Genomic DNA, 52,802 nt, shown 5'->3' with positions numbered 1-52,802 from the left:
CATAACGTGAGTGAAGCGCGATAGGCGATCGGGCGATCGCATCAAACGGATCGCACTTGCTTAGGCGTATGGATGGACTGGCCGCTTTTGAGCGCTGTTGGGACATCCGAAGAAACTAACTGAAGGGCGGGATCGGGTCGCGTGCCGCCGATCGCCGTCAGGCAGTGACCGTTTAGGCTTGTCCAACGCCTGCCCGCACGTGTCGTCGTGCGCTCACGCGGCAGCAGACAAGGGCAGGCGTCGAACAAACCTAAACGGCACGCGACCTTTGCAATCCGGCGCATGCCGCCAGACGTGGCCAGTTTTGGAAACGGCATAATGCCGGGGCACGCACAATCGCGATCTCGCTTGGGCGTGTCCTGCCTGGAGGTGCGTATGCTAGTGATTGCGGAATTCGTCGCTATGCTGACTTGTGCGGTTTTTGCTGGCGCCGCAATCTACATCAGTTTTGTCGAGCATCCAGCCCGGATGCAATGCGACACCAGAACGGCTGCGACGGTTTGGGCGCCAAGCTACGCCCGCGCGACGATGATGCAGGCGCCACTGGCCGTTCTAAGCTGCGGTGCTGGCATTGTGGCGTGGTCGCTAGGCGCAGGCGTAATCTGGCTGATCGGCGCTCTGCTAATAGGCAGTGTCGTACCGTTCACATTGATCGTCATCCGGCCCACCAATGCGCAGCTATTGATGCAAGAGCGCGATCTCACGTCGGCTGAAACGCGGTCGTTACTTGACAAGTGGGGCCGGCTCCACGCAGTTCGCAGCGTGTTGAGCCTTATTGCATCGTTGCTCTTTCTCGCGGCCATCCTTAATTCGTCTAAATGACCGCGCCGGATTGTTGGCAATCCTGGCCAGTGAGAGCGAGTGCCGTGGAACGCTGACGTATGACGATCCGGTTAGTGTATTCCGTCGAGGAGAAATCGTTCGAGGGCTGTCACGAGTGCGAGAGGCGTTTCGTTCATCGGATAGTGCCCTGCATTCTCCAGCACCTCGACGGTGGCGAGCGGATATCGTCGAAGGTACGTCTCGCTCATCAGTTTCATGTTGAATGTCGGATCATGCTCTCCAACAAGGACCTTCACCGGGTGGTGTCCCACAATCTCATCGCTAAAGTCTGTATCGGCCCACGCGCGCAAGTACGCCGCGAACGCCTTCTTTGACGAATGCGCAGCCGAATAGGCCGCTTTCCATTGGACCCACGACGAGGGCAGACGACTGCCCGTGCTGCGATCAATGATTGTCTCGCGATGGTCCCGTTGATCGGCAGCGCCTTTAAACAGTGCGCGCTTTTCCGCATCGAACAGGATGCCGCCGCAGGGTACGGGCGCTACCGGGATCAGTGCGCGCACGCGCTCAGGCGCACATGCCGCGATCTTTTCGATCGCCATTCCTCCCATTGAATGACCGATCAGGCTGAACCTGGGAAATCCGAGTGCGTCAGCCAGTGCAAGCGTATCGGCGGCGATCTCGTCGATCGTGAATTTGCCGTCGGCGTCCTTCATCCCACCGTACCCGCGGTAGTCCATGAAGACGTAGCTGAACTTGTCTTGCGATAGCCATGCTTCGATTGGCTCGAACGATCGCGCGTCACCGAACCAGCCATGCAGCACAAGGACGGGGTGAGGGCCATTCCCCACCCGATGGAACGTATTGGGCATTTCAACTCCGAACCGAAGAAACGATTAGATCGACTAGCTCGTCTTCAATGCATTGAAGTGCGCTACTCGACGGGCATGCGCTACATCGTAAAGGTGACGGAAACGGCCCGCCTTCGGTATCAGGTCAATGGCTGTAGAATTTGGGCCATGCGCAATACTCTGCTCGATCCCTACGAGGACATTCCTCGCAGCGTTGTCGTTACCGTGAACGACTATCCAGCCGGCTCGATTTTCCCTTCGCACTTGCATCGGCGCGGGCAATTTGCCTTTGCCTCTCGCGGCGCAATCAGCCTGTCGACGCCAGAGGGCAACTGGCTCGTGCCACCGCAGCGGGCATGCTGGGTACCAGCGGGTGTCGTGCACGAAATGACGATGAGCGGTGCGGTAACGATGCTGAACACGTTTGTCTCGGAAGAGGCAGCACGAACGGCAGGGCTGGCCGCCCAGTGCGGCGTGTACGGCGTCTCACCGCTACTGAGACAACTGCTCGACGAGGCCGTTGATCTGCCGGCTCTGTACGACGACGAAGGACGCGCCGGTAAGTTGATGGCATTGCTCGTCGCGGAGATAGCGGCCATGCCCCAGCTTTCGTTGAACGCCCCGTTGCCCGCTGACCCGCGTCTTGCGCGAGTGTGTCGACGTATATTCAAGGAGCCGTTGATCACAAGTGGACTGGATACCGTCGCCGCCGAAGCGGGGATGAGTCGGCGGACCTTCACGCGCTTATTTCGCGCGCAGTCCGGCGTAAGTTTCGGAGAATGGCGGCAGCAGGTCTGTCTACTGGCGGCGATCGAGCGCCTGAGCTTGGGGCAGCCAGTGACCCGGGTAGCACTGGACCTCGGCTATGCAAGCCCTAGCGCATTTGCGGCCGCATTCCGTCGTGTGCTGGGCGAAACGCCGAGTCAATACGTGGAAGAAAATTTTTGCCCGGTGGAACAGTAAGTCAAAGATGGTCGGCGATCGGACCGTTTAACCCACACAACATGAACGAGGCGTGAAAGATGAAACTGGCGTTCGCAAGTACCACTCACAACGACGCTGAAACGCTAGTTCAAATGCGCATCGAAGCGATGAGAGAGAGCCTGGAACGTATCGGGCGCTTCGATCCGCAGCGGGCACGCGATCGTTTCCTGTCATCGTTTGATCCAGACTTGTGCAAGTTCATTGTGGTTGACGGCGTAACAGTTGGCTTCGTGCTGACGAGGCCCGCGGACGATCATCTGATGCTTGAGCATTTCTATGTCATACCTGAGCATCAAGGGAAGGGTATAGGCTCGACGGTGCTCGCGGTGAGCCTCTCGGACGCTGACGCGCGATCGATTGCAGTCAGGCTAGGCGCGCTCCGCGATAGTGACTCAAACCGCTTTTATCAACGACATGGGTTTGTGAAACAGGCAGAGGGAGAATGGGATATCTACTACGCGCGCAAACCCCTGTGAGGGTGGGTGAAAATATCTGAAGTGCCTCGGGAGCGGTCTTTTACGACGAAGCGGGCTGAACGGCCGAGTTGGATCGGGTGCCGCCGATCGTCGACAGGCACAGTCCCGCCATGCGATCGTCGGCTTTGATCTCGAGAACGCATTCATCCGCCGGTTCCAGAATCTATTCCCGGTGTTCTCGCGCGCTGCCCTGGCGTTTCGTGCCGACAGCGACCTAGCCCAGCTAGGGGCCATCCGCGCGGGCTTCGGCATTGGCGCGTGCCAATCGGGGTTGGCCGCGCGGGACAAGGCGCTTGTACGCGTGCTACCGGCCAGTTTTTCGTTGGCGATGGACACCTGGGTCGCCATCCACGAGGATCCGCGCGAGAGCGCGCGTTGTGCGGTGACATTCGCGGTGATCGCCGCGGGATTGAAGGCTTACATGCGGCGACCGTAGGTCACTTCCTTGTTTTCTTCGGGATCAGTATTTGCGCCAGTTCCTGCAGGAACCGTACGGGCCCCTCTGCGTGCAGCGCTTGCCCGCTACTGAGTGCGCCGTCGATGACCGTGCCCAACCGTAAAGCAAAAGTCTCCGGCTTTTCGATGCGCAAGGCTCCCGCCAGATCCGCGAGTCGCCGTCGCAGTTCTCGCTTGTGCGCCACCGCGACCTTGCGGGCCGGGTGATTCTCGTCCGCATATTCCGCGGCGATGTTGATCTGCGGGCAGCCGCGATAACCCGGACGCGCAATGCGTTCGCCAATCCATTGAAGTTGTGCGTCCAGTTCCTCACGCGGCGCGCCTTTGTGCTGTGCGGCAACCGCATCCCAATGCCGCCAGAAGTCTTCATCCTCAAGGTGAAGGAAAGCCTCGATCAGGTCATCTTTCGTCCCGAAATGACGATAAAGGCTCGTCTTGGCGACACCCGCCCGTGCCACGATCAGGTCGACGCCGACCGCACGCGTGCCCTCTTGATAGAAAAGTTCGCTGGCGGTCCGCAGAATGCGTTCACGCGTATCAAGTGCGAGTCCGTGCGCTTGTTCTTCCTTCTTCATTCAGGCTCAACCTCAAAAGTCTCTTATGCCGAAACACTGTTGCCAAGCATAGCACTCGACGCTTGACGGCGCTACAGATCTGTATTACAAATACAGACAGGTCTGTAGCGTAGTCAGCCATGTATCGGAGTCAACATGAACGACCGAATGACTGTTGCGGTGTACGGGGCCACAGGCCACACGGGGAGCTTTGTTGTCGCGGAATTGAAGCGGCGTGGCTTCGGCGTTGTCCGGATAGGGCGTGATGCCGCGCGTTTGAGGCAAAGCAGCGCCGGTGACTCGACTCCATGGCGCGTCGCTGGCATCGACGACCCTGAGCAACTCGACGCGGCGCTTCGCGGCACGCACGCCGTCATTAACTGCGCCGGACCTTTTCTCGATACGGCGTTGCCGGTCGTCGATGCTGCGTTGCGCGCCAGGATTCCTTATCTCGACGTCACGGCGGAGCAGCCCGCGCTCCAGGCGCTGATCGAGCAACGTGATACGAGCGCACGCGCTGCGGGGGTGACGCTCATCCCCGCAGCGGCGTTCTATGGCGGACTTGCCGATTTGCTCGTCACGGCAGCCGCAGACGAAGATAAGCTGATCGAAAGGGTTGATATCGCCATTGGCCTCGACAGCTGGCATCCGACGCGTGGAACGCGCCTGACCGGCGAACGCAATCGCGCAATACGGCTCATCCAGGAGGAGGGGCGACTGGTGCCTGTCCCGCAGCCGGCGCCCGAAGGTGTGTGGTCTTTCCAGTTGCCGTTCGGCAACATGGACGTGGTGATGCTCCCCTTTACGGAGGTGCTCACCGTCTCGCGTCATTTGCGCATCGACACGGTCGAGTCCTGGTTCGCGCTTTCGGCCCTGCGCGACATTCGCGATCCCAATACGCCAGCGCCCCAGCCTCACGATGAGCAGGGACGATCGGCCCAACAATTCGTTGTGGACGTCGTCATCGAACAGAGCGGAACGACGCGCCGTGTCACGGCAACGGGACGCGACATCTATGCGGTCAGTGCACCGATCGTCGTGGAGGCGACTGAGCGGTTGCTGAGCGGCAAGGTCGCGCCGGGAGGTGGTGTCGTAAGTCTGGGAGAAATTTTTGATGCGCGGGATTTTCTCGCCGCACTCGATACGGTGACGGTTTCCTATAGTGCAGTGTCCAGCCCGATGTTGACGAGGAGAGGCGAGCATGAGCAGCAATGACAAGGGTGCATATTTCCGATCGCTTCATCGCGCGGGAAATCCGCTGATCCTGTTCAATGTGTGGGACGCCGGAAGCGCCGCCACCGTGGCCAAGGCAGGCGCCGTTGCGCTGGCTACGGGAAGCTGGTCAGTGGCCATGGCCAATGGTTTTTCCGATGGAGAGAAGATGCCGCGGGCGCTCGTCATGGAGGTGCTCGCCAAGATCGTACGTACAACGAATCTTCCGGTTACCGTGGACCTGGAAAGTGGTTATGGAGAAAGACTCGAGGACGTGGCTGAAACGATAACGCTCAGCATCGAAGCAGGGGCAACCGGTTGCAACATCGAGGACAGTTTTCCGGCAACGGGTGCGTTGCGCGCTGTCGAGGACGCGGCCGCTCGTATCGCCGCGGCGCGAAGTGCTGCTGATCGCGCAGGGGGTGAGTATTTCATCAATGCGCGCACCGACGTATTCTTCATGCGCCCACCGGAAGAGCACGATAGTCGCATGGTCGAGGAAGCGCTGGCGCGAGGACGGGCCTATGCAAAAGCGGGGGCCGACGGTCTCTTCGTGCCAGGCCTTCAATCACCAGCGCTCATTCGCGAGTTGACGGCTGCATCACCTCTCCCGGTCAACATCATGCGTCTGGCAGAAACGCCTTCCATCGCGGAACTCGCGGAAAACGGCGTTGCCCGAATCAGCCATGGCCCGTACCCGTACATCCAGGCGATGAAAGCGCTCGCGGCGGCGGCTGAGGGCGTCAGCTAGCGAATTCATCTGCCAGAGCGTCATCCAACAACCTGGCCGAAGATTGGCCATGTAGCGAGGTTGCTTGTACTGACACCCTACGCCTTTGGCAGTGAAGACTTTCCGCCCCGTCGGCGCGGCTTCGGCTCGACACCCACTCGCCAATCGCGCGCGAGCACGAGCGCCGTCATCCTTTGCGCGATGTCTTCAAACGCCGGATCGGCTTGCGGTACATACAGCCATTTTCCAAGCACAGGATGCGGCCGCAAAGCGGGCATTTCCTCGATGAGCGCGGCATGGCGCTCCTGCGATGTGCACACCAGCAAGCCGTTCCACGGCGCGTCGCGATCGGCCGCCACCAGACATAGCAGGCCGTCGACATAGGCGGCATCGCAGCCGAACATCGGCTTGCGAATGTAGGTTGCATCCCGCTCCAATGCTTCGAATATCCAGACGAGCGAGTTGCGGATGGTAGATGGCATCGGCGTGAAGTCCTTGGGGGCTGAAGCGACGATGTGCGTCAAAGGCTTAGTTGATTCGCCTTCGAGCGGAACCTCGCGCGCGATCAGGTCGCTGATGTCGCGGTAACGTAAGCGATAGCCCGATCATTATAGGTTGCGGCGCGCGCGGAGGCGGCCATGTGTGAAGTCGCACATTCACGCCGTACAACCGGTCGTATTTTTCGTGCTACCGCTTGCGCGCACCTTCCCGGGCGCGTGGCCGCGCTGATTCTTGCGTTTCCCGCCACCTTGCGCCTGTCGCTTTCCCGCTATGGCGCAGCAGATGCCGCATTGCCATGGATAGCCTCTTGGCCTCGTCACTAAAATCGTCGACAATCCGGCAACCGTAACAGAGCTTGGCATTGCAAGAGGTTCGTCAAATGGCGCGCCCATGCTTGCCTCGTCGTAGATTGATTCGCAGCAGCCATGTGCCAGATCGGCCCAAGGTATTCGTCCATCGCAGGAGCGAACGAAATGCTTGTCTATATCTTTCGGGGACCCGGTCGTGTGTTCGGCTTTACGGCAGACACCACAGGGGCGAATCTGCCGGCAAGGTTCGCTCCCTGGGTTTCATTCAAGTCAGTGGAACTGGGCCGGGACGAACCGACTCCGGGCGTTGACTCGGGAGAGTGTCTGGACGACATCGAGAAGCGTGGATTCCACATCACCGATGCTCACGTTCGCATTACTGACCAGATAGTTTGATGCCGTCTTGTGAACTGATCACACCCGGCTGACGATTACGCCGACAGTGCAGTCACGGCGACTTCGACATCGCAACCCGGCTTCATCAGCAGGGCCTGTACGCAGGCGCGCGTGGGCGCATGTCCGGCGGGCACCCATGCGTCCCAGACCGCATTGAATTCGGCGAAGTATTTCGGGTCGCTCAGCCAGATGCTGGCCGACACGAGACGCGTACGATCGACCCCTGCCGACGTCACGCGGTTGAATCCGCAATGGATGGCATGGCCGAATCGCTTGCCAGTTTCTCCACGAGCGTATCGCGCATCAACGCGACGGGCCGCACCAGACGACCGGGCAGCACGCCATGCAGGAGCCAGGCGCTCAGTACGTTTTCGAAGTCCGTCACATCGACCTGCTGCAGTGAATCGCGGTATGCGCTGCGCGCCAGCATTTCCGGCACAGCGAGCCCGATGCCCATGCCCCGCGCCACCAGCGAAAGCTGCAACTCCGACCCAAACGCTTCGACCGCGACGTTGAACGGCAAGCCGCCCGCCGACATCGCGCGGCTCAGCGTCGAACGCATCCCGCACCCGTCCTGGTTCAACACCCACGGGTGACGCGAGAGCTCGGCGAGCGTCGTCGGTTCGTCAGTCAAGCCAAACGAACGCGGTGCCACAACGATGACCCGCTTGTCGCCGAGCAACGTCGCCGTCATCGTCTCGGGCAGCGGAATGCCGGTGGGCATCAGCACGACGGCCACGTCCACGGCGCCTTGTTCGACTTTCTGCAACAGGCCCGGCGACCAGCCTGCCGTCACGCGTAGCGTCAGCTTCGGAAAGGTGCTGCGCAAACGGTCGACGGGCCGCTCGAGCGCGAGCTCGGACAGAAACGGCGGGACGCCGATTCTCATCTCGCCCGTCGATTCGCTGTCGGGCGACGCCACGGCCATCAGGTCGTCGACGGCGCGCAATACCGTGCGTGCAAGACCGTACACCTCGTTGCCCGCCGCTGTCGGCTTGAGCGGTTTGCTCTGCCGGTCCAGCAACTCGGTGCCGAGCATCGTCTCCAGGTTTTGCACGCGGCGTGTGAGTCCGGGCTGCGTGAGAAACAGCTTCTCCGCCGCCCGTACCATCGATCCGCTTTCGACTACCGCCACGAAGGCCTGCAGGTCACGCGTATTCATAACAAACTAGCATAAACATTATCGAGATATTTCAATTGTCGCATAACATCGGCCTCCGTACGATAACCCGGAATGAAATCAACCGGAGTGGAACGATGAATCGACCCGCCGATACAACCGCGCGGCCCCTGTCTCCCTTGCCTTCCACGCCCGCACTTTCAGCGGCGCCCGGCGCCGTCCTGACCGCGCCGCTTACGTTGTTCTTCGCTGCGGCTGTCGGTGTGATCGTCGTGAACCTGTCCGCGGCGCAGCCATTGACGGGGCCCGTCAGCCGCGCGCTGAACCTGCCGCCCGAACTTGCCGGACTGATCGCCATGCTGCCGCAGTTGGGCTACGCGGCCGGCCTGCTCCTGCTCGTGCCGCTGTGCGATCTGGTCGAGAACCGGAAGCTCATTTTTCGGACCCTGATGTGCTGTGCCGTGTTTCTCGGCGTTGCGGCGTTCGCGCGGTCGGGCTGGCTGTTTCTCGCCTCGGTGTCGCTCGCGGGCGCGACGTCGAGCGTGATTCAGATGCTCGTGCCGATGGCGGCGTCGATGGCGCCGGAACACCGGCGTGGGCGAGCGGTCGGCAACGTGATGAGCGGGCTGATGATCGGGATTCTGTTGTCGCGCCCGCTCGCGAGCGTGATCGCCGGATCGTTCGGCTGGCGCGCGTTCTTTGGCATCGAGGCGTGCGCCGACGCGCTGCTGGCCGTCGTCCTGTATAGCCAGTTGCCGACCCACCGGCCGCTCGCGACGGCGCGTTATCCGGCGTTGCTGCGCTCCCTTTGGACACTGTTGCGCACGGAACCCGTCCTGCAACGCCGCGCCACGCTGGCAGCGCTCGGGCTTGGCGCGTTCAGTGCGTTCTGGACCGCCATCGCCTTGCTGCTGGCAGAGCCGCCGTTCTCGCTCGGCATGCACGGCATCGCCGCGTTTGCACTGGCTGGCGCGAGCGGGGCGATCGTTACGCCGCTTGCTGGTTATCTCGGCGACCGCGGGGTGCAGCGCACGACACAACTGATCGCGCATCTGTTGATGATTGCGGCCGTGCTCGTCATGGGCGCGGCCGGGGCGGGCTGGGGCGGATTCCCGGTAACGACGCACCCCGGTCTCGCGCTCGCGCTGCTGGTTGCCGGCGCGGCAGCGCTCGACGCGGGCCTGATCACCGATCAAACGCTCGGACGGCGCGCGATCAATCTCATCAACCCGGCGGCGCGCGGCCGATTGAATGCGCTCTTCGTGGGAATTTTCTTTATCGGCGGCGCCATGGGTGCCTTGCTGTCGGGTGCGGCGTGGGCATGGGCCAGATGGAGCGGCGTTTGCTCAGTCACGCTGGCGTTCACGATTGCTGCGCTTCTTTTCGGATTCTTTGACCGTAGTACGCGTTCCGACAGTTCACGTTGAGGCGAGGTTGTGTAGAGGTTGCGTGTTCATTGCAACATGTCTATACATATCGTTCATCTTATTTCAATCCGACTGCAGTGCTTGTGGCAAGCTCATCCCTGGATGGCCTGCCGCACAATTGGGCTAAAAGTCAGCCATCTCCCGCCAATTAGCAAACTATCCACAAGAAATATCGTTTCTGACAAAAACGAAAGCGGAGATCTCGTCTATGCGAACCGGGTAACACCCTATTTGCACAGACTTGTCTATACAAGTAAATTTCTACCCGGCGTGATCAAGTTCGAAATGACCGGGTACCAAAAGCTCCCGCCGCCAAGCGAGCAAACCGCTGCTCGCCTCCGATTCGCCAGATAGATAAAAGGGGCGGCCCGCGCCGTCACACCCGTAACTCCAATAATCCGTTCGCCCGACTCAACGTCGAGCAAGCGACATCTGAAGCGTTCTGGAGAATGTTCCGTGGCAATTCCCACCGAAAACCCCGCAAGCGGAGCGTTGGTCGAATCCCGCTCGATCGACTACATCCCCGATGCAGAAAGGCATGGCAGCCTGTTTAGCCAGTTCACGCTCTGGCTATCGGCCAACTTGCAGATCACGGCCATCGTGACGGGCGCGCTCGCTGTCGTACTTGGCGGGGACGTGTTCTGGTCGCTCGTCGCCTTGGTGATCGGGCAGATCATCGGTGGAACTGTCATGGCGCTGCACGGCGCTCAGGGACCACAACTCGGCCTCCCGCAGATGATCTCGAGCCGGGTGCAGTTCGGCGTGTACGGCGCGATGATCCCCATCGTCCTCGTGTGCCTGATGTATGTCGGCTTTTCGGCAAGCGGTTCGGTGCTGGCCGGCCAGGCGGTCGCCCAGCTTTTTAACGTTGACGACGCGGTCGGCATCGTGATTTTCGCCGCCGTAATCGTGCTCCTGACGATCTTCGGCTACCGCTCGATTCACTTCGTCGGGCGCATTGCCAGCGTGGTGGGTGTCGCGGCCTTTGTCTTCATGTTTGCACAGCTCTTCGCGCATCACGACGTCGGTGCGCTGCTCGCGAACCGGCACTTCACGCTCGCCAGTTTCCTGCTTTCGATGTCGCTGTCCGCCTCGTGGCAGATCGCGTTCGGCCCGTACGTCGCGGACTACTCGCGTTATCTGCCGCGCTCGACCTCGTCCGTTCGTACGTTTCTCGCTGTGGGACTCGGCTCGGTAATCGGCGCACAGGCTGCCATGACCTTCGGTGTATTCGCTGCGGCACTCGCAGGAAGCCAGTTCTCGCACCACGAGGTGTCGTACATCGTCGGGCTGGGCGCGACCGGCGCGGTTGCCGCGCTGCTTTACTTCAGCATCGCCTTCGGCAAAGTCACCGTCACGACGCTCAACGCTTATGGCAGCTTCATGTCGATGGCCACGATTGTCAGCGGCTTTCGCGGTCAGCGCACCATATCAACCCGTCACCGCCTGCTTTACATCCTCGGTATGGTAGGGGTATCGACGTTGGTCGCACTGGCAGGCCGCCATTCGTTCCTGAAGGAATTCTCAGCGTTCATCCTGTTCCTGCTCGCCTTCTTCACGCCGTGGAGCGCGATCAACCTCGTGGACTACTACTGCTTTACGAAATCGCGCTACGATGTCCCGGCGCTCTCGAATCCGGACGGTCGGTACGGCCGCTGGAATGGCATGGCCATCGCGATCTATGTCGCCGGAGTGCTGGTCCAGATGCCCTTCATCTCGACGAGCTTCTATACGGGGCCGCTCGTCGACGCACTCGGCGGAACGGACATCTCGTGGATTCTCGGGCTTGTCGTACCCGCGGTGCTCTATTACGCGTGTGCTCGCAACGCCTCGCGCACTATCCCCGAGCGTCTGATTCTCCCGGTCGAGCAAGGCAAAGCACGTAGTTGAAGTACGCGCAAGCGCTTCCTCTTAAGGTCTTCCGCTGACACGCACGGCCCGTTGCCGTACGTGTCCCCGGCATCCCCACCGTGTACGACCGGCACGGAAGACCGCCACTCCCCGTTTTTTTTAGACTGAACACCGCGGCGCACGCCAGCCACCTCGGCACCGAGTGGCGCATTGATACCTTTCATTTGTTTGAATAGTAATACTAATTATGAGAAAAAACAGCTTAAGCCACGCCTTTTCCTACGTTAGCTCCGGCGTGCAGCTCGCGTGCGCGACCACGATTCTGCTGGTACCTCACTACGCGTTTGCCCAGGATAACGTGACGCTGTACGGTTTGATCGACGAATTCGCCCAATACGTCAACACCGGCAACGGTTATACAGCTGCGCTCGGCTCGAGTGGCCAATGGGGCAGCCGGTTCGGTTTGAAAGGCTCGGAAGATATCGGCGGCGGCCAGAAGGTCATCTTCAACCTTGAAAACGGCTTCAATCCGAACGACGGCACACTTGCCGAGAGTAATTCAATGTTCAACCGGCAAGCGTGGGTGGGCTTGTCGGGTTCGTGGGGGCAGGTGCGAGCGGGACGCCAGAATTCTCCGCTGTTTTACGACCAGAGCGGGCAGGACGCGTTCGGCGGTGTGACTCAGGCATCCGGCATGGATAACCTGACGACGTTTGCCTACCGCACGAGCAACACGGTGTCCTATATGAGTCCGGAAGTCGGCGGATTCCAGGCGGGGGTCTATATCGGACTGGGCGATGCCGGCGGCTTCCAGTCCGCAGGTTCCAGCAAGCAGTTCGACGTGACTTACGAACACGGACCGTTTGCCGCTTTCGTAGCAGGCCAGTGGCTAAAGAACGCGAATGCGACGACGACGGACCACACGATCATGGCGGGCCTGTCGTATGCGATCGGCAAGGCAACCGTCTATGGCGGCTATTCCGCCGTGAAGTGGGATGATATCGACATCGATGCACGGGTATACGGCCTGTCTGCCAAGTACCAGTTCAACGCCACCAATAGTCTCGCGCTTGGCTATGCGATCCTGCGTGACCGCACCTCACAGGACAACAATGCGGATCAGGTCGGCCTGCTGTACGAGTACGACCTGTCAAAACGCACCAACTTCTACGGAGCCCTGTCCTTCCTGCGTAATCGAAACGAGGCGAGTTATACGCTCGCCGGTGCGGCGAACCCCGGCTTGCCCCTCGCTTACCCAGGCGCGGACGCACGCGGTGTACAGGTCGGGATCGTGCACCGGTTCTAATTCCTTTCCGGCATCAGTCTGAGGCGCTGGCACGTGCGCTTTCTTAAGCGGGCGTGCCTGTCGATTCACTTCTGTCCCTCCGTACGACCGCCACCCAGCGCCTCGAGCAATGGCCGCAACGCATCCAGTTCCGCGCCGAAACCACTCCAGTCTCCCGCCTTCAATCGCTCGATCGCACGGTCATAGTGTGCCAGCGCCTCGCGGGCACGCGCGTCCGCCGTGCCCTGAGGCGGCGAGGCGAGCGGGGCGCTTTCCTTGAAGAGCGCCGCGAGCGCCCCGCCCAGCGTTTCTTCCATCACAACCCGGTCCCCATATGCGGCGATGACCCGCTTCAATTCGGGTAACTGACCCGACTCCGCGCGCAAGTAGAGCGGCGAGACGTAGAGAATGGAGTTTTCAATCGGCACGACGAGAAGATGGCCGCGAATGACGCGCGAACCCATCTGGTTCCACAGCGAAATCTGCTGCGAAATCTCGGTGTTCTGCTGAATGCGCGCCTCGATCTGGAACGGCCCATAGACGAGCTTGTCCTTCGGGAACGCGTAGACAATGAGCTTGCCGTAGTTGGGTGGATCGCAACGCGCCGCGAGCCACGCGATCATATTGTCGCGTTGGCTGGGCACCATCGGCAGTATCAGGACGAACTCTTCGCGCGCTTCGTCGGGCAGCCGCATGATCATGTAGTAGGGCGTCATCGGCGTGCCGGGACTGTTCCCACCATCAATGCCGATCAGTTCACGCGGGAATTGCCAGAGATCCTCGCGGTTGTAGAAGACCTCCGCCGCGTCCATGTGGTAAGCCCGATAAAGTTGCGCCTGAATCTGGAACAGGTCTTCGGGGTAGCGGATATGTTGTTGCAGGTCTCTGGGCATCGCCGCGAGAGGCTTGAACAGACCCGGAAAGATGCGCTGGTAAGTCCGTATGATCGGATCATTAGGATCGCTTACATAGAAATCAACCGTGCCGTTATACGCGTCGATCACCACCTTGACTGCGTTGCGGATGTAATTGGCGCCATCGCCGAAACCCGGCTGCGCGTAGGGGAACCAGGGGCTTGTCGTATAGGCGTCCTGCATCCAGAAAAGGCGCCCGTTGCTGGTGACGAGATACGGATCATGGTCGAGGCTGAGGAACGGGGCAATCGTGCGCACCCGGTCCTGAATGTTACGGTGCAGCAGGATGCGGCTAGTGTTCGTGACGTAGTCGGTTAGCAGGATGTTCGGATCGTCGAACTGCCAGGCGAAGAGGCTGCGGCGCGTGGTGCTGCCAATAGCAATGCCATCGGTCCCGCTGTACGTGGTGTAAACGTTGTCCTTGCCCTTGGGGTAGTCGAATTCGGAGACGCTGCCCTTTACGATGACGTAGCCTTCACCCCCTTCACCGAAATACAGACGCGGCTCGCGAATGGCGGGCCCGCCGTGGGCGACGGGTGGAATATCCTGCAGATAGAAGGAGGGCAAACCTTCCGTCGATTTTTCGGTGACTGGCGACATCACGACGCCGTTGCCGTGCGTGAACAGGAGGTGCAGGTTCACCCAGGTCTGGGCGTTCGCGGGAAGCATCGACGGCTCCAGTTCGCGGGCCGACAGCATCACCTGCCGGTAACCGGCGTCGAGCCGGTAGCGGTCGATGTCGACGGAGAGGAATTTGTAGTAAGTCCTGATCTCCTGCAACTGCGCGTAGGTATCCATCAGCGGCTGCACATCCCACAGCCGAATGTTGTCGATGGTCGCGCGATTGGCTTCGAGCGAGGTGAGATTCAATTGCTGCTCGGCTGGAAACGGCTTGACCGCGATCTGGTTGAGGCCGTAGGCCATTCGCGTTAGCGCGATATTGTGCTGGATATAGGGCATCTCCAGTTGCAGCTCGCTCGGCTTGACATAGAGGCGCTGGAACAGCGCTGGGTAGATCAGGGCGAACACGAACGAGGTGCCGAACACCAGCACCAGCGAAGCGGCAGGAACGCGATAGTCCCGCCGGCGCATATTGATCCACGACGCAACGGCTGCGGCGCCGGCAAAGCCGATGAGCACCCATAGGACCGGAAGCTCGACGTGGATGTCGGTATACCCGGCGCCAACCACGACGCCGTTATCGTCGTAGAGCAGCAAAAAGCGGTCGAGTGCGTAGGACCCGGCTTTCAGGACGAAGAACACACCGAGTAGCGCGGAACCATGAGCGGCAGCGGCGGCCGAGAGTCGGCACGGCGGCCGCTCGAATGTGATGTCGCCGCGTACCCCGTAGACCACGGTTGCAACGATCGCACTGCAAAAGAGCAACTGCAGCAGCCAGTTCTTGAACGCAAGATAGGCGGGCAGCGAGAACAGATAGAAGCCGATGTCCTGGCCGAAGACAGGATCGCGTTCGCCGTAGGGCACCTGATGAAGGAAGCGCAGCACCAGGTCCCAGTTGGAGACTTCGCCGGCGGCGATGAGGAGCCCCAGGACAATAGCGCTGCCGGCAATGCTGATGCGCCAGGGAATGCGCGGTGCGAGCTGGTCTGCCAGTTCACTGATGAACTCCGGCGTACCCGACAGACGGGCCGTTTCCACTTGCCAGCTACCGGGACGCCTCGCGTAACGATGCGCAAGGAACCCTGATGCGGCGATGACGCTCGCCGACGCTGCGAACACGGCGGCAAAGAGGAGCGCCTTGGCGGAGACAGTCGTCCAGAAAACGCCGACATAACCGATCGAAGAAAACCACAGCCAGTCGACCACGACGCCGGTGATACGCCCGGCGACGATCAGGCAGCCCACGACGACCGCAACCGCAATTCCGGTGCGTCTGAATGGCACGCGGGAGCCTGGTTGCGAACGCATCGCGCCTCCTTGGCCGGGACGCCACGCGTGGCTGGCTGCGATCGGGCGTGCTTAAACCGCTGATCCGCCGTGAACCGGGGTGACCGGTTTGTCAATGCGCCGGTCGAAGCCGGCGCACAGCCATTACATGATTAGGGCCATAGATGATTGTAGTCCTCCTGGCACGTCTTGCCCCCAATTGCGGCACGAAGCCGGTTGAGTGGAAGATCACCCAGGTCGATGACACGTTCGATGACCCATAGACCGTCTAATGCCGGTGGTTACGTTGTTGACCTCACGTGAGAATCCGATTTGTCGAACGTCAGGGATGCGCGTAGTAGCCAGGCTGGTCGATGTCGGCGAGAATGTCCGGGCCGGTGGGCGTCCAGTCGAGCAGGGCGCGGGTCCGTGCGCTTGAGGTCGGCAGGTCCGCGCCGATGAACATGCCGAACCATCCGAAATGTGCGGCTGCCTCGTCATGGGACTTGGCGACGACGGGGACGCCGAGCCGGCGACCGATCACCTCGGCGATCGCCCTGAACGGCACGCCCTCTTCGGCGACCGCATGATAGGGACCATCGATGGCGCCGCGCTCAAGTGCGAGCCGGAAGACGCGGGCAGCGTCGAAGCGATGCACGCCGGGCCAACGGTTGAGGCCGTCACCCACATAGGCCGACACGCCCTTCTCGCGCGCGATGTTGATGAGTCGGGGGACAAAACCGTGGTCGCCCTCGCCGTGAACGGACGGCGCCAGCCGCACGGCGCTCGCCCGCACGCCGCGGGCCGCGAGGCTCGCCGCCGCCGCCTCCGATGCGCGAGGAAAGTGGCCGGACGGCGCAGGCTGACGATCCTCCTCGGTCGCCATGCGGCCATTGCTCAGGAACGCACAGCCGGATGTGACGAGCAACGGCCGCTCGCTGCCTTCGAGCACGCTGCCGAGCACTTCGATCGCGTGCTTGTCCTCTTCCGAGCTCTGCGCGAAGCGGGAGAAATCGTGATTGAAGGCGGTGTGAATGACCCCGTCAGCGGCCGCCGCGCCCCGGCGCAGGCTGTCGAGGTCGGTAAGCGACCCATGGATCGCCTCGGCGCCGGCCGCGGCGAGCGCGGCCGCTCCTGCTTCCGAGCGGGTGAGGCCGAGGACCTGATGGCCGTTCGCGAGCAGTTCGCGGACGACAGCGGAACCGACGAAGCCGGTGGCTCCCGTAACAAAGACGCGCATGTGATGTTCTCCCAATCAATCAATCGATCGGCGATCGACAAAGCACAATGTACGAGGCAAAATCATCCTGTTAAAGTAGTGACGTTATCCATGTATACGTCCTAACAGGTTACACATGGCTCAGACGAACGAGAATGACGGCGACAATCGGCTCGGCAACTATCTGAAGAGCCGGCGGACGAAACTCGACCCCGCGTCCTTCGGCATTTCCGGCGGGCGGCGGCGGACGGCGGGGCTGCGCCGGGAAGAAGTGGCGCAGCGCGCCAATATCAGCGTGGCCTGGTACACGTGGCTGGAGCAGGGGCGCGGCGGCAATCCGTCAGCGGACGTGCTGGACCGCATCGCGACGGCGCTGATGCTGACCGAGGTCGAGCGCGAACATGTGTTTCTGCTCGGCCTCGGCCATCAGCCCGAAGTCCGCTACCGAGGCAGTGATGCGATCACACCGCGGCTGCAGCGTCTGCTCGATGCACTGCCCTATAGCCCGGCCATCGTCAGGACTGCGACATGGGACGTGCTTGCCTGGAACCGCGCGGCCGCGACCGTGCTCACCGACTACAGCACCCTGCCTCCCGAAAAACGCAATATCCTGCGCATGATCTTCTGCGATCCCCGCGTCCGTGCCGCGCAGTTCGATTGGACCAGCGTGGCGCGCTTCGTGGTGGGCGCCTTCCGGGTCGATGCCGCACGCGCAGGCGCCGACGCCGAGGTGGCGCCGCTCGTCGATGAACTGTGCCGGTCAAGTCCCGAGTTCGCCGCCATGTGGCGGGACAATGAGGTGCAGACCCACGGCGAGGGCCTCAAGCGCGTGCGCCACCCCGTGCTGGGGCCCATCTCGCTGGAATACTCGTCGTTCGCTGTCGACGGGCGGCCGGATCTTCAGATGATCGTCTACAACCCGGCGACACCGGTCGATCAGGAGCGGATCAGGTCGCTGATCGAGAGAGCGCCGGCAATCGCGGTGGAGTGAGCCCGGACATCCTTCGTCACCCGTCACCTCGGCGGTGCGTTCGCACGATGAGTCAGGACGGAATGCCGGCGACAGCCGGTTTGCCCGTAGTCGGCAGCTCGAAGCAGAACGTCGTGCCGGTCCCGTCGCGTTCGACGATTCGTATCTGGCTGTGATGCAATTGCAGCATCCGTTGCACGATCAGCAAGCCGAGTCCGCCGCCGCGATGTGCGCCGCCTGAGCTGAACGGGCGTTCGAACAGGCCTTCGCGCTGCTCCACTGGAATGCCGGGACCGGTGTCGCTGACCGTGATCGACACCTTGCCGTCCTTGTGCGCGAGATCGACGTCGATCTCGCCGTTGGCGGGGGTGTGGCGAATCGCGTTGTCGAGCAGGTTCGTCAGCACGCGCTCGATCATGCCGAGATCGGCACAGACGTTCGGCAAGCGAGGCGGAATGCCGGCTCGCAGCCGGATGTGCCGCGCCTCGGCCGGTAACTCGAATTTCTGGAAGACGTCCTGGACCAGATCGATCAGCGAGAATTGTTCGAGCGCGGGTTGCACGTTGCCGTGTTCGAGCCGGGCCAGTTCGAATAGCGCCTGCGCGAGCCGCCCGACCTTGACGCTTTGCGCCAGCGCAATCGCCAGATAGCGTTTGCGCTCCGTTTCGCCGAGTGTATCGGCCTTGAGCGACAGCGTCTCCAGGTAGCCGTGCAACGAGGTGAGCGGGGTGCGCAGGTCGTGCGAAATATTGGCGATCAGCTCGCGCCGTTGCTGGTCCTGACGCGTCAGCGCACGCCACTGGTCGCCGATGCGGTTCGCCATCTGCGCGAACGTTGTCTCTAGCACGGCGATTTCGTCGCGCTGTCCGGCCGGTGCCGAGCGCGGCACGGCCGGCTGGGTGTCGGGCTCGCCGTCGGCATCGAAACGGCGCATGGCGTCGGTCAGGCGGCGCAGCGGCCGCGTGATCAGGCCGAAGGCCGTCAAGCCCGCGAGCAAACCGAGCAGCGCGACCAGCGCCATCGACCACAGCGTGGTGCGCAGAACAGAACTGGCGGCCACGCGGGCGGCGAGCGCGTCGTGCGCTTCGCCAAGCAGGACGACATAGATATAGCCCGAGGGTTGCTGGCCGCTCAGTTGCAGCGGTGCGGCGCTAAACACCTTTTTTCCGTCGAGGCTGCGCGGGTCGTCGCCGAGGATCGGCAACGCATCGCCGGCGATGAATTGCCGGATGGGCGCGACATCCACCTGCTCGCGCTTGACGTGGCCCGCGGGGGCATCGTCGCCCTTGATGCGCCCCTGGTTGTCGAGCAGGTACACCTCGACGCTCGGATTCACCATCATCAACTGACCGAATAGCTGGCGCACCGCATCGGGACGCAGGCCGTTCGCATCCATCAGGGTCGTGCGGTGCGCGATATGGTCGGCGAGGCTGCGCGACAGGCTTTGCACGACTTCCTTTTCGTGCAGGTCGCTCGAACGGATCTGCAGCCACGCGGACGCGCCGCAGCACGCCAGCAACAGCGCGGAGAACACGAGCGAAAGTCGCTGGGTCAGTGTCAGATTCACGGCGCGTCCTGATGTGGGCTGCCGGGCGCCGGTGGGTCGCCCGGCACCGCCAGCTTGTAGCCGCGCCCCCAGACCGTCAGGATGCGCTCGGGTTGGGCGGGATCAGTCTCGATCTTCGCGCGCAGCCGGTTGATGTGGGTGTTGACGGTGTGTTCGTAGCCTTCGTGTTGATAGCCCCACACGGCGTTGAGCAGGTCCATCCGCGAAAACACTTTGCCTGGATGCTGCGCGAAGAAATAGAGCAGGTCGAATTCACGCGGCGTCAGTTCGATGGGCTTGCCGTCGACGGTGGCCTCACGCGTCAGCGGATCGATCGTCAGGCCGGCAATCTGCAGACTGCCCGCATCGATTCGCGAGTCTTTCGCCATGGCTTCGACGCGCCGCAGCAACGCCTTGACGCGCGCCACCAGCTCGAGGACCGAGAACGGCTTGGCCAGGTAGTCGTCGGCGCCGAGTTCGAGACCGAGAATCCGGTGGACTTCGCTCGAACGTGCGCTGGTGATGATGATGGGTGTGTAGCGTGTCATTGCACGGGCGCGCCGGCAGATTTCCAGACCATCGACACCGGGCAGCATCAGGTCGAGGATCAGCGCGTCCCAGCCCCCTTGCTCCAGCAGGCGCAGCCCTTCGTCGCCGTCGGCGCTGTGCACGACTTCGTAGCGTTCGTCGCGCAGATGAAGACTCAGCACGTTGGCGATGTCGACGTCGTCTTCGACGATCAGGATGCGCTTCGGGTGGTCCATGGCGGGCTTTAGACGTGGGTGAGGGCGTGGTTCACAGCGTTGGAAAGAACGGGCTCCGGTAACAGCGCGCCGTTGCGCCATTGTGCAAAATTTTTGGGCTGCGAGTTATCACATTTAATTTAACTTTTCGTGAGGACTTCGACATCCCCTGCGCTCTAGGATAGGGCCACTTTCATCAACAACTGGCACCCACGCCCGGAACCGACATGCTACTCATCGTTCTCGCCTATCTCGGTGGCGCCCTCACGATTCTCAGTCCGTGCATTCTGCCGGTGCTGCCGTTCGTTTTCGCGCGCGCCGATCAGCCGTTCGTGCGCAGCGGCTTGCCGTTGCTCGCGGGCATGGCGCTGACGTTCGCCATCGTCGCGACCCTGGCCGCCGTGGGCGGCGGCTGGGTCACCCAGGCTAACCAGTATGGCCGCTGGCTCGCGATCGCCTTGCTCGCCGTCTTCGGACTGACGCTGCTCTTGCCGCGTTTCGCCGATCATTTGATGCGCCCGCTGGTGAGCGCCGGCAATCGCCTGTCGAACTTCGCGCAGAGAGACGGTCAGCAGGGTCGTGCCGGTTCGTCCGCTGGTTCGTCATTTTTGCTGGGCATCGCGACCGGCCTGCTGTGGGCGCCGTGCGCCGGTCCCATTCTCGGCCTGGTGCTGACCGGTGCGGCACTGCGGGGCGCCAGCGTCGGCACCACGCTGTTGCTGGTCGCCTATGCGGCCGGTGCCGCGACTTCGCTTGCGGTAGCGCTGCTGATCGGCGGGCGCGTGTTCACGGCGATGAAGCGCTCGCTGGGTGCCGGCGAATGGATCCGCCGCGGGATCGGTGCGGCGATGCTATGCGGCGTGGTGGCGATTGCGCTCGGACTCGACACGGGCGTGCTGGCGCGTGTATCGACCATCGCCACCGGTGGTCTCGAACAGAAACTGGTGGACAAGCTTTCGCCAGGTGCGACGCCGGCCAATCCGGTGGCAGCGGGTAGCGCGACCAATGCGGTGACCAACGAGGCGGCCAATGCACCGACCCATGCAGCGGGCAGCGATGCCGTGATGACGGCCAACCCCGCCGCCGATACAACCGCCACCGTCGACTCAGGCGCGATGATGCGCGCCGCGCAAGGCGCACCGGGCGGCGCAGCCCCGTTGCCCGTCGAAGGCGTGTTGCCGACGCTGAACGGCGCCGTCCAATGGCTGAATTCACCGCCGCTGACGGTTCAGGACCTGCGTGGCAAGGTCGTTCTGGTCGACTTCTGGACGTACTCGTGTATCAATTGCCTGCGTTCGCTGCCCTACGTCAAAGCGTGGGCGCAGAAATATAAGGATCAGGGTTTGGTCGTGATTGGGGTGCACGCGCCGGAATTCGCGTTCGAGCGCAATATCGACAACGTCAAGAAGGCCGTCCACGACCTCGGCGTCGACTATCCCGTCGCCATCGACAACAACTACGCGATCTGGCGCGCGCTGAACAATCAGTACTGGCCGGCGCACTATTTCGTCGATGCGAAAGGGCAGATTCGCTATCACCATTTTGGCGAAGGCGACTATGCGGAGTCCGAAAAGGTGATTCAGCAACTGTTGGCTGAAGCGGGTCATGCAAGCGCGTCGAAGGTCGCGCTCGGCATTGCGGGTACGAGCGCGCAAGGTGTGCAGGCAGCGGCCGACAACGCCGATATGCAGTCGCCGGAAACCTATATCGGCTACCAGCGCGCGGAGAATTTTGCGTCGCCCGGCGGTGAGGCAGAGGACAAGGTGCACACCTATTCGGCACCATCACAGCCCGCCGTCAACGATTGGGGGCTGGCGGGCACATGGAAGGTGGGCGCCGAACATGCGACGCTCGCGGCCGCGTCGGGTCGCATCGTCTACCGGTTTCATGCACGCGATCTGCACCTCGTGCTGGGTCCGGGCAAGGACGGCAAGCCGGTTCGCTTTCGCGTGAGCGTGGATGGTGCCGCACCGGGCGCCGCGCACGGTACCGACGTCGCCGCCGACGGCAGCGGCACCGTGACCGAACAGCGTCTTTATCAACTCGTGCGGCAGACCGGCGAGGTCGCCGATCACACGTTCTCGATCGAGTTTCTCGATCCCGGCGTGCAGGCGTATGCGTTTACGTTTGGTTAATCCGCTTCAGTCCGATCCCATGGCGGCACACCGCCGAACGTATCGACCAGGAAATCGACCACCGCGCGAATCTTGGCACTCAGGTGCCGACGACTCGGGTACAACGCCAGTACGTCGATGTCAGGCAGGCGATAGTCAGGCAATAGCTGAATGAGCTTGCCGGCGCGCAGGTCGTTGCCGACCAGAAACGTGGGCTGCCAGATCACGCCTTGCCCAGCAAGCGCTGCCGCGCGCGCCGTATCGCCATTGTTGGTATGCATGTGATAGTTGACCTTCACGGTGTGAGCCTTGCGCTCGCTGTCGATCAGTTGCCACTCGTTGCCGGTGGCCGCATACGAGTAGCCGATGCAGCGATGCTCAACCAGGTCCGCTGGCGCTGCCGGGTATCCGTAACGCGTCAGATAGGCTGGCGACGCACACAGGATGTTTCGCGATGTCGCCAGCTTGCGGGCTGCATGGCTAGTTGAACCGGCGCGTGAGATGCGAATGGCGAGGTCGTAACCTTCCTCGACGATATCGACGACCCGGTCAATCAGCGAAACGTCGAGTTCCACTCCGGGGTACTTTCGCATGAACTCGGGCCACAGCGGCGCCAGATACAGAATGCCAAAACTCACAGGCGCATTGATGCGCAGCCGGCCGCGCGGTTCGACTGACGCAGACGACACCAGCCCCTCCGTCTCGGCGACGTCGTCGAGGATGGATTTGCAGCGGGCGTAAAGGGTCTCGCCGCCCTCGGTGAGCGAAAGCTTGCGTGAGGTGCGATTCAGCAGGCGCGTGCCGAGATGCGTTTCCAGCTCGTTCACGTAGCGGGTCACGTTGGCGGGTGACGTCTCCAGCGCATCGGCGGCGCGCGTAAAGCTGCCACGGCTCACCACGGTCACGAAGACTTCAAAAGCGCGCAGTCGATCCATGTCCTTCCCCGATCATTCGCAAATACTGAATGATATACCCATGTTTTGTGCCTTCCTGCATGTGAAGCTGAAGCCTATATTGCATCACATGGACCAAGGCATTGGGCGCTGGCCAACAAACCGCAGTAGGAGATTGAACATGGAACGCTTGACAGGAAAAGTCGCCATCGTGACCGGTGCCAGTGCAGGAATTGGCCGTGCCACCGCAAAACTGTTTGCCGCGGAAGGCGCAAAAGTGGTGATCGCGGCGCGCCGCGAAGCTGAACTTGAAACCCTCGCTGCCGAGATCGTCAGCGAAGGCGGTGAGGTCGCGTTTCTGGCGGGCGACGTGCAGTCAGACGACTTCGCGAAAGCGCTGGTCGCGCTCGCCGTCAGCCGCTTCGGCCGCCTTGACATCGCCTATAACAACGCCGGCACGCTGGGCGAAATGGGCCCGACCACGGGCGTATCGGAGGCAGGCTGGTCGGCCGCATTGGCGACCAATCTCACGAGCGCCTTTTTGGGTGCGAAGCACCAGATCCCGGAAATGCTGAAGCAAGGAGGTGGATCGATCATCTTCACCTCGACGTTCGTTGGCTACTCGTTCGCTTTCCCGGGCACCGCGGCCTACGCGGCGAGCAAGGCCGGGCTGATTGGACTGACGCAGGCGCTGGCTGCCGAGTATGGACCGCAAGGGGTGCGCGTCAACGCTGTTTTGCCCGGCGCCGTGGATACGCCGATGTATCGCGGCATGAACGACACCGCCGAGTCGCAGGCTTTCGTGACCGGATTGCATGCGCTCAAGCGGGTCGCACGGCCGGAAGAACTCGCCCGCTCGGTGCTTTATCTTGCGTCCGATGATTCGTCCTTCGTGACCGGTACCGCTTCGCTAGTCGATGGCGGCGCGTCGATTACGCGTACCTGAAGTCCTCAGCCGGCGTTGCGCGCCTGATCGCGCGTCGCAACGCTTTTGGCTGATGATTTCGCGGCGCCCGCGTGCGACACCATCTCGTTTTCGGCAATGATCTTTGCGATCTCGGCATCGGCCTGCGCCCCATACTGGGCAAATACATCGGTGTGATAGGTCGTGTTGATTGCCGCGGCGAGCTGCGTGCCGGAATTGTCGCGGGTATCGGTGTCGACCTGCATCGACAGGCCGATACGCAACGGATGCGCTTCGAGTTCACGCTGGTCGATCTGGATCCGTACCGGCAGACGCTGGACGATCTTGATCCAGTTGCCCGTGGCGTTCTGCGCCGGCAGCACGGCGAAGGCACTGCCCGTACCTGCCGAGAAGCCGACCACGCGGCCGTGGTATTTGACGCTCGACCCGTACACATCGGAAGTCAGCGTGACAGGCTGGCTGATGCGCATACGCCTGAGCTGCCCTTCCTTGAAGTTCGCGTCGACCCAGACGCCGTCGAGCGGCACGATCGCCATCAGCGGGGTACCGGGCGCGACGCGCTGGCCCACCTGCACTGAACGGCGTGCGACATAGCCGGTGACAGGCGCCGGCAGCGTAATGCGTGCGTAGTTCAGATAGGCGTCGCGCACCTTCGAGGCTGCAGCCTGCACATCCGGATGCTGTTCGATGGTCGTGCGGTCGGTCAGCGCGTGGTTGGCTTCGCCCTGCTGCCGGGCGGCGTCGAGCGCGGCCTGGGCCGCGTTCACCGCATCGTGCGCGTGGGCAATGTCTTCGGCGGACACCGCACCGGTGCCTGCGACCGCCTCACGCCGGTGCAGATCGTCGTTGGCGCGAGCGAGATCTGACTCGCGCTGGGCCACTGTTGCTGCATAGAAATTGTTGTTGACGTAAAGACCGCTGACTTGCCGAACGGTCTGGCCGAGCGTCGCTTCGGCGTTCAGCAGTGCGACTTTCGCGTCGGCGCCGTCGAGTGTGACGACCGGGTCGCCTTGCTTGACGATCTGCGTGTCATCCGCGTTGACCGCCACTACAGTACCCGTGACCTGCGGCGTCAATTGCACCAGATTGCCGCTGACGTAAGCATCGTCAGTCGACTGGTGATAGCGGGCGTACGTCATGTAGTACGCGCCGTATGCCGCGCCCGCTGCCACCACGGCCATGGCGAGCAGCGTGAGCAGCAGCTTGCGCTTGCCGGGCGGGGTCGCTTTCGGCGCGTTGTCCGCGGGGGCAGCCGGTGAGCTGCTGGTGTTATCGACGACTGCTTCGATATCCGCCGTCTTGTGGTCGGACGTGATGGTATCGCTCATTTCAGTTCTCCTGACAGGTGTGCGAACGTGCCGTATCAACGTGCGGCGATGACGGGGCTGGATTGCGCGGCAGCGTCCGCGCGACGGGTCTGATCGACCGAGGTGTCGACGTAGCCGCCACCGAGTGCGGAGGCGAGCGCGATCTGCTGGTCGCGGCGGTCCATCTTCAGATCGGCAACGGCCTGATCGGCATGCAGCGCATTCATGTCGGCATTGAGCACGGTCAGCTGGTTGGTCAGGCCGGCCTTGTATTGCGTGATCGCCAGTTCGTCGGCGCTCTGCGCGGCTTCCTGTGCGGCTTGCGCATCGACGAGTTGCACATCGCTCGAACGGATCTGCGCAAGCTGCGTGGCAACGTCGGTCAGCGCGGTAATCAGCGTCTGGTTGTAGCCGGCCACGGCATAGTCGAATTCGGCATAACGGCCTTTCAGTTGCGCGCGCAATTCACCGCCATCGAAGATCGGCAGATGGATCGCGGCGCCCGCCGAGCCCGTGCGGCTCGCGGCGGTGAGGAGCCGGCCGAAGCCGAACGCGTCGAGGCCCATGGCGGCGCTCAGGTTGATGTCCGGGTAGAACTCGGCCTTGGCTTCCTTCACCTCGTGCGTGAGCGCATCGACGCGCCAGCGGGCGGCGACGATGTCCGGACGGCGGCTCACCAGATCCGCCGGCAGGTTGTCCGGCAGACGTACTTCATCGCCCACGCCGAGCGTCGGGCGCTCGATCGACAGACCGCGATCCGGACCTTCGCCGAGCAACGCAGCCAACTGATAACGGGTGGTCAGGATGCTGCCGTCGAGCGCCGAGAGATTGGCGCGGCTCGTGGCGAGGTTCGCCTGTGCGGTTTTACGTTCCACTTCGGTATCGAGTCCGGTCGCGATACGGCCAGCCGTGATGCGGTCGATCTGTTCGCGGCGTGCGACCTCCTGCTGCGCGATGTCGCGCAGCGCATACAGCCGGGCAAACTGGTTGTAGGTGCGGGCAATCGATGTATTCAGTGTGAGCTTGACGACTTCGGCATCAGCCTGGCTTGCCTGCAGCTGTGATACGGCCGCCTTGAGTGCCTCCCGGTTCTTGCCCCACAGATCGAGGTCATAGGAAGCGGTCAACAGGCCCTTGTTCTCCGTCTGCCAGGAGCCGGCGTAGGGCGGCGGCACGAGTGCGGTGCTGCTGTACTGCTGGCGGGTGAGCGAGTAGTCCGCGTCGACGTGCGGCAGCGTGCTGGCCTTCGCGGTTTCGCTGAACGCCTGTGCCTGGGCGACCCGGGCGCGGGCCTGCTCGAGCGTCGGGCTACCCTTGAGGGCTTCTTCGAGCAACGCTTTCAGTTGTGCGTCGCCGAACTGGTCGGCCCAGTCCGAAGCCGGCCAGTGACCGTCCTCGGCCGGCACGCTCTGCGTGGTGTCGTACTGTTGCGGCTTGGCCATCTGCTTGTCGCTGTGAATGCCGGCATAGTTGGCACAGGCGGAAAGCACGGCGGCGAAGATCACGGACACGCCCAGTTTCATCACGCGGGAGGCGCTGCCGGTTTGATAAGTCTGCTCATTCATTTTCTGACCTGTCAGATAATTGAACAAAAAAAATGTGGATCGGCTCCGCACGGCTCATTCGCCGATGAACTTGCGAAGAAGGCGACGCAACTCTTCAAACTCGGCCTTGGTGAACTTCTTCAGGTGTTCGTTCAGCACGTGCGGCGCGACTTCCGGAATCTGGGCCGCGACTTCCTCGCCCTTGTCCGTCAGCGTCAGATTAACCACGCGGCGATCGTCGACGCTGCGCGAACGTTCCAGCAAACCCTTCGTTTCCAGCTTGTCCAGCATGCGCGTCATGAGCCCCGTGTCGATGCCAAGCAACTTCGACAGTTCGAACGGCGTAGTGGCGATGCCGCGCGTGAGCGAAAGCAGGATGCCCATTTGCTGGCTGCTGATGTCAAGGTCCTTGAGCGCGGCGTCCATATCTGCCGTGATCATGTTGCGCGCCTTGGTCAGCATGAAGCCGACGCTTTGCGTAAGCATGAAATTCTCCTTCGTGTAGTGACCCATCGCGCTCTCCTGTTCGTTGATAAGCACAATAGCTGCATAGTCAGATACTGTCAAGATTTTTTCGCTCCCATTTTTTGCGACGGGTGTCTTACCGCGCATTGATCAGTGTCCACCGGCGCCCGCTGCGCCCGCGCTCGCGCCCTTGCCGGGCTTCGTCACCCAGATCAGCGGAATGATCACGAGAAAGATGACCCCCGACAGCCAGAAGATATCGTTCAGGCCGAGCATCGACGCCTGGCTGTTTAACGATGATTCGAAGAACGCCATGGCTTTGGCCGTGCTGACGTCGAGCGTCGTCTGCAGGTTGGCGATGGCGTCGACAAAGGTCGGGTTGTTCACGCTCGCCTGTTCAGTCAGTCGCGCATGATGCAGGATCGTCCGGTTGTTCCAGCCGGTGCTCAACAGCGATGTCCCGACCGCGCCGGCGAAGATCCGCACGAAGTTCGACAGACCCGCAGCGGCCGGAATCTTGTCGGGTGACAGTCCCGCCAGGATGATCGCGGTGAGCGGCGTGAAGAAGAGGGCGGTGGGAATGCCTTGCAGCAGCGTGGGCAGCACCAGGGTATAGGGGGCGACGCCCGTTGTGTAAAGCGAGCGCATGAAGAACACGCCTGCAAAGCCGAGGAAGGCCAGCGTCGCCAGCACGCGCATATCCGACTTCGGCATGATCTTGCCCATCACCGGCGCGAGAATCACCGCGAAGATACCGAGTGGCGCGGTCACGAGCCCCGCATCGACCGAGCGGTAGCCGAGAAAGCCCTGAATCCACTGCGGCAGGATCACCAGATTCGCAAAGAACACCGCATACGCCACCGAAATTGCCACCGTGCCGCCCAGGAAATTGCGACCAGCAAAGAGCCGCAGGTTGATGATCGGTTTTTCTTCAGTCAATTCCCAGATCAGGAAGAACACGAAACTGATCAGGGCGAACACGCCCAGCGCCCAGATTACCGGGGAGTTGAACCAGTCGAGATCCTTGCCCTTGTCGAGCATGATCTGCAGCGACGCGACCCACGCGATCAGTGAGAACAGTCCCACCTTGTCGATCGGTAATTTCCGTGCAGGTGTTTCGCGGTCACGGTAGATCGTCCAGATCGTGCCGGCGGCAAACAGCCCCACCGGAATGTTGATGTAGAAGATCCACGACCAGCTGTAGCTGTCGGTAATCCAGCCGCCTAACGCTGGCCCCGCAATCGGCCCGACGGTGGCCGTCATCGCCCACAGCGACAGCGCACTCGAACTCTTGTCCTTCGGAAACGAGCCGAGCAGCATCGCCTGCGACAGTGGCACGAGCGGGCCGGCCACCGCACCTTGCACGATGCGCGCGGCAAGCAGCACCGGCAGGGTGGGGGCCAGGCCGCACAGCCAGGATGAAAAGACGAACAGCAGGATTGCCCAGACGAACAGCTTGACCTGCCCGACACGCTGCGTGAGCCATCCGGTCAGCGGAATCGATATCGCGTTGGCCGCGGCGAACAGCGTGATGACCCAGGTGCCCTCGTCAACGGAGACGCCCAGGTTGCCCGATATCGTCGGAATCGCCACGTTGGCGATCGACGAATCCAGCACGTTCATGAAAGTGGCGAGTGCCACGGCGAACGTGCCAAGTGCGAACTTGGCACCGGTCAGGGGCGCTGGGGCGCCGGGGTGTGTCGACGGGTTCATCTTGCGTCCTGTGAGTTGATCCTGAGGTCAGCTACCCATCTGCCGGTAACCGAATTTATCTGACTTGTCAGCTATTTAAATAAAAAAATACAACGCCATTCCTCCGGGAAGTCTGCCCGGAGGCCCGCGCCGGGAGCCGGCGTAGGCGGACAGCGTCCATGGAATAGTTCGTTGCGGGTTATTGCTGATACAACATTATCTGACGATGCAGATATATGCAAGAATTTTTTGTGGTGCGGTGTCGAGTGTGTGGTGCGTCCAGACTTGGGGCATGTGTCCGCACCACGCTGCTCAGGCCTTAACGAGCAACCCCTTACTCCTCAGAAACACGGCAGCCGAGGCGACCCGAATCTCCCCAGGTGGCTGCAAGTACGCGGCGGCGTTCACCCCGCAGAACGCCCACCCAGCGCGGTACCTCTCGTGTCAGCATGGGTTAGTTGGCAAGCGAGGGAGACGCATTTTCCCGCTCCTGCAGCAGTCGCCATTGGACCTTTCCGCTACCTGTCCGGGGCAGCGCAGGGACGAATTCGACGATCCGGGGTACCTTGTACGAGGCCATATGCTCGTGTGCCCATTCAATGATCTGCTTGGCTGATACATCGGCGCCGGCGCGTACGACCACGAATGCCTTCACGGCCTGACCACTGCGCGCGTCGCGAACTGCGACGACACAGGCTTCCTGAATCGCAGGATGTCCAAACAGCAAAGTCTCGACTTCCGCAGGCGATACCTTATAACCGGACGCATTAATCATTCGTTTTAGCCGGTCGACGAAAAAGAAGTATCCGTCCTCGTCGATGTAGCCGAGGTCGCCAGTGCGCAGATAACGTATCCCGTCGACCTCGACGAAGGCCTCGCGCGTGGCATCGGCGCGTCCCCAGTAACCCTTGAACACCTGCGGGCCACTAATCAGAATCTCGCCCGTTACCTGCGGGCCGAGTACTTCGAGCGTGCTGGGGTCGACCACGATTGATTCGGTATCCTGAATCGGTATGCCAAGACACTGCAGCTTGCAGCGCTGCGGCGGATTGATGTGAGTCGCCGAGATGGTCTCGGACAACCCATAGCCCTCCATATAGGGAACCCCGAAACGGGCTTCAATGCGCTCTGCCAATGCCTTCGGCATGGCGGCGCCACCGCCAGCCAGGCGCTCGATGGAACTCAAGTCGAAACGCTCGAGATCGGGCAAGCTCATGAAGTCAACCATCATGGTCGATATGGCAATCCAGAACCCGACGCGATAGCGCTCGATCAGTAGAGCGGCACACCGGCTGTCCCATCGCGTCATCACAACCATGGTCGAACCAAGAGAGATCGCCACATTCATGGATTGCTGCATGCCGGTGACATGAAACAGCGGCATCGCGCACAAGACGACCGAGTCAGGCGACAAATCACACCATTGCACAGAGGCCGCGACGACGTGTGCTGCACTGCGATTGGTGTGCATGCATCCTTTCGGGGCAGCGGTGGTGCCTGACGTGTAGGGAATCACTGCGAGGTCCTCGGGCGATGCGACGTACGGCGACGGCTGCTCAGCGGCGCCAAGTGCGGCGCGCCAGCGCACGGCTTTCGGCGCGTCAGCCGCGGAGAACTCGGGGTAGACATCGAGGTTGGGGGCGGCCTCAGTCACCACGGCCGGTAGCGGCAGGTCGGTACTGTCAGCAAGATAGTCGGCATAGCGCGCCACGATTGCATGGCTTAGCGCGTCGCCGAGAAGGGGCCGTGCATTCTCGTAGATCTCCTCACCCAGTAAAACGACCTTGGCACCGCAATCCTCAATAATGTGCCGAAGTTCGGCAGTCGTGTTCATCGGATTCACCGGCACAACCACGGCATTGGCTCGCAGCATTGCGTAGTAGCCGATGACGTATTGCGGGCTGTTCTGCATATACAGCGCGACGCGATCGCCACCCATGACACCGCATTGACGCTGCAGAAAGCCTGCCAGCGCCTCTACTTCTTGCCGCAATTGCGCGTAACTCAATGCGCCGCCGTAGTAGTGAAGCGCGATCTTTGAGGGATATCGGCGGGCAGAGGTTTCGAGGTTTTCGTACAGCGAAGGCTGTGGCGAAGACAGATGATGCGCAAGGCCGTCGGGCCAGTATGGCGAATAGTTCACGTCTTCCTCCTATATGGCCCGCTTCGGTTCTCTTCAACGGTCGATGCCGTTAAGTCGGCGCCTTGGCCGTGGCGTCTGTTTTGTATGACGAGTCAAACGGAGGGCGTTGTCACGCTTCACTTGTGCGGTCAATGCCGCATTAAGCTTAGTACGCCTGAGACTATCCATGCGCCACAGTGTCGGCGTTGGCGGCTGGCTTGCGAGCGCATGGCGGGGGAGAAGGTATCAGGCGGAAACGACGATCAGCAACGCAATTGCCATATGAATGACAGGCCGGGCATGCGTGCTGATCGGCTCGGCGCATAAAAGTAGGAAACCGAGTCCGTTATCTAAGCCTGTTACGGACTTCGGCGAATCAAGGCGACCCATGAGGGACGCTTGGTCGTCCACAAAGCGGTTATTCAGCGCCGTTAGATTGAAGCGAAGCTAGGCGTCACACTATTTTGTGGGCAAGGACCTGACGAAGGTAAGCGCCGATTCCAGCAATTTCCGGCGTAGCACATCATTTCCGTACACTTCCGGGGCGACGCGCACCCAGCCGTGCATTTGCCTGCCGCGCGAGACCATTGGAACGATACCCGCTATTTGCAGCGCCCAGCCGTCATTGTCTTTGCCTAATCGCACCAGCATTCCATCATCACGGGCGCCGCACAAGAGGTTGCCATTGACGAGCCACGCCCAACCACCGAACATCGCTTTCTCCTTGAGATCCGGCTCAGACATGAGTTCGTCGTTCAGTATTTCTTCCAGGCCTCTATCGCGCGTCACGATGTTTTAGGCCCGCGATAGCGCAATGCATGGCTCATGCTGATTTGCAGCGCGGGGTCACGGGGCGTGAGCTTGGGCCCCCAGAACGTATAGACAAGGTGGACGACGCCGAGCGTAAACATAATGCTCGCACTAAGAACCATGAGAATTCTTGCGGCCAAGATGTTCTCCCTGTTTTGGGAATCTAACGCCTGAGTTAAGCGGCGCGCGTTGTGCGCATCCGCTTCAATGAATCATTGGGCGGCACCCAATCGATCCCGAAGCCGGGCACGACCGAAGTGCAAGATCAAATGTCCGGGAATGCGAATGACTATTGGATTGCTCGCACGATCAGACTCCGATCAACCAGGTTGGAGTCTGCTGTGACATTTGGCAAAGGACGGGCGCCATGCGCCCGTCCGTCTTTACAGATAGCTGCAGACGTAGTCGAGCGTGTCGATCACGTCGATATCGAAGCGGCTCTTGCCGGGTACCGAGAACGACTCGCCCGCGCCATACGTCTTCCACTCGTCGCTGCCTTCAAGGCGGATGCGGCATTGGCCGGCTTGCACTTCCATCAACTCCGGCGCGTCGGTGCCGAAGTTGAGCGCGCCGGGCAGGATCACGCCAAGCGTCTTGCGCGTGCCGTCGGCGAAGAGAACGGTGTGCGAGACACACTTGCCGTCGAAGTAGACGTTGGCACGTTTGATAACGGAAACTTGATCGAATTGTGTTGCGGCCGTCATGGCGGTCTTCCTCTGAGTCAACGTGAATGGATGCGTTGCGCCGCGTAGCGGCAGCGGGCGGTGCGCGATCTGGCGGACCGCCTGCGCGAGCTTTCGGTCGGGCGCAAGTCCGCCATCATACAGGCGGTCGGCGGCGTCAGCCGGTGACCCGCGTGCCGGTCAGGGCCACACCGCGGTATGACCTGGACAATTAGTCGACCGGACACCAACGGCCAGAACCTGGGCATACAACGACCGGTTCGCCGTTCAGCCGGACTTGCTCTTCGTCCAGTTCCAACGCGGTCGAAGGGGCGACGTCGAAGGCAACCTTCAGTGCGTGCCCAACGTGGGGATCTTCGATGGGAAGCTCCCAGGTCAGGAATATCTGAACGTAATCCTGGTCCGGCGCGAAGTCGGCCGCATTAAAGCCGCTGCTGTGACGCAGAATGACGCCATGAGGCTGGCCCGTATCGAATATCACAGTCGTTCCCCGGGTCAGCGGAATGCGATGGCCCAAAGAGGGGAAATGCAAATCCAGACCCCTGTCCTCGCTCAGGAAGAGATTGCAGAAGGCCGCACCGCCATATTGCGCACCGTCATGGTGGTACCTCGCGCCGCGGCAGGCCATCAGGGCTACGTCAGTGGAAGCAAGCACCGCAGGCAGTCCAAGCGCGCCAGTCCAATCGGACACTGCCTGCACGCAGCGCGTGTAGTCCGGCCAGCGCGCCCGCGCTCGCGCCAATGGCATGACCTCGACGTCCCCAGGCTCCAGGACCACGTTCGACGCTATCTCCCTTTCCCAATCTGCAAGCAGACGCGGAGGGGGCGCAGGCACGTCGAGCGTGCCGGTTAGCACGATGTCGCTCACGAGTCGGCTGCGGATGGTTTCGCCACTCCAGAAATAGGAGGTCAGCATGTCTGACGCGCGATGCGGTTGAAGGGGGGATTCATCCGCACGATTGTAACGATTCCAAGGATTACCTCGGCGGCAAGCCCGATGAAAGGCACGTAAAGGCTCTTGTAAATGAGGATGATTGTCATTTGCATTTTCATTGACGACCGTATGCACGATAGGTACGATGCGCTGCAGCATGGAGAGTGGATGAGCCGACGCTGAGCGCGGACAGCGCTCCCTGAACAACAAGCAATGCGCGGAGCGCGCATCTGTGTTTCGAAACGGCTTAACGACTTTGGACTTGGACATGTCTGTGAACGGGATGCCGCGAGCGGCAACACAGGGCTGTGATCATGCAGGGGAGCCGCGCGCCGCGGCCGCGCAGACCGGTCGGCTTGGTGCGCGTGACACATATCAGCCGAAGCGCGAGCGAGCCCTCGATCGCTACGATGGCCTCACGCGATTTTTCCATTGGGTTTTCGCGGCCGTCATTATTTATACGAGCGTAGCGGGCTACACGCTGGCTCGAATTGGAGGCGGTGCGGTACACGATTTTCTATCGCGACTGAATATGTCGATCGCTACGGTACTGATCGTGCTCTTTCCGCTACGGGTAATCTGGAAGTTCGTCCGGGTCGAGCCTCGCGCGCTGCCCAATACGTCCGCGTGGCAGCGTTCGCTGGCAAACGGCGTCCACAGTTTGATTTACGCAACGATCTTTGCCGTGCTGGCGAGCGGCTTCCTGATGGTCCCGAACGGCTATTCGTTCTTCGGCCTGATCGAGATTCACACGCCTTTCCCGAAAGGCGCGCTGACCGACGAACTCTTCACCGTGCACCGCGCAAGTTGCGCACTGCTGGCCGGATTGGTCGCGCTGCACGTGCTCGCGGTCATCAAGCACCAGTTGATCGCGCGTAACGACGTGCTGCGAAGAATGCTTTGAGCAGGGTCTGCTGAGGTGTTCTTGCACGCCAACTAACTGGCTCTCGGCGCTCTCGCTTCGTGATGGTGATCGGCGGCGAGAAACATATACATCGCCGGCACCACGAACAACGTAAAGAGGGTGCCGATCGACAGCCCCGTGAAAATCACGAGTCCCATCGCATTGCGGCCCGCCGCACCGGCGCCGGATGCGATCACAAGTGGCACGACGCCGAGCACCATGGCCGCGGTCGTCATCAGAATCGGACGCAACCGCACGCTCGCCGCTTCCTCCAGCGCTTCACGCTTCGCTTTGCCGGCCCGTTGCAACTCGTTGGCGAACTGGACGATCAGGATGCCATGCTTGCTGACGAGCCCCATCAGCGTGACGAGCCCAACCTGCGTGTAGATGTTCAGCGTCGTCAAGCCGATGTTGATGAAGATGAGCGCACCGAAGAGCGCCATTGGTACTGAGATCAGGATCACGATCGGATCGCGGAAACTTTCGAATTGTGCCGCGAGTGCGAGGAACACGATGATCGTCGCGAACAGCAGCGTAATGACGAAACCACCGGACTCCTGCACGAACTGCCGCGACTGCCCAGAGTAGTCCGCCGAATATCCCGCAGGCGCCACCTGTGCGGTCGCCTTGCGCAGAAAATCGAGCACTTCGCCTTGCGACACCCCGGGCACGATCACGCCCGAGATTGTCGCTGAGTTGAGCTGCTGGAAGTGGTTGATCGATTCCGGCACGACGTTGTGTTCGATGTGCGCAATCGTCGAAGCCGGCATGACACTGCCGTCCGGCGTGCGCAGGTAGTAATCGAGCACTTGCGAAGGATTCAGGCGGTCAGTTTGCAGCACCTGCGGAATCACTTTGTACGAGCGTCCGGCGATCGAGAAGTAGTTGACATAGCCACCCCCCAGCGCCGAACCGAGCGCTTGCCCGACGTCGCTCTGCGAGAGGCCGAGCGAGGCGACCTTGTCGCGATCGACGATGAGCGTGGCTTCCGGCTTGTCGAGCTTGAGATCGCTGTCGACGAAAAAGAACATCCCGCTCTCTCTCGCTTTCTGCAGGACCGCCTGTGACACCTCGTTAAGATTCTCGAAAGGCTCGGTCGTGCTAATCACGAACTGCACCGGCAGCCCCTGCGAGCCCGGCAGCGGCGGAAACTGGAACGCCGCGACGCGTGCACCGGCAATCTGATTCCATTTCTGCTGCAACTCCTGCTGCAACACGGTGGCACCTTTGCTGCGCTGATCCCATGTCTTGAACAGCACGCCGCCGATCCCCTGGTTGAGCGTCGGCGCACCGGTGAGCTGGAACATCTGCGAGTATTCAGGCAACGCTTTGGAAATGTCGAAGACCTGGTCCGCATACGTCTGCATCTGCTGGATGGTCGCGTTCGGCGGCCCCTGGATCTGCGACAGCACGATGCCCTGATCTTCCTGCGGCGCCAGCTCCGATTTCGACGTCATGAACAGGTAGACCGCGCCAGCGAGCAGCAGCGCGCCCATCACGGTGAACACGGGCCAGGTGTCGAGCGTCGCGTGCAACAGACGGCCGTAGCCACGATGGACGCGTTCGAACTGGCGGTCGACGAAGCGTACGAAGCGGCCGGACTCCTGCTCCGCGCGGAAGAAGCGCGAGCACATCATCGGCGACAGCGTCAACGCGATCACGCCGGACACCGTCACCGCACCGGCGAGCGAGAAGGCGAACTCGGTGAAGAGGGCGCCCGTCAGGCCGCCCTGAAAACCGATTGGCACATACACGGCGATCAGCACAATGGTCATCGCGAGGATCGGCCCACCGAGTTCGCGCGCGGCGATCAGCGCGGCGTCGAAGGGCGTCTTGCCTTCCTCCTTCATGTGGCGATCGACGTTTTCGACGACGATAATCGCGTCGTCCACGACGAGCCCGATCGCGAGCACCAGCGCCAGCAGTGTCAGCAGATTGATCGAATAGCCGAGCAATTGCATCACGAAGAACGTGCCGATGAGCGACAACGGCATCGCGATCAGCGGAACGATGACGGCGCGGAAGCTGCCGAGAAACAGGAAAATGACCGCGGTGACAATCAGGAGCGCCTCGACCAGCGTCTTGATGACTTCGACGATCGCTGTGTTGACGAAATCGGTCGCGTCATAAACGATATCGCCCGTCATGCCGGTCGGGAACTGCTTCTGCAGCCCGGGAAAGACGGCTTTGACGCGTTTGGCGACATCGAGAATGTTGGCGTCCGGCGCCACCTTGATACCGATGAACACCGAACGCTTGCCGCTGAACGCGACGTTGAAATCGTAGCTGTCGGCGCCGAGCACAACGTTCGCGACGTCTTCGAGGCGCACGATCGCGCCGTTCTTCTGTTTCACGACGAGTTGCTTGAAGTCGTTGACGGTATGCAGGTCGGTGCCCGCATTCAGGTCGACACTGACCATTTGCCCCTTCGTCGTGCCGAGCGTCGCGAGGTAGTTGTTGTTGCCGAGCGCCGTGAAGACGTCGGCCGCCGTCACGCCGTGCGCGGCGAGCTGCGCCGAATCAAGCCACGCACGCAACGCGAATTGGCGGCCGCCAAGAATTTCGGCCGTCTGCACACCTTCGATCGAATCGAGCTTGGGCTTGACGACACGCAGCAGATAGTCCGTGACGTTGTTGCTCGGCAGTACGTTGCTGTAAAAACCCATGTACATGGCGTCGGTGGTCTGCCCGACTTGTACCGTCAGCACCGGCTGCTGCGCCTGCGGCGGCAACTGGTTGCGCACCGACTGGATCTGCGTGTTGATCTCGGTCAGCGCGCGGTTCGCGTCATAGTTCAGGCGCAGCGTCGCGATAATGGTCGACACCCCGGTGCTGCTCGTTGAAGACAGGTAGTCGATACCTTGCGCCTGGGCGATCGCGGCTTCGAGCGGCTGTGTGATGAAACCGGCGATGGTGTCGGCGTTCGCGCCATAGTAGGCCGTGCTGATCGTCACGACGGCGTTTTCGGTCTGCGGATACTGGTTGACTTTCAGCGCGGCAAGCGAGCGCAGTCCGAGTACGAGAATCAGCAGGCTAACGACCGATGCCAGCACGGGCCGCCGGATGAAGAGATCGGTGAATGTCATCGCGCTCTCTCTACTGTTCCTGAGGCGTCGGGTTCGGACTGTCCGCAGGCTGGACGCGATTATCGATGACAAGGGGCGTGCCGTTCTTGAGCTTGAGCTGCCCGCTTGTCACGACCTGCGTACCGGCGTCGACACCCTTCAGGATCGCGACCTGATCTCCGCGCGTCGGGCCCGGTGTGATGAACACCTGCTGCGCGACGGGTAGCGTCCTGCCTTGCGCGTCGCGTTGCGTGCCCGGTTTGACGAGGAACACGGTGGCGCCATAGGGGTTGTAGGTGATGGCCGTTTGCGGCAGCGTCAGATAGCGTTGTTCGGTGCCCGCGTCGATCTTCACATTTGCATACATGCCCGGCAGCAGCTTGCGCTCGTGGTTGTCCACGCTGGCTTCGATCTGCACGTTGCGCGTGGCGCTGTCGACTTTCGGGCTGATCGACTGGATTTTGCCCACGAACGTTTGCCCGCTATACGCATTGGTGTCGACCACGACGCTCTGGTCGATCGCGAGCTGGCCGAGTTGCTGCTGCGGAAGGGTGAAGTCCGCGTAGATCGGATCGATGGCTTGCAGGGTGACGATCGCATCGCCCGGGTTGAGGTACTGCCCCGGGTTGACCGTGGTGATCCCCACGCGCCCTGCGAACGGTGCGCGGATGGTTTTCTTTTCGACCAACGCGGCCTGTCCCGCGACTTGTGCGTTCTTGCCCTTCAGGTCGGCGGCGTCCGCGTCGAGTTGCGCCTTGGCAATCGCCTTGATGTCGTACTGCGCCTGATCGCGCCGGTAGACGGTCTGCGCGAGTTCTGCCGCTGCCTGTAACGAATGTAGCAGCGCCACGTCGGTGTCGTCGTTGAGCCGGACAAGGACCTGGTTGGTCTTCACTTCCTGCCCGGAGCGGAACGCGATTTCGCGCACGAGTCCCGCGACTTCGGTGGTCACGTCCACGCCGCGCACGGCGCGCAGGCTGCCGACCGCGGCGAGTTGCGGCTGCCACGACTGATAACCGGCGACCACCGCCGAGACGGTGGCGGGCGGTGCCGCATTGCCCGCCATGAACTTTGCGAACATGTGCGCGCGGAACAGGTTGAAACCGACGAGTGCGGCCAGCAGCAGGCCGACACAGATCAGCATGATCAACATCCGCTTCGTCATCGGCTTTCTTTCGTTCATCGTCAAGTCCTTGCACGGCATTAGGCGTTGCGCGGGACGTTGCATTCCTTCGTTTCTGACAGCGCGTGGTGCAAAGAGCGATACGGCGAGCGTCCGGTCCGGCTACGTCATTGCGTCGTTGCGGCGGCGGCCGGCGCAGCGGTGTTCCACCAGCCGCCGCCGAGCGCCTGGAAGAGGGCCGCGGTGTCGGCGTAGCGGGATGCCTGCGCCTCTACGAGGCTCACCACCGTTTGATGGTACTGGCGTTGGGCGTCGAGCAGCGCCAGGTAACTCACTCCGCCGACGCGATATTGCCCGCGCGTCAGCTCAAGTGAGTCGCGTGCGGCCTGCCAGGCCTCTGTCTGCGCTTTCAGGCCGGTCGCGTCGTGATCGAGCGCGCGCAGCGAGTCCGCCACGTTCTGGAACGCCAGCAGCACCGTCTCACGGTATTGCGCGTCGGCCTGTTCGTACGCTGCCTCGGCCGCGCGTTTCTGCGCACTCAGTTGCCCACCGTGAAAGACCGGTTGCAACAGGCCGGCGCCGAGGCTCCAGATCGTGCTTCCGGCCTTGAATACCTGGGCCGGTGTCAGCGCCTCGGCGCCGTAGCTCGCGGACAGCGTGATCTGCGGGTACATCGCCGCGGTCGCCACGCCGACTTGCGCGCTGGCCTGATGCAGCGTGGCGTCGGCGGCGAGGATGTCGGGCCGTTGCCGCACCAGCGCCGACGGCAGGCTCACCGGGAGCGCCTCGGGCAACGAAAACATGTCGAGCCTGAATTCAGGCAACGTGGCGTCGCTGGGCAGTTTGCCGGCCAGCACGGCGAGTTGGTGGCGCACGAGGTCGAGCTGTTGTTGCAGGGGCGGCAGCGTCGCGCGGGTCTGCGCCACCAGGGTCTGTTGCGCGAGCACCGTCGTGCGGCCCACGCCGCCCAGTTCGAACTGTTTACCGAGTACGCCCAGTTGCTCATCTTCTTCGGCTGCGATGCGCTCGGTCGCCTCGATCTGCGCGCGCAAGGATGCTTCCTTGATCGCCGCAGTCACGATGTTGGCTGACATCGCGAGATAGGCGGCCTGCAACTGGTAGCTTTGATAATCGATTTGCGCGTGCAGCGCTTCGAGTTCGCGCCGCGCGCCGCCGAACACGTCGAGTTTGTACGACACGTTGACGGATGCGTTGTAGAGATTGAACTCATCGACGACGCCGGGCTCGCCGAATGCGATGCCGTTCAATTTTTCGCGGGTGGCGCCGAGTTGCGCGTCGACGCTGGGCAGGAGGGTGCCGCCGGCTTGCGCCCTGAAATTTTCACGGGACTGTCGCAATGCGGCGCGCGCCGCGGCGATGTTCGGGCTGTTGACGACGGCCTGATGGATCAGCGTGTCGAGTGGTTCGCAATGAAAGAGCGCCCACCAGGCGGCGGGAATGTCCTGTGCCGGAACAAAGCGCTGCGGCAAACCGGCGGCGCCCGGCGCGGAGGCCGTCTGCTCGGGCAGCGGCGAAGCGGTGTAGGTGTCGGTAGCGGGCGCCGAGGGCGAGTGGTAGTCGGGGCCGACCATGCAGCCGGCCACTGCGGCGCAGCCGCAAAGCGCGACGCACAGGCGCTGCCACCGGACAATACGCTGGTCAACGTCGATCATCTATCCACCTTATATCGCCCTCGTTTAGCTTAAACAAGGGAGCGGACACCGATAGTCAGGTCACCCGAATTTTCAATGTTTCTTGGCCTGACGCCGGAATTGTTGATGCTGGACGATATCTGCGCGTAGCCTAGCACGGCCGATCGCTGTGCGTGGCGCACGAGATCACGTAGTTTAATACCTTCAATCGTCTGACGTGCTGCTCGCGATGGTCGGAGCGGATCGCCGGCCGCGCGATACGGCGGAAGGAGGAAGGCGGAGTGGCCAAACACTGTGCAAGAATCGAACCTTTCCCCAACGAGGACGGAACGCAGCTATGGCTGACCATCACAACAACAGCTTGGACATCCGAAGGCTTTCCCCGACAGAATGGGCGCAAGCCTTTCCTGTCATCGCTCAATTACGGTCGCTTGATGAAGCCGAATTCCTGAAACGAGCGAGGCGGCAATCGCATTCCGGTTACGAGCTTGTCGGCGCCTTTCAGGACGGCAAGCTTATCGGCGTGATGGGGATGAGGCCCGTCCACACGTTGGCGCGCGGGGCGCACTTGCACATCGACGACCTCGTCGTCGATGCGGCAACACGAGGGAGCGGTGCGGGACGTGCCTTGATGGACTATGCGGAAGCCGACGCGCGTGCTCGCGATATGACCGCGGTGTTTCTCGACGCGCGGCCGGATGCCGTTCCTTTTTATGAAAGACAGAATTACGCGTTCCACCTCGCGCCGTCGATGAAGAAAGTTCTCTCGCCCTCGTAGAAGCCATCAAGTCTTTGTAGCATCGCGAGGATGAAAACTATCAACAGAACGGAACGCGAGGTCATTGCCGTTTTCAATGTCGCGATGTCACGTCGGGGTGGCGTTCTACACCGCCTCGGTAACGGCGCCCTGTTCTGTGACAGCGCCACGCAGCAGGTTCGCGCGGGCCGCGTGGTATTCGGCCGCGAAGCGGGCGACGAGATCACCTGCGCTCGGGATGTCATCAAGGACGCCGATACCCTGTCCGCAGCCCCAGATCTCTTTCCACGCCTTGGGCTTTTGACGGTCCGAGCCGAAGTTCATCTTCGACGGATCGCTCGTTGGCAAATTCTCCGGATCCAGTCCCGCTGCAATCAGCGACGGTTTCAAATAGTTGCCATGAACGCCGGTGATCAGATTGGTGTGCACGATATCGCGTGCCGCACACTCGGTGATCATCTTCTTGTATCCCTCTGCCGCGTTTGCCTCCTGGGTCGCGATGAACGCCGAACCGATGTAGGCCAGATCGGCACCCATGGCCTGCGCTGCAAGGATTGACGCGCCAGACGCGATCGAGCCGGAGAGCAGTAAGGGGCCATCGAACCATTGCCGGATCTCCTGGACGAGCGCGAACGGGGATTGGGTGCCGGCATGGCCTCCGGCACCAGCTGCAACGGCAATCAGGCCGTCGGCGCCTTTCTCGATGGCTTTGCGCGCGAAGGCATTGTCGATGACGTCATGCAACACAATGCCGCCGTAACTATGCACCGCCTCGTTGATATCGCGGCGGGCGCCGAGCGAGGTAATCACAATCGGCACCTTGTATCGCACGCACACCTCCATGTCCTGCTCCAGGCGGTCGTTCGAGCGATGCACGATCTGGTTCACCGCAAAGGGCGCGGCTGGCTGATCGGGATGGCGCTGGTCGTGGGCGTGCAATTCGCTTGTGATGCGATCGAGCCACTCCTCCAGCAGGGAGGCTGGCCGCGCATTCAGCGCCGGAAAGGAGCCGACGATCCCAGCCTTGCACTGCGCGATCACGAGATCAGGATTCGAAATGATGAAGAGTGGCGATGCCACGACGGGAAGACGAAGACGTCGCGAAAGGATGCCTGGCAGGCTCATGAGAAACTCCTTCTGGATACTCGGAATGGATACGGACGACTAAGGCGATGAACGGAAAATTCAGGTCAGATGGCGCGGGTTTGATCTCGCCAGTACGGCTCGCGCAATAAACGTTTGAATATCTTTCCAGAGTCTTCGCGCGGCAGTGTCGTGTGCATATCGACGACACGAGGAACCTTGTAGTTTGCGATTCGGTCACGCAGAAATGCCTGAACCTCCGACGGCGTAATTTCGAAGCCGGCCCTGGGCTGGACTGCGGCGGCAAGACCCTCGCCAAACTCAGAGTCGGGAATGCCGAATACCGCACAGTCCACGACGCCCGGCATGGTGAGAAGCGTGGCCTCGATTTCCGCCGGATAGACGTTGACGCCGCCGGATATCACCATGTCGGCCTTGCGATCGCAGATGTATAGAAAGCCTTCCTCATTGATGTAACCCATGTCACCCAGGGTAATGAGGCCGTCACGTTCGATGGCGCGACGATCCTCCGGGCGATTGATGTAAGTAAAGTCAGGCATGGCGTGCTGACGGACGTAGATCAGACCGATCTCCCCGTTGGGCTTCGGTCTGCCTTCGTCATCCAGAATATGGACGCGAGCATCAGGGAGTGGGCGACCCGCTGAGCCAGGTTGATGCGCCCAGGTCGCGGAGTCGATGAACGTCGTATAGCCGGCTTCGCTCGATCCGTAGGCTTCCGTAATGACCGGACCCAGCCAGTCGATCATCGCCTGCTTGAGCGGCACGGGACACGGGGATCCGGTGGATGCAACATGCTGAAGGGATGACAGGTCGTGGCGTTGTCGAACGGATGGGTCCAGGTTCAGGAGTCGCTGGTACATCGTCGGCACCAGATAGGCATGGGTCACCCGGTGCTTCTCGATGAGCGCCAGAGTCTGTTCGGCGTCGAAGCGTGGCTCCAGCACGAGTGTTGCGCCGAGCGTGCAGAAGTGCGCGACGTAGTTCATTGCGGCGCTGTGATAGATCGGCGCGCACAAATAGGCTGTGACAGCAGTGCCAGTGCCGTAGACCGTGTCGCTGACTCGCTGCAACCGCTGCGGCATACTCGCGGGTTGATCTTCGGCCGCAGGGAGGCGGCGCACGCCCTTGGGTTTTCCCGTCGTACCTGACGTATAGGCGATCGCACTATGTGCCGTGCCAGCGCGCGGCGGCATGCTTGGGCGACCCGCGCCGAAGTCCTCCCACCGTGCCCAGTTCGCGAAAGAGGGCGCCACCGCGTTGTCTTTCGTGCCCGAAGTGGATGACGTGGTAACAACGGCAATCTCGTCGGGGATACCCTCGCGCACCTGAGGAAGCAGGTCATCGTCGATAAAGAGCGCGCGCGCTCCGCTATCTACGAGGATATGGTTGGCTTCCAGCGCCTTGAAGTGCCAATTGATCGATGCCAGATAGAGTCCGGCTTGACGGCAAGCAAGTACAAGCGCGACATAGTGCGGACTGTTGCGCAGCATGGCAGCGACGGTGTCGCCTTCCTTGAAATCCAGGTCATGCAAGCCTGCGAGCACCCGCCGTACTTCCTCTTCCATCCATGTGGGCGAATAGGTTCGCCCGCCATACACAAGCGTAGGGGTCATGCTGTCTCCAATTTTCCAGTCGCACCGATGTTCGGTTCGTTGATGGGCTAAACTTGTCACTGACTAGTTTGACGAACTTTAGCAGCCCGTTTGACCAGGTGCAAGTGCTGCGGGAGAAGGGTTTACGAGCGGTGCGGACAGGCTGTGGATGTCGTAGACCCGGCCGTTATAATCGCCTGCAGCAGGTCGTACCGCACGGACGCATCACCGCGTCGCACGTATGGAAAGAACGGATGTCGAGATCAGAAGTGGCCGAAAGTCAATCCAACCCAAAGACTGCAAGCAAGCGCCCCGCGAAGGGGACCGTCAAGCCGAAGGGCCAATGGCACCACGGTGACCTCCGGGCATCGCTCATTGCATGGGGAACCCATCTCCTCGATACGGAGGGTATCGATGGCATGAGCATGCGCGCGGCGGCGAAGCTCGCGGGTGTTTCACAGGGCGCGCCTGCTCACCATTTCCAGGACCGCAATGGTTTGTTGGCGGCCATCGCGGCGCAAGGATTCCGCGATATGGTGTCGCTGCGCAAGAAGCGGCTGAATGAAATCGACCCGAACGACGCGCCAGCACGGTTGCGGGCCGTGATGCTTGCGTACGTGGAGTTCGCTCAAGCGCACCCGGCGCGTTTTCACCTGATGTACGGACCGCAGATCGAGCATTATGAGCAATTCCCGGAATTGCTGGAAGCGGGCGCCGCTTCCTTCGAACTGCTGAAGAGCGTGGTGACGCCTTTTCTTACCGACTCGGAGATAGAAGCGCTGAGCGTGGAAAAACTTGCGTTTGCCGTCTGGGCGGCGACTCACGGCCTGGCCACACTCACGGTGCACGGCCGTAACATGCTGCCTTCGGGGATGCAAAGACCCACATCAGGTCAGTTGAGCGATATCGTCGTCGATTTCTGTCTGTCTGCATTGCGCGCCGCGGCCAAGGATCGCTGAATTCACTTTGTAGGCCGGGTGGCTGACGGTTCGCCATCAGGCGACGATAGGGCTACATGCTGCCGTTTTCGACGACGCGACCTTCTGCACGCCAGCGGAGCATGCCGCCGGCAAGGTTGGCAACCTGCTCGAATCCGGCCTGCCGTAGCACGGCCGTGGCTTGTGCCGACCGTCCGCCGGCCCGGCAGACAGTCACGATCGGACGTTCCTTCGTGAGTTCGGCGGCGCGCCCGGCCAGGTCACCCAATGAAATGAGCCTGGCTGCGGGGATGCGCCCCAGCGGTCCGTTGAATTCGTCGGGCTCGCGCACGTCGACGATCTCGACCGCTCGCAGATTTTCCTCGAGCCATTGCGAATTGATTTCCCAGATACCCGCAAAGGAGCACGTCAGCGGTGCCCAATCGGGCTCCGCCATCTGCGCAGGGTAGTTCGCTGCCAGGCCGCATTTCAGGTTCGCAGGCACCGCGACGTCGATCTGCTTGGGATGCGGCAGGTGCAGGTTCGTCATGTATCCGGCGAAATCGTCTTCACACAGTTCGCCACCAAGGCGGGGATTGAAGCGCCGCTCCTCACCCACACTTGTGACCGTCAAACCGCGGTAGTCGTGGGCCGGGTAAAGCAGGCATGCCTCGGGCAACGTAAAAATGTGGTTGTGGACCGCGCGAAACATGGCGTGCGCGTCACCGCGCTGGAAATCTGTTCGGCCCGTGCCCCTGATCAACAGGCAATCGCCGGTAAAGGCCATGGTTTCGTTATCGAGTACGAGCGTGATGCATCCATCCGTATGGCCCGGTGTCGCGCGTACTGTCAGGTACCGTGTGCCGAACGCGCACCTGTCGCCATGGCTCAGATAGCGGTCCGCGCCTTCGGCGCCGCTCGCGGCCGATATCGCAATCTGGCTGCCGGTGCGGCGATTCAGCATCCATGCACCGGTCACATGATCGGCGTGTACGTGGGTGTCGATCGTGTAAAGCAGATGCAATCCAAGCTCGCCGATCAAGGCCGCATCGCGACGTACCTGCTCAAATACCGGATCGATCAGCACCGCCTCTCGCGTTGTGCTATCCGCGAGAAGATACGTGTAGGTTGACGATTGCTGATCGAATAGCTGCCGGAAAATCAACACGATTTCGCTCCGCGGCCCGTTTTGCGAGCGCTTTACTTCGGTTGAGCAACGTACCGCAGGTAAGGCTTCACGGTTTTAAAACCCTGCGGATATTTTTGCTTTGCTGCATCGTCGGAAACGGATGTCGGAATAATGACGTCCTCGCCCGGCTTCCAGTTGACAGGGGTTGCCACCGTGTGTTTCGCATTGAGCTGAAGCGCATCGAGCAGACGCACCACTTCGTCGAAATTGCGGCCTGCGCTCATCGGATAGACGAGCATGGCTTTGACCTTCTTGTCCGGCCCGATGAGAAACACCGAGCGTACCGTCGCGTTGTCCACCGCGGTGCGCGGGCCGCCGCTCGCCTCAGGATGAATCATGTCGTAGAGCTTCGCGACCGTCAGGTCCGGATCGCCGATCAGCGGGTAGTTGATCGCGTGTCCCTGCGTCTCTGCAATATCCTTGACCCACACCTTGTGGTCGCTGACGGGATCGATGCTGAGTCCGATCACTTTTGTGTTGCGCTTATCGAATTCCGGCTTGAGGCCCGCCAGGTATCCGAGCTCCGTGGTGCAAACAGGCGTGAAATCCTTCGGATGCGAAAACAGGATCACCCATTGGTCGCCGATCCATTCGTGAAAACGGATCGTCCCTTCGGTGGTTTCGGCAGTGAAATCCGGCGCTTCTTCTCCAAGTCGAATCGACATCATCATTCTCCATAGGACAGGTGCATGAGGGAGACGGGTACCGATGCCGGAGCGGCGGCACCCGGCTGCCTGGCTGTTTGGTCGGGCGATTGGTTCGACTTGAGCACAACCTCTGGCTCGTTGAACCGTATCGCTCGGTAGGACCGTCTGCGGGCGCGGCGAATTCAGAGGCGCTCTCGAATAGCTACTGTGATACGAACGAACATCGGGATGCGCTGCAGGCCGCGCTTATAGGGTAGAACAAAAAAGACTTCAGCAGTGGCCTGCGCGTAGGGGCAATCCGCCGTTGCGGCGACAAGCTCGCCTGCACGCGGAGGAAACAGACTGTCACGTTGCCTCGGCCGGCATTCAAATTTGCCACTTCGCCCCTTGGCCGTTCGACGCGCTGCAACAAGCCTGGCATTATCCCTATGCCTGATGATTGCGCCGCCGCTGAGGCGCCGCGCCAGCATTGACGGTTGGCCCGGTCGATTACCTGTGCCGTTCGGCGCTAGGGGTGCAGGACGCCAGAGCATCCTGCACCGGGCGCTTCACGGAATCAGTGAAGGGTTTTCAATTGCGCCCACAGGCGGTTTTCAAGGCGCACGATGTCAATCGGCGTCGGCTTCATCAGCGTCATCTTTTTGAGCACGTCATCCGGTGGGTACACCGCCGGGTCCTGCGCGACCGCGGGCGTGACGAACTGGCGCGCCGCGTGGTTCGCCGTCGGGTAGAACACCTCATTGGTGATCGCCGCGTTAACCTTCGGATCTTCGATGTAGTTGATCCACCTGAGTGCCGCTTGAGGGTGCGGTGCGTCTTTCGGGATCACCATCATATCGAACGCCATCAGGCCGCCTTCCTTCGCGTTTGAGAACTTGATGTCATATGGACGTTTGGCTTCGGCGCTGCGCCGGTGCGCGATGCCGACGTCGCCGGCGAAACCGATCGCCACGCAGACGTCATTGTTCGCAAGGTCGTTGATGTAGCCGGACGAGTTGAACTCAGTGATGTACGGGCGCACTTTCTTCAGCATCTCGAACGCGGCCTGGTAGTCGGCCGGGTTGGTGCTGTTCGGGTCCTTGTGCATGTACTGTAGCGCCGCGGCAAACACGTCGACCGACTCATCGAGGAATGAGACGCCGCAGCCCTTCAGCCTGGAGAGGTTGGCCGGATCGAAAACCAGCACCCAACTGTCCACCGGCGCGTTCGCGCCGAGAGCCTTCTGCACCGCCTCTACGTTGTAGCCGATGCCCGTGACAGCGAACGCCCAGGGCACGCCGTACTGGTTTCCCGGATCGGCACCCGCGACCATCTGCATTAGCACAGGGCTCAGATTCTTCAGGTTCGGCAGTTGCGATTTGTCGAGTTTCTGGTAGGCGCCCGCCTGAATCTGCCTCGCCATATAGTTCGACGTCGGTACCACGATGTCGTAGCCGGAACTGCCCGCGAGCAGTTTGGCCTGCAGTGTGTCGTTGCTGTCGTAGTTGTCGTAGCGGACGTGAATGCCGGTCTGTTTTTCGAAGGTCGGGATCGTATCTTTCGCGATGTAATCGGACCAGTTGTACACGTTCAGCTCGGTGTCCGCGGCACGGGCGGCGGGTGCGGTCCATACCGACACGGTCGCCACGATACAGGCGCTGGCGACGACCGCGCGGCGCAGGCGGGTTACAGGGTGACAAACAGGGTGACAAGCGCGCATGGTGTTTTCCTCGCAGGAAGAAGGTTAAGCATGGGTGGTCGAATGGCTTTGCGGAGGGGGCGTTTCGCGCTCAGGACTCGGTTCTTGCCTGATGAGCTTCATATCGCAGACGTAGGGCCGCGCCGATGTCGAAAAACGGCCGAGGGGGAAGCCAGCCCGGTTTCGCATTGCCAAGCACTGAAGTCAGCAACGCCGACTGGCCGCCCGACGCCATTTCGGCCAACAGTCGCCCCCACAGCGTGCCGCGCGCTACCCCGGAGCCATTGCATCCGGCCGCGGAATAAACCCCTTCCGCCAGTTTTCCGAAACGCGGCTCGCCTGATCGCGTGGCGCTCAGGTGACCGGTCCAGGTGAATTGCAGATGCTCATCCGTGACCCAGGGGAAACGCCGCTGCAATCCGCGCAGGTGTTTGGCCCGGCGCGCCATCAGAGAACGGCCGGCAAGGTCGCGACGTCGATACTCGACGGTGTTGCGGATCAGTAGCCGCTTGTCCGGCGTCAGACGTAACGTGGCGCCAGCGGGACGAGTCGAGAGTACGCCCCAAGGGGCCGCGCGCCCCAGGCGGGCATACTCTTCGTCGTTCAACGGCCGACTCAGCGAAGCGCTCAGTTCAAGGGGGAAGACTGCGCCGTCTGCGAGGCCTACTCTTGGCAAAAATGCCCCGACACACGCAAGCACCTGCCCCGCCTCGATGTCGCCGTTGACAGACCGTGCACGAATGCCACCTTGGCTCAAGTGCTCAAGACCGGTGATTTCGGTGTTCTCGTAGAGCGAAACATTCTCGGGCAACGCTTCCAGCAGCCCCCGCGCATACATCGCCGGCTGCAATAAGCCGTTCCCGCCCCGGCACCATATGCCCGCCCGGTAGAACGGAGAGCCCAGCCGTTGCGATAACGCCTGACCTTCCAGCAATTCGGCGCTCGCACCTGCTTCACGCAGGGTTTGCACCTGGATGTCCGCCTCTGCAAGTTTGGCTGGGTCGTGAACGGCGAAGAGGTAACCGGCATCGCTCAGATCACACTCGATGCCGAAGCTCGCCACACGCCGGACCACTTCGTCCCGGGCGGCTTTGCCAATTGCGCTCGCGACGTGGTAATGGGCATTGAGTGGTCGACCGACGAGCTCATCAGGCGCAGGCCGCTCGTAGGCGACCACGAAACCCGAGTTCCGCGCCGAAGCACCTTGGGCGGCGCGCTGTCGATCGACCACGATGATGCGCGCGTGCGGATGCAGTTCGGCGAGCGTATGCGCGGCCGACAATCCCGTGAAGCCTCCTCCGATCACCAGCCAATCCGCTTTCTGCGTTCCCGTCAGGATTGCTCCGGGCGGTGAGACGCCGGCTTGAGCGATCCAGCCACATATGTTCTTGACCAAAATAGTTTCCCTCTCAGCGCTACAGATGACCAGACTACCGAAAGCATGAATAATCAGCATGCTTGGTCGGCAAAGCCTTCGCTTGAGTGTCAATATATTGGGAGCTGGATGCGTTATCCAGCGCTATAAATTCATTGGAGAATTCCAAAAACGCATGGATAAGCTCTATCGTCCGCCGTCGATCGGAACCCTTCAGGCGCTGTTGCTCGTGGCGGAGTCGGACAATTTCACCGACGCGGCAGAAAAGCTGCATCTGACCCAGAGCGCGGTGAGCAGGAAGATTCAGCAACTGGAAAGTCATTACGGCGTGCCGCTGTTCGTTCGCAACAGTCGTAGCGTGCAACTGACCGAGCAAGGCAAAGCCGTGCTGGAGGTGGCGCGAAAGATACTCAACGAGCTAGAGGCGCTTGATGAACGGATATCGCCACGAGACCGACCCTTCCGCATCCGGATCTTCGTCTCTCTGGCGGTTCGCTGGTTAATGCCGCGGCTGATCGACTTTTATGCCCAGTATCCCGATCTATCCCTTTCGATCGAGACCGTTGCGACGGAAGTGGTCGATGCGTCGGGTCACTGCGATGCCTATATCCTTTATCTGCCCGAAGCGCGGGAGGACCCGTCGCCGGAGTCCCCGACATTCCTCACATTATTCGATGAGATCCTGGTGCCGGTGTGCGCGCCTTTCTCCGTCAACAACAAGCCGCTTCCAAAGTCTTTGGAAGAGTTGGCTCAGCACACGCTTATTCACGGTTCGACAGGCCAGCACGAATGGACGACCTGGTTGAAGGCACAAGGGGGATCGGCTGCCAGGAATTACAAGCACATCACCTTCAATCTCGACGAGCTCGCGATGAATGCTGCCGCTCGCGGGCTGGGCATTGCGATGACGGACTTGACCTTGGCGCAGGAAGCAATCAATCGTGGCGATCTGGTTGTCCCTTTCGGCACGCCTTTGAAGACCAAAGGGGTCTACGTGCTTTGGCTACAGACCGCAGGCGCCCTGCATCCGGGCCGGCAACGTATCTTGCAGTGGTTTGCTCAGCAGGAGGCTGGGACGCCTGGGAAACCTTAACTTTCGGTGAGCGTCAATCGTCGTTCTCACGAATTCGCCTGGCCGGTAGGGCGGCAGGAGAACCAGCGCCGCGACGTCGCGGGTTCCGGCACACGCTCCTCAACTTCGCGCCACCACTTCCCACCGCGGTGCGGCGCGCTCAGATCCAGCCGCTCACCCATGCGGGGCGTCGAAAGCGGAATGCCTCGCGCGGCGGTGAGCCCGACCACACGCTCGTACGGTTCCTGCCAGCGATGCATCGCCAGATCGAACGTGCCGTTGTGAACGGGCACCATCCAGCGGCCGCGCAGATCGACGTGGGCTTGGACGGTCTCGTCGGGCTGCATGTGGACGTACGGCCATTGGGCATCGTAGGCGCCGGTTTCGAGCAGCGTCACGTCGAATGGACCGAGCCGCTCGCCGATGGTCTTGAACCCGTCGAAGTAGCCCGTGTCGCCGCTGAAGAACACGCGCAGAGCGTCATCGACGATGACCCACGAGGCCCACAAGGTGCTGTTGCCGTCAAAGAGGCTGCGGCCGGAGAAATGCTGCGCCGGTGTTGCCGTGAACGCCAGGCCGTCGATCTCAACGCTCTGCCACCAGTCGAACTGGCGCACCTTCGACGCGTCGATGCCCCACTCGATCAGGCGGTCGCCGACACCCAGCGGCGTCAGAAACACGCCCGTCTTGGAGGCGAGCGCCAGCACCGTCTCGCGGTCCAGATGGTCGTAGTGGTCGTGCGACAGAATCACGCCGCGAAGCGGCGGCAAGTCTTCGAGCGCAATGGGCGGGGCGTGAAAGCGCTTCGGACCGAAGCGCCGGAACGGCGATGCACGTTCAGCGAAAACAGGGTCGGTCAACCAGAACTGACCCCGCAGCTTGAGCAGCATGGTCGAATGCCCGAGGCGATAAAGACTCCGGTCAGGCGCGGCGTCGAGCTGTTCCCGCGACAGGGCATCGACGGGCAGGGGGCCCGCCGGCGCTGTGCCGGCCGGTTTTCTGAACAACATATTCCACACGATGCCCAAGCTCTTGCCGATACCTTCTACAGGACGCGGTTTGACGTTACGAAAGCGCTCACCGTCGTGCTGAGCCGACGTGTCGAACAGTGCACGCCCGCGTCGCGCTGCCGTCAGGCCTAAGGCGTGGCGAATAGAATCGGTGAACGATGTCATGCAAACCACCTCGATACTGAAAGTAGACTGTTGAGTGTAGTTTATTTTTGAGAAAAGTAAACTGTGCGGTGTAAAATTTAAGAATGAAACTCTGTGACACCCCTCTGCGCCTGACTGACCGCAAGCGCGCTGCCGTGATCGCCGCGGCTACAGAAGAATTCCTTGCGGCCGGCTTCGACGCGACCAGCATGGACCGTATCGCGGCACGCGCGAGCGTTTCGAAGCGCACGGTCTACAACCATTTCCCAAGCAAGGAAGTGCTGTTCGCCGCCATCCTGCGGCAGTTATGGGAGTCGAGTGACACGGGAGAGGCGCCGGCGTATTCCGCCGTGCATCCGTTGCGTGCGCAATTGCTTCAGCTTCTGTTGAAAAAGCTGAGTCTGTTGAATGACGAGGCGTTCCTGTCCCTCGCGCGTGTCGCGATCGCGGCGGGCATTCATTCGCCGGAGCGCGCGCGCGATATGGTGGCCCGCATGGGCGAGCGCGAAGAAGACTTGACGGTGTGGATTCGCGCAGCCGCTGCCGATGGCCGCCTCAAGACGTCGGACCCGATGTTCGCCTCGCAGCAGTTGCAGGGCCTGGTAAAAGCGTTCGCTTTCTGGCCGCAGGTGACGATGGGTCAGCCACGGCTCAGCGTGGATGAGCAAAGGCAAGTCGCGGAATCCGCTGCCGATATGTTTCTTGCGCGCTATGCATGATGTGTTGGCGACGAGCGTACTACCTCGTCCAGGACACTTTCGCCGATATTGCATTTAACCCAGCGCGGTGAGCGCACCGCAGCCTGACCGAAAAAAGAGAAAGTGTCTGATTCGATCGCTAGATCGCCTATCGCGCTTCACGCACCTTATGC

General features: G+C 61.5%; 43 protein-coding genes and 2 pseudogenes. 17 read left to right on the top strand and 28 right to left on the bottom strand.

Annotated features, from left to right (window positions below; genetic code table 11):
- The first annotated feature begins 375 nt into the window (after positions 1 to 375).
- The gene (locus tag GNZ12_RS27635; protein ID WP_172315353.1) at positions 376 to 822 is read left to right on the top strand and encodes a DUF1772 domain-containing protein; all 447 of its coding nucleotides are present in this window, start codon (positions 376 to 378) and stop codon (positions 820 to 822) included.
- 71 nt (positions 823 to 893) lie between these two features.
- Here the strand turns inward: GNZ12_RS27635 and GNZ12_RS27630 are convergent, their stop codons facing one another.
- Positions 894 to 1,655 carry an alpha/beta fold hydrolase gene (locus GNZ12_RS27630; RefSeq protein ID WP_172315352.1) on the bottom strand — a complete coding sequence of 254 codons (762 nt, stop codon included), beginning with the start codon at positions 1,653 to 1,655 and terminating at the stop codon, positions 894 to 896.
- Positions 1,656 to 1,802: 147 nt separating this feature from the next.
- Here GNZ12_RS27630 and GNZ12_RS27625 point away from each other — a divergent pair, with 147 nt between their 5' ends.
- From GNZ12_RS27625 to GNZ12_RS44585, 3 genes and pseudogenes are all read left to right on the top strand, one after another.
- The gene (locus GNZ12_RS27625; RefSeq protein ID WP_172315361.1) at positions 1,803 to 2,597 is read left to right on the top strand and encodes an AraC family transcriptional regulator; all 795 of its coding nucleotides are present in this window, start codon (positions 1,803 to 1,805) and stop codon (positions 2,595 to 2,597) included.
- Positions 2,598 to 2,656: 59 nt separating this feature from the next.
- A complete protein-coding gene (locus tag GNZ12_RS27620) occupies positions 2,657 to 3,094 on the top strand; it encodes a GNAT family N-acetyltransferase (protein WP_172315351.1) in 438 nt (145 codons plus the stop codon).
- Between the two features lie 103 nt (positions 3,095 to 3,197).
- Positions 3,198 to 3,530 (top strand): annotated as a pseudogene (locus GNZ12_RS44585) (LysR family transcriptional regulator); the annotation flags it as partial.
- Between the two features lies 1 nt (position 3,531).
- Here the strand turns inward: GNZ12_RS44585 and GNZ12_RS27615 are convergent.
- A complete protein-coding gene (locus GNZ12_RS27615) occupies positions 3,532 to 4,125 on the bottom strand; it encodes a TetR/AcrR family transcriptional regulator (protein ID WP_172315350.1) in 594 nt (197 codons plus the stop codon).
- A gap of 135 nt (positions 4,126 to 4,260) precedes the next feature.
- Between GNZ12_RS27615 and GNZ12_RS27610 the strand changes: the two genes are divergently transcribed.
- Positions 4,261 to 5,319, top strand: a complete 1,059-nt coding sequence (locus GNZ12_RS27610) for a saccharopine dehydrogenase family protein (RefSeq protein ID WP_172315349.1) — start codon at positions 4,261 to 4,263, stop codon at positions 5,317 to 5,319.
- Positions 5,306 to 6,067 carry an isocitrate lyase/PEP mutase family protein gene (locus tag GNZ12_RS27605; RefSeq protein WP_172315348.1) on the top strand — a complete coding sequence of 254 codons (762 nt, stop codon included), beginning with the start codon at positions 5,306 to 5,308 and terminating at the stop codon, positions 6,065 to 6,067. The genes GNZ12_RS27610 and GNZ12_RS27605 overlap by 14 nt, the downstream gene beginning before the upstream one ends.
- A 77-nt stretch (positions 6,068 to 6,144) precedes the next feature.
- Here the strand turns inward: GNZ12_RS27605 and GNZ12_RS27600 are convergent, their stop codons facing one another.
- The 3 genes and pseudogenes from GNZ12_RS27600 to GNZ12_RS27590 all read right to left on the bottom strand — a co-directional run bounded on the left by GNZ12_RS27600 (position 6,145) and on the right by GNZ12_RS27590 (position 8,413).
- Entirely contained in the window at positions 6,145 to 6,528 is a 384-nt protein-coding gene (locus tag GNZ12_RS27600; RefSeq protein ID WP_172315347.1) for a hypothetical protein, read from the bottom strand.
- A 758-nt stretch (positions 6,529 to 7,286) separates the two neighbouring features.
- A pseudogene (locus GNZ12_RS27595) lies at positions 7,287 to 7,487 on the bottom strand (Rid family hydrolase); the annotation flags it as partial.
- A complete protein-coding gene (locus GNZ12_RS27590; protein WP_172315346.1) occupies positions 7,484 to 8,413 on the bottom strand; it encodes a LysR family transcriptional regulator in 930 nt (309 codons plus the stop codon). The gene GNZ12_RS27590 and the pseudogene GNZ12_RS27595, both read right to left, overlap by 4 nt.
- 95 nt (positions 8,414 to 8,508) lie before the next feature.
- Between GNZ12_RS27590 and GNZ12_RS27585 the strand changes: the two genes are divergently transcribed.
- From GNZ12_RS27585 to GNZ12_RS27575, 3 genes are all read left to right on the top strand, one after another.
- The gene (locus tag GNZ12_RS27585; RefSeq protein ID WP_172315345.1) at positions 8,509 to 9,798 is read left to right on the top strand and encodes an MFS transporter; all 1,290 of its coding nucleotides are present in this window, start codon (positions 8,509 to 8,511) and stop codon (positions 9,796 to 9,798) included.
- A gap of 462 nt (positions 9,799 to 10,260) precedes the next feature.
- Complete coding sequence (locus GNZ12_RS27580) at positions 10,261 to 11,688, top strand: purine-cytosine permease family protein (protein WP_328806079.1); 1,428 nt, start codon at positions 10,261 to 10,263, stop codon at positions 11,686 to 11,688.
- A gap of 208 nt (positions 11,689 to 11,896) precedes the next feature.
- A complete protein-coding gene (locus tag GNZ12_RS27575) occupies positions 11,897 to 12,955 on the top strand; it encodes a porin (protein ID WP_172315344.1) in 1,059 nt (352 codons plus the stop codon).
- Between the two features lie 65 nt (positions 12,956 to 13,020).
- On the opposite strand, the gene GNZ12_RS27570 is transcribed toward GNZ12_RS27575, so the two are convergent.
- Positions 13,021 to 15,777, bottom strand: coding sequence for a UPF0182 family membrane protein (locus GNZ12_RS27570; protein ID WP_172315343.1), 2,757 nt, complete (start codon positions 15,775 to 15,777; stop codon positions 13,021 to 13,023).
- Positions 15,778 to 16,078: 301 nt separating this feature from the next.
- Positions 16,079 to 16,975 carry an SDR family oxidoreductase gene (locus tag GNZ12_RS27565; protein ID WP_172315342.1) on the bottom strand — a complete coding sequence of 299 codons (897 nt, stop codon included), beginning with the start codon at positions 16,973 to 16,975 and terminating at the stop codon, positions 16,079 to 16,081.
- A gap of 115 nt (positions 16,976 to 17,090) precedes the next feature.
- On the opposite strand from GNZ12_RS27565, the gene GNZ12_RS27560 reads away from it, so the two are divergent.
- Positions 17,091 to 17,945: a helix-turn-helix transcriptional regulator gene (locus GNZ12_RS27560; protein ID WP_172315341.1), complete on the top strand. Its 855-nt coding sequence runs from the start codon at positions 17,091 to 17,093 to the stop codon at positions 17,943 to 17,945.
- Between the two features lie 52 nt (positions 17,946 to 17,997).
- Here GNZ12_RS27560 and GNZ12_RS27555 read toward each other — a convergent pair whose 3' ends face one another.
- Both GNZ12_RS27555 and GNZ12_RS27550 read right to left on the bottom strand, forming a co-directional pair.
- Positions 17,998 to 19,491, bottom strand: a complete 1,494-nt coding sequence (locus GNZ12_RS27555; protein ID WP_172315340.1) for a sensor histidine kinase — start codon at positions 19,489 to 19,491, stop codon at positions 17,998 to 18,000.
- Complete coding sequence (locus GNZ12_RS27550; protein ID WP_172315339.1) at positions 19,488 to 20,234, bottom strand: response regulator transcription factor; 747 nt, start codon at positions 20,232 to 20,234, stop codon at positions 19,488 to 19,490. Before GNZ12_RS27550 ends, GNZ12_RS27555 begins: the two co-directional genes overlap by 4 nt.
- A gap of 206 nt (positions 20,235 to 20,440) precedes the next feature.
- On the opposite strand from GNZ12_RS27550, the gene GNZ12_RS27545 reads away from it, so the two are divergent.
- Positions 20,441 to 22,348 (top strand): cytochrome c biogenesis protein DipZ, encoded by a 1,908-nt coding sequence (locus GNZ12_RS27545; protein WP_172315338.1) that lies wholly within the window; start codon positions 20,441 to 20,443, stop codon positions 22,346 to 22,348.
- Here the strand turns inward: GNZ12_RS27545 and GNZ12_RS27540 are convergent.
- Entirely contained in the window at positions 22,345 to 23,262 is a 918-nt protein-coding gene (locus GNZ12_RS27540) for a LysR family transcriptional regulator (protein ID WP_172315337.1), read from the bottom strand. The genes GNZ12_RS27545 and GNZ12_RS27540 overlap by 4 nt on opposite strands.
- A 139-nt stretch (positions 23,263 to 23,401) precedes the next feature.
- Between GNZ12_RS27540 and GNZ12_RS27535 the strand changes: the two genes are divergently transcribed.
- Positions 23,402 to 24,166, top strand: a complete 765-nt coding sequence (locus tag GNZ12_RS27535; protein WP_172315336.1) for an SDR family oxidoreductase — start codon at positions 23,402 to 23,404, stop codon at positions 24,164 to 24,166.
- 5 nt (positions 24,167 to 24,171) lie between these two features.
- Here GNZ12_RS27535 and GNZ12_RS27530 read toward each other — a convergent pair whose 3' ends face one another.
- The 8 genes from GNZ12_RS27530 to GNZ12_RS27495 form a co-directional block, all read right to left on the bottom strand.
- The gene (locus GNZ12_RS27530; RefSeq protein ID WP_172315335.1) at positions 24,172 to 25,473 is read right to left on the bottom strand and encodes an HlyD family secretion protein; all 1,302 of its coding nucleotides are present in this window, start codon (positions 25,471 to 25,473) and stop codon (positions 24,172 to 24,174) included.
- Positions 25,474 to 25,508: 35 nt separating this feature from the next.
- The gene (locus GNZ12_RS27525; protein ID WP_172315334.1) at positions 25,509 to 27,017 is read right to left on the bottom strand and encodes an efflux transporter outer membrane subunit; all 1,509 of its coding nucleotides are present in this window, start codon (positions 27,015 to 27,017) and stop codon (positions 25,509 to 25,511) included.
- 54 nt (positions 27,018 to 27,071) lie between these two features.
- Positions 27,072 to 27,509: a MarR family winged helix-turn-helix transcriptional regulator gene (locus tag GNZ12_RS27520; protein ID WP_172315333.1), complete on the bottom strand. Its 438-nt coding sequence runs from the start codon at positions 27,507 to 27,509 to the stop codon at positions 27,072 to 27,074.
- A gap of 102 nt (positions 27,510 to 27,611) precedes the next feature.
- Positions 27,612 to 29,174 carry a DHA2 family efflux MFS transporter permease subunit gene (locus GNZ12_RS27515; RefSeq protein WP_172315332.1) on the bottom strand — a complete coding sequence of 521 codons (1,563 nt, stop codon included), beginning with the start codon at positions 29,172 to 29,174 and terminating at the stop codon, positions 27,612 to 27,614.
- A gap of 433 nt (positions 29,175 to 29,607) precedes the next feature.
- A complete protein-coding gene (locus GNZ12_RS27510) occupies positions 29,608 to 31,296 on the bottom strand; it encodes a long-chain-fatty-acid--CoA ligase (protein WP_172315331.1) in 1,689 nt (562 codons plus the stop codon).
- 438 nt (positions 31,297 to 31,734) lie between these two features.
- Positions 31,735 to 32,064, bottom strand: coding sequence for a TfoX/Sxy family protein (locus tag GNZ12_RS27505; RefSeq protein WP_172315330.1), 330 nt, complete (start codon positions 32,062 to 32,064; stop codon positions 31,735 to 31,737).
- A gap of 404 nt (positions 32,065 to 32,468) precedes the next feature.
- Positions 32,469 to 32,789, bottom strand: coding sequence for a pyrimidine/purine nucleoside phosphorylase (gene ppnP, locus GNZ12_RS27500; RefSeq protein ID WP_074288437.1), 321 nt, complete (start codon positions 32,787 to 32,789; stop codon positions 32,469 to 32,471).
- 190 nt (positions 32,790 to 32,979) lie between these two features.
- Positions 32,980 to 33,684 (bottom strand): hypothetical protein, encoded by a 705-nt coding sequence (locus tag GNZ12_RS27495; protein ID WP_172315358.1) that lies wholly within the window; start codon positions 33,682 to 33,684, stop codon positions 32,980 to 32,982.
- A 286-nt stretch (positions 33,685 to 33,970) separates the two neighbouring features.
- Here GNZ12_RS27495 and GNZ12_RS27490 point away from each other — a divergent pair, with 286 nt between their 5' ends.
- Positions 33,971 to 34,606: a cytochrome b gene (locus GNZ12_RS27490; protein WP_235993907.1), complete on the top strand. Its 636-nt coding sequence runs from the start codon at positions 33,971 to 33,973 to the stop codon at positions 34,604 to 34,606.
- 32 nt (positions 34,607 to 34,638) lie between these two features.
- On the opposite strand, the gene GNZ12_RS27485 is transcribed toward GNZ12_RS27490, so the two are convergent.
- From GNZ12_RS27485 to GNZ12_RS27475, 3 genes are all read right to left on the bottom strand, one after another.
- Positions 34,639 to 37,692, bottom strand: a complete 3,054-nt coding sequence (locus tag GNZ12_RS27485; protein ID WP_172315329.1) for an efflux RND transporter permease subunit — start codon at positions 37,690 to 37,692, stop codon at positions 34,639 to 34,641.
- A 10-nt stretch (positions 37,693 to 37,702) separates the two neighbouring features.
- Complete coding sequence (locus tag GNZ12_RS27480; RefSeq protein WP_172315328.1) at positions 37,703 to 38,854, bottom strand: efflux RND transporter periplasmic adaptor subunit; 1,152 nt, start codon at positions 38,852 to 38,854, stop codon at positions 37,703 to 37,705.
- 107 nt (positions 38,855 to 38,961) lie between these two features.
- Complete coding sequence (locus tag GNZ12_RS27475; RefSeq protein ID WP_172315327.1) at positions 38,962 to 40,467, bottom strand: efflux transporter outer membrane subunit; 1,506 nt, start codon at positions 40,465 to 40,467, stop codon at positions 38,962 to 38,964.
- 316 nt (positions 40,468 to 40,783) lie between these two features.
- Here GNZ12_RS27475 and GNZ12_RS27470 point away from each other — a divergent pair, with 316 nt between their 5' ends.
- Positions 40,784 to 41,224 carry a GNAT family N-acetyltransferase gene (locus tag GNZ12_RS27470; RefSeq protein ID WP_172315326.1) on the top strand — a complete coding sequence of 147 codons (441 nt, stop codon included), beginning with the start codon at positions 40,784 to 40,786 and terminating at the stop codon, positions 41,222 to 41,224.
- Positions 41,225 to 41,329: 105 nt separating this feature from the next.
- Here the strand turns inward: GNZ12_RS27470 and GNZ12_RS27465 are convergent, their stop codons facing one another.
- Positions 41,330 to 42,328 (bottom strand): NAD(P)H-dependent flavin oxidoreductase, encoded by a 999-nt coding sequence (locus GNZ12_RS27465; protein ID WP_172315325.1) that lies wholly within the window; start codon positions 42,326 to 42,328, stop codon positions 41,330 to 41,332.
- 65 nt (positions 42,329 to 42,393) lie between these two features.
- Complete coding sequence (locus GNZ12_RS27460) at positions 42,394 to 43,920, bottom strand: AMP-binding protein (protein ID WP_172315324.1); 1,527 nt, start codon at positions 43,918 to 43,920, stop codon at positions 42,394 to 42,396.
- A 53-nt stretch (positions 43,921 to 43,973) separates the two neighbouring features.
- Here GNZ12_RS27460 and GNZ12_RS27455 point away from each other — a divergent pair, with 53 nt between their 5' ends.
- Positions 43,974 to 44,858, top strand: a complete 885-nt coding sequence (locus tag GNZ12_RS27455; protein WP_235993906.1) for a TetR/AcrR family transcriptional regulator — start codon at positions 43,974 to 43,976, stop codon at positions 44,856 to 44,858.
- Between the two features lie 52 nt (positions 44,859 to 44,910).
- Here GNZ12_RS27455 and GNZ12_RS27450 read toward each other — a convergent pair whose 3' ends face one another.
- The 4 genes from GNZ12_RS27450 to GNZ12_RS27435 form a co-directional block, all read right to left on the bottom strand.
- Entirely contained in the window at positions 44,911 to 45,981 is a 1,071-nt protein-coding gene (locus tag GNZ12_RS27450) for a rhodanese-like domain-containing protein (protein WP_172315355.1), read from the bottom strand.
- A gap of 35 nt (positions 45,982 to 46,016) precedes the next feature.
- Positions 46,017 to 46,670, bottom strand: a complete 654-nt coding sequence (locus GNZ12_RS27445; RefSeq protein WP_172315323.1) for a peroxiredoxin — start codon at positions 46,668 to 46,670, stop codon at positions 46,017 to 46,019.
- Between the two features lie 538 nt (positions 46,671 to 47,208).
- Entirely contained in the window at positions 47,209 to 48,351 is a 1,143-nt protein-coding gene (locus GNZ12_RS27440) for a polyamine ABC transporter substrate-binding protein (protein WP_172315322.1), read from the bottom strand.
- A 70-nt stretch (positions 48,352 to 48,421) separates the two neighbouring features.
- The gene (locus GNZ12_RS27435) at positions 48,422 to 49,819 is read right to left on the bottom strand and encodes an NAD(P)/FAD-dependent oxidoreductase (protein ID WP_216673382.1); all 1,398 of its coding nucleotides are present in this window, start codon (positions 49,817 to 49,819) and stop codon (positions 48,422 to 48,424) included.
- A 61-nt stretch (positions 49,820 to 49,880) separates the two neighbouring features.
- Here GNZ12_RS27435 and GNZ12_RS27430 point away from each other — a divergent pair, with 61 nt between their 5' ends.
- Positions 49,881 to 50,798, top strand: coding sequence for a LysR substrate-binding domain-containing protein (locus tag GNZ12_RS27430; protein WP_172315321.1), 918 nt, complete (start codon positions 49,881 to 49,883; stop codon positions 50,796 to 50,798).
- A gap of 26 nt (positions 50,799 to 50,824) precedes the next feature.
- On the opposite strand, the gene GNZ12_RS27425 is transcribed toward GNZ12_RS27430, so the two are convergent.
- Positions 50,825 to 51,952, bottom strand: a complete 1,128-nt coding sequence (locus tag GNZ12_RS27425) for an MBL fold metallo-hydrolase (RefSeq protein ID WP_172315320.1) — start codon at positions 51,950 to 51,952, stop codon at positions 50,825 to 50,827.
- Positions 51,953 to 52,035: 83 nt separating this feature from the next.
- Here GNZ12_RS27425 and GNZ12_RS27420 point away from each other — a divergent pair, with 83 nt between their 5' ends.
- Entirely contained in the window at positions 52,036 to 52,650 is a 615-nt protein-coding gene (locus tag GNZ12_RS27420; RefSeq protein WP_074288424.1) for a TetR/AcrR family transcriptional regulator, read from the top strand.
- Positions 52,651 to 52,802: the final 152 nt, after the last annotated feature.

Origin of the sequence: Paraburkholderia solitsugae, from assembly GCF_013177695.1 — a bacterium.
Taxonomy (GTDB): Bacteria; Pseudomonadota; Gammaproteobacteria; order Burkholderiales; family Burkholderiaceae; genus Paraburkholderia; species Paraburkholderia solitsugae.
This window is presented reverse-complemented; position numbering and strand designations above follow the sequence as displayed.

What these genes read in the sequence shown, in the direction of transcription:
- GNZ12_RS27635 (WP_172315353.1), top strand. Translation starts at nt 376, where the DNA reads ATGCTAGTGATTGCGGAATTCGTCGCTATGCTGACTTGTGCGGTTTTT.
- GNZ12_RS27630 (WP_172315352.1), bottom strand. Translation starts at nt 1,655, where the DNA reads ATGCCCAATACGTTCCATCGGGTGGGGAATGGCCCTCACCCCGTCCTT.
- GNZ12_RS27625 (WP_172315361.1), top strand. Translation starts at nt 1,803, where the DNA reads ATGCGCAATACTCTGCTCGATCCCTACGAGGACATTCCTCGCAGCGTT.
- GNZ12_RS27620 (WP_172315351.1), top strand. Translation starts at nt 2,657, where the DNA reads ATGAAACTGGCGTTCGCAAGTACCACTCACAACGACGCTGAAACGCTA.
- GNZ12_RS27615 (WP_172315350.1), bottom strand. Translation starts at nt 4,125, where the DNA reads ATGAAGAAGGAAGAACAAGCGCACGGACTCGCACTTGATACGCGTGAA.
- GNZ12_RS27610 (WP_172315349.1), top strand. Translation starts at nt 4,261, where the DNA reads ATGAACGACCGAATGACTGTTGCGGTGTACGGGGCCACAGGCCACACG.
- GNZ12_RS27605 (WP_172315348.1), top strand. Translation starts at nt 5,306, where the DNA reads ATGAGCAGCAATGACAAGGGTGCATATTTCCGATCGCTTCATCGCGCG.
- GNZ12_RS27600 (WP_172315347.1), bottom strand. Translation starts at nt 6,528, where the DNA reads ATGCCATCTACCATCCGCAACTCGCTCGTCTGGATATTCGAAGCATTG.
- GNZ12_RS27590 (WP_172315346.1), bottom strand. Translation starts at nt 8,413, where the DNA reads ATGAATACGCGTGACCTGCAGGCCTTCGTGGCGGTAGTCGAAAGCGGA.
- GNZ12_RS27585 (WP_172315345.1), top strand. Translation starts at nt 8,509, where the DNA reads ATGAATCGACCCGCCGATACAACCGCGCGGCCCCTGTCTCCCTTGCCT.
- GNZ12_RS27575 (WP_172315344.1), top strand. Translation starts at nt 11,897, where the DNA reads ATGAGAAAAAACAGCTTAAGCCACGCCTTTTCCTACGTTAGCTCCGGC.
- GNZ12_RS27570 (WP_172315343.1), bottom strand. Translation starts at nt 15,777, where the DNA reads ATGCGTTCGCAACCAGGCTCCCGCGTGCCATTCAGACGCACCGGAATT.
- GNZ12_RS27565 (WP_172315342.1), bottom strand. Translation starts at nt 16,975, where the DNA reads ATGCGCGTCTTTGTTACGGGAGCCACCGGCTTCGTCGGTTCCGCTGTC.
- GNZ12_RS27560 (WP_172315341.1), top strand. Translation starts at nt 17,091, where the DNA reads ATGGCTCAGACGAACGAGAATGACGGCGACAATCGGCTCGGCAACTAT.
- GNZ12_RS27550 (WP_172315339.1), bottom strand. Translation starts at nt 20,234, where the DNA reads ATGGACCACCCGAAGCGCATCCTGATCGTCGAAGACGACGTCGACATC.
- GNZ12_RS27545 (WP_172315338.1), top strand. Translation starts at nt 20,441, where the DNA reads ATGCTACTCATCGTTCTCGCCTATCTCGGTGGCGCCCTCACGATTCTC.
- GNZ12_RS27540 (WP_172315337.1), bottom strand. Translation starts at nt 23,262, where the DNA reads ATGGATCGACTGCGCGCTTTTGAAGTCTTCGTGACCGTGGTGAGCCGT.
- GNZ12_RS27535 (WP_172315336.1), top strand. Translation starts at nt 23,402, where the DNA reads ATGGAACGCTTGACAGGAAAAGTCGCCATCGTGACCGGTGCCAGTGCA.
- GNZ12_RS27530 (WP_172315335.1), bottom strand. Translation starts at nt 25,473, where the DNA reads ATGAGCGATACCATCACGTCCGACCACAAGACGGCGGATATCGAAGCA.
- GNZ12_RS27525 (WP_172315334.1), bottom strand. Translation starts at nt 27,017, where the DNA reads ATGAATGAGCAGACTTATCAAACCGGCAGCGCCTCCCGCGTGATGAAA.
- GNZ12_RS27520 (WP_172315333.1), bottom strand. Translation starts at nt 27,509, where the DNA reads ATGGGTCACTACACGAAGGAGAATTTCATGCTTACGCAAAGCGTCGGC.
- GNZ12_RS27515 (WP_172315332.1), bottom strand. Translation starts at nt 29,174, where the DNA reads ATGAACCCGTCGACACACCCCGGCGCCCCAGCGCCCCTGACCGGTGCC.
- ppnP (WP_074288437.1), bottom strand. Translation starts at nt 32,789, where the DNA reads ATGACGGCCGCAACACAATTCGATCAAGTTTCCGTTATCAAACGTGCC.
- GNZ12_RS27495 (WP_172315358.1), bottom strand. Translation starts at nt 33,684, where the DNA reads ATGCTGACCTCCTATTTCTGGAGTGGCGAAACCATCCGCAGCCGACTC.
- GNZ12_RS27490 (WP_235993907.1), top strand. Translation starts at nt 33,971, where the DNA reads ATGTCTGTGAACGGGATGCCGCGAGCGGCAACACAGGGCTGTGATCAT.
- GNZ12_RS27485 (WP_172315329.1), bottom strand. Translation starts at nt 37,692, where the DNA reads ATGACATTCACCGATCTCTTCATCCGGCGGCCCGTGCTGGCATCGGTC.
- GNZ12_RS27480 (WP_172315328.1), bottom strand. Translation starts at nt 38,854, where the DNA reads ATGAACGAAAGAAAGCCGATGACGAAGCGGATGTTGATCATGCTGATC.
- GNZ12_RS27475 (WP_172315327.1), bottom strand. Translation starts at nt 40,467, where the DNA reads ATGATCGACGTTGACCAGCGTATTGTCCGGTGGCAGCGCCTGTGCGTC.
- GNZ12_RS27470 (WP_172315326.1), top strand. Translation starts at nt 40,784, where the DNA reads ATGGCTGACCATCACAACAACAGCTTGGACATCCGAAGGCTTTCCCCG.
- GNZ12_RS27465 (WP_172315325.1), bottom strand. Translation starts at nt 42,328, where the DNA reads ATGAGCCTGCCAGGCATCCTTTCGCGACGTCTTCGTCTTCCCGTCGTG.
- GNZ12_RS27460 (WP_172315324.1), bottom strand. Translation starts at nt 43,920, where the DNA reads ATGACCCCTACGCTTGTGTATGGCGGGCGAACCTATTCGCCCACATGG.
- GNZ12_RS27445 (WP_172315323.1), bottom strand. Translation starts at nt 46,670, where the DNA reads ATGTCGATTCGACTTGGAGAAGAAGCGCCGGATTTCACTGCCGAAACC.
- GNZ12_RS27440 (WP_172315322.1), bottom strand. Translation starts at nt 48,351, where the DNA reads ATGCGCGCTTGTCACCCTGTTTGTCACCCTGTAACCCGCCTGCGCCGC.
- GNZ12_RS27430 (WP_172315321.1), top strand. Translation starts at nt 49,881, where the DNA reads ATGGATAAGCTCTATCGTCCGCCGTCGATCGGAACCCTTCAGGCGCTG.
- GNZ12_RS27425 (WP_172315320.1), bottom strand. Translation starts at nt 51,952, where the DNA reads ATGACATCGTTCACCGATTCTATTCGCCACGCCTTAGGCCTGACGGCA.
- GNZ12_RS27420 (WP_074288424.1), top strand. Translation starts at nt 52,036, where the DNA reads ATGAAACTCTGTGACACCCCTCTGCGCCTGACTGACCGCAAGCGCGCT.